The following is a 56,753-nucleotide window of genomic DNA, read 5'->3' on the forward strand; positions in this document are numbered from 1 at the left end:
GGGCCTTCGCGAACCAGGCGTCGTAGGCGGCGTTCAGCTCGGGGAAGTGCGCGGTGTCGGTGAGGTAGACCCGCATCATCAGCACGTCGTCCCAGCCCGCGCCACCCGCCGTCAGCACTGCCTCGACGTTGCGCAGGGTCTGCCCGATCTGCTCGGTGAGGCCGGGCCCCACCGGGGTGCCGGTGGCCGGGTCGAAGCCGACCTGCCCCGCGACCTGCAGCAGCCCGCCCTTCGCGACGCCCTGCGAGAAGCTCGCGATCGGAGTGGGGGCCTGATCGGTGCGGATCACAGTCTTGCTCACGTTGCTCGCTCCTTGGGGTTCTCCGACGTCCTGCTGTCGGGCAGGATATGCAATCAACGTTGCAGGTGGTGCAACTGAGGCAGGACAGAGGCAAACAGAGGAGTCCCCCATGGACCGGGTCGCGCTCGACGCGCTGGACAGGACCGATGTCGACTGGCGCTTCAAGGGCATGCCGCCGGCGACGGACGCCACGGTCGGGTCGATGCGCGCCGCGAAGCTGAGCCTCTTCGAGGACGGGTTCTCCACTCCCCTGCTCACCCTCGACTCGGCGGCGCTCGCCCACAACCTCGCACTCATGGCCGCCTGGGCGCGCCGCCACGGGCTGGCCCACGCCCCGCACGGCAAGACCCCGCTCGCGCCCCAGCTCTTCGACCGCCAGCTGGAGCTCGGCGCCTGGGGCATCACCGCCGCGACCCCGGCCCACGTGCGGATGTACCGGCACTTCGGCGTCCGGCGGATCTTCCTGGGCAACGAGCTCGTCGACGCGCCGGCGCTGCGCTGGCTCAGCGCCGAGCTGGCGGCGGACCCCGACTTCCGTTTCGTCTGCTACGTCGACTCGGTGCGCGGCGTGGAGCTGATGGACGCGGCGCTGACCCACAGGGTCGACGTGGTGGTGGAGCTCGGCGCGGTCGGCTCACGCACCGGCGTGCGGTCGTGGCCGGAAGCGGATGAGGTGGCACAGGCCGTGCGGGCGTCCGCGCATCTGCGGCTGGTCGGCGTCGCAGGCTACGAAGGCACGCTGGCGGACGTGGACGCGGCCCGAGTCGTCGTCCGCGACTGGCTCGCCGAGCTGGTGAACACGGCACACCTCTTCGACGCCCTGGGCTACTTCGACCAGGCCGACGAGATCATCGTCAGCGCGGGCGGCAGCGAGCACTTCGACCTGGTCGCGGCGGCGCTCACCGAGGAGGCGCTCGGCCTGTCCCGGCCGACGCTGCGACTGCTGCGCGCGGGCGCGTACGTGACGCACGACCACCTGCACTACGCCAGGATCACGCCGCTCACGGACGAGAGCGAGCACTTCGTGCCGGCGTTGAAGCTGTGGACCCAGGTCGTCTCCCGCCCCGAGCCGGGCCTGGCCCTGGTCAACGCCGGCAAGCGCGACGTCCCCTACGACCTCGGGCTGCCGATCCCGCTGCGGGTCCGCACGCCGGACGGGGAGCTCCGGGACGCGGACGGGCTCTCCGTCACCAAGCTCTCCGACCAGCACGCCTTCGTCGCGGTCGGGCCCGACGCGCGGGTCGAGGTCGGCGACTGGGTCTGCCTCGGACTCTCCCACCCGTGCACGGCCTTCGAGAAGTGGCAGCTCATCCCCGAGGTCGCCGCCGACGGCACGGTCGTCGACTACATCCGCACCTTCTTCTGATGCCCACGGTCCTGCGCGGTGCCCTCGTCGTCGACGGCAGCGGCGGCGAGCCCTACCGCGCGGACGCGGTCCTCGACGGCGGAAGGATCACCGCACTGCACCGCGAGGGCCGGCCCGGTCCCCGGCCGGGCGGCGGACGCGTCGTCGACGCCGACGGCCTCGCGCTGGCGCCCGGCTTCGTCGACATGCACGCCCACTCCGACCTGGCCCTGCTGACCGACCCGGCGCACGAGGCGAAGGTCGCCCAGGGCGTCACCCTGGAGGTGCTCGGGCAGGACGGACTGTCCTACGCCCCGGTCGACGACACCACCCTCGCCGGGCTGCGCCGCCAGATCGCCGGCTGGAACGGCGACCCCGCCGACGCGGACCTCGACTGGAACTGGCGCAGCGTGGGCGAGTACCTCGACCGGCTGGACCGCGGCATCGCCGTCAACGCCGCGTACCTGGTCCCGCAGGGAACCCTGCGGGCCCTGGTCATGGGCTGGGACGACCGTGCCGCGGCACCCGCCGAACTGGAACGGATGCGGCTGCTGCTGGCCCAGGGGCTGTCCGAGGGCGCGGTCGGCATGTCGTCCGGGCTGACCTACACACCGGGCATGTATGCCGACACCGCCGAACTCACCGCGCTGTGCCGGGTGCTGGCCGCGCACGACGCCTACTACTGCCCGCACCACCGCTCGTACGGCGCGGGCGCGCTGGAGGCCTACGCGGAGATGATCGCCGTCGCGCGGGAGGCGGGCTGCGCGCTGCACCTGGCGCACGCGACGATGAACTTCGAGGTCAACCGGGGTCGCGCGGGCGAGCTGCTGGCGCTGCTCGACGCCGCGACGGCCGAGGGCCTGGACCTGACCCTCGACACCTACCCGTATCTGCCGGGCTCCACGACGCTGGCCGCGCTGCTGCCGGGCTGGGCGGCGGCCGGCGGCCCGGCGGAGACGCTGCGACGGCTCGCCGACCCTGCCGCGCTGGCGCGCATCCGCGCGGACCTGGAGGTGCACGGTTCCGACGGCTGCCACGGCGTGGTCGCGGACTGGGACACGGTGCAGGTCAGCGGCGTGCGCGAGCCGGGCCTGCGGTGGGCGGTCGGGCTGACGGTCCGCCAGGTCGCGGCCAGGGACGGCGTCGACCCCTTCACCGCGTTCACCGGACTGCTGACCGGGGACGGGCTCGGCACCACGATCCTCCAGCACGTCGGCCACGAGGAGAACGTCCGCGCGATCATGCGCCACGACGCCCACTGCGGCGGCAGCGACGGCCTGCTCGTCGGCGACCGCCCGCACCCGCGCGCGTACGGGACCTTCCCCCGCTATCTCGGACGCTACGTCCGCGAGCAGGGCGTCCTCGGCCTCGCCGAGTGCGTCCGCCACCTCTCGGCGACCCCGGCCCGCCGGCTCCGCCTCCGCGACCGCGGCCAGGTCCGCGAGGGCTGGCACGCCGACCTGGTCCTCTTCGACCCGGCCTCGGTCACCGACGAGGCGACCTTCGCCGAACCGAGGCGCGCGCCTCGCGGTATCCCGTACGTCTTCGTCAACGGCGTCCCCGTCATCGACGACGGCCGCCGCACGGAGGCCCTTCCGGGCCACTCCATCCGACGCTGAGTCGCAGGGCGACAGGGGCGCGAGGAACTGCGCGACAAGCCACCCACCCAGGTAGAGCACCGAACGCGCAGGGCCGTCCGCACAGAGTGGTTGCTCGCGCAGTTCCTCGCCCCCCGGAGGGGACCTCTAGGAGTACGTGTGCGCCGGGCCCTGGGGGGTGAGGTGGAGGGTGTGGACGTTGCCGCGGAGGGGGCGGTCGACCGTCAGGGAGAGGACGTGGCGGACCGGGTCCCACTCACTGACGTAGTCCGTGTCGAACTCGATCTGCGGTCCGCGCGGGAAGTCCGACGGCGGCAGGTAGATCTCGGTCGGGCCGCTCACGTCCGTCTCGTCGCGGAACTGGAGGGTGAAGACCAGCGTGCCCTTGTCGTAGTCGAACTCCAGCGGCACCCCCGCGATCTCGCGCGGGTACGCGGTCTCCAGAACCCCCGCGATGTCGGCCGGTTTGCCCTTCTGCGCCCACGGCGACCACGCGCCGGGCGTCGCACTGTAGAACGCCGCGCCGATCATCAGCTGGTCGATCAGCTGCTGGACGTGGTCCAGGTACAGGTGCGCGCCCGGAGTCGTGGTGTCCAGGCCCCAGGCGCCCAGCAGCACCGGCGCGTCGAGCCGTTTCGCCGTGCGGGCGACCTGGATCCCCCAGGAGGCGAGCGCCCGGTCCGTGGGAAAGACGCTGCCGCCCGTGTAGTGGCCGTCGGGGTCCAGCGGCGCGGGGAACAGCTGCGGGGCGTACCCGATCCTGGCCTCGCCACGGCGCGGATCGTTCAGGTACGGCAGTGAACTCGGCAGGCCCCAGTCCGCCGTGACCGCCGCAGGCTCGACGAAGAGCCAGTGCACCGGGTCGACGGTGCGCAGCGCGTCGATCAGTCGTTGGTAGCAGCGCGCCAGAGGGCCGGTCTCGAAGGCCGCGCCCTCGACCGAGCCGCCCCAAGGGCGGTCGAGAAGGTCGTAGCCGAGGATCGGGTCGGGCCGTAGACCGTGCTGGGTCACGTAGGCGCCGAAGTAGCGGGCGACGTGCTGCCAGGCGGCCGCATAGCGGTCCTGCAGTCCTGGCTCGTCGCCGCGGGTGCGCCAGAACTCGTCCGCGGCGCGGGTGCGGGCCTCGGTGGCCGCCGGCGTTCCGGCCTGCGGCGGCGCCGGGGCCGGGCCGTAGCCGTCCTGCTGCATCGCCAGCACCACGTGGAAGCGCTGGCCGGCGTACCAGGCGATCTTCTGGGCGATCCCGGCCAGGTACGCGTCGTCGTAGTGTCCCGGCCGCGGCTCGACGCGGCTCCAGCTCAGCGTGAGCCGGGTGAGGTCGTCGCCGAGGAGCCCGTACTCCGACGCGGCGGCTCGCGCCGAGGAGACCGCGTCGTCGCCGCCGGAGTCCAGTCCGTAGAGGATGAGCGTCCGCCCCTGCGCGTCGGTGAGGAAGCGCTGCCCGGCCACCCCGTGGGCGGCCGGCGTGCCGACCCGCACCAGCAGCCCCGCCGCGCACAGGACCACCATCAGAAACACCAGCCACCGACGCTGACGACGCCGCACCAGGCCTCCCCCCTGAGACCTGCCGATCGTAGATCGTCCGCGCGGGCCGTCACAGCGGGAGGATGTCCTGATTCTGTATCAACATGCCTGCGCAGGAACGGCCGCTCACCAGGGCCACTACAGTCCGCCCATGGCCGTCCCCGACTCCTCGCGCCCGCTCCGCGACCGCGTCCGCCTCGCCCTGCCGCTCCTGGACCGCCCGCGCGCCGTCCTGTCGGCCGGTGCGGGCACGGCGGTGCTGCTGGTGCTGGCGCTGGGCACGGACACCCTGTGGCTCCGGCTGACGGAGGTCTTCGGGTCGGCACTGCGCCCGGCGGCCCTGGGTGTGCCGCTCTTCCTCCCCGGGCTGCGGCCGAACCCGCGCGGGGAGACGAGCTGGGCCTTCACCTGTTGCGAGGACTTCGCCGCGCTGCTGCTGGTCGGCGTCGTCGCCCTGGTCCTGCGCAAGCACACCCGGCGACACCCCTACGCGTCCGTGGCCCACCTCTTCCTGACCGGCTGGCGGGCCGTGGTGCTCGGCGGCGCGGCGGCCGGGGTGTTCCGCGGCCTGACCGAGGCGCGCATGGTGGCGGCGGGACCGCTGGGCTGGACCGGCTACCCGGTCCTGGGGGCGCTGGCGGGGCTCGGCTGGGGCCTGCTGCTGGGCTGGACCGTGGGGCTCGTGGTGGCCCTGACGGGCGCCGTCAATGTCCGGCATGGCGAAAATCACGAGGCGCGTTGGATGGCAAGGCGTTAGGGTGCATGGGTATGCAGGTGATCCAGTCTTCGAAGCTCGCCAATGTCTGTTATGACATCCGCGGCCCGATCCTCGACGAGGCCATGCGGCTCGAGGACGAGGGGCATCGCATCCTCAAGCTGAACACCGGCAACCCGGCGCCCTTCGGCTTCGAGGCACCCCCGGAGATCCTCCAGGACATCCTCCGCAACCTCGCCGGCGCGCACGGCTACGGCGACTCCAAGGGCCTGCTGTCCGCCCGCCGCGCCGTGGTCATGCACTACGAGGAGCGCGGCCTGCACGGCCTGACCGTGGAGGACGTCTACATCGGCAACGGCGTCTCCGAGCTGATCCAGATGGCCATGCAGGCCCTGCTGGACGACGGCGACGAGATCCTGGTGCCCTCCCCCGACTACCCGCTGTGGACGGCGTCGATCAGCCTCTCGGGCGGGACGGCCGTGCACTACCGCTGCGACGAGCAGTCGGACTGGTACCCGGACCTCGCCGACATCGAGTCGAAGATCACCGACCGCACCCGCGGCATCGTGATCATCAACCCGAACAACCCGACCGGTGCGGTCTACCCGGTCGAGCTGCTCGAAGGCCTGGTCGAGATCGCCCGGCGGCACGACCTGATCGTGTACTCCGACGAGATCTACGACAAGATCCTCTACGACGAGGCCGAGCACACCTCCACGGCCACGCTCGCGCCGGACCTGCTCTGCCTGACCTTCAACGGCATGTCCAAGGCCTACCGTGTGGCCGGCTTCCGCTCCGGCTGGATGACCATCTCCGGCCCGCGCGAGAACGCCCGCAGCTACATCGAGGGCCTGACCACGCTGGCCACCATGCGCCTGTGCGCCAACATGCCCTCGCAGCACGCCATCGCCGCGGCCCTGGGCGGGCGGCAGAGCATCAAGGACCTGATCCTCCCCGGCGGCCGCCTGCGCGAGCAGCGCGACGTCGCCTGGAAGATGCTGAACGACATCCCCGGGGTCTCCTGCGTCAAGCCGAAGGGCGCGCTCTACGCCTTCCCCCGGCTGGACCCTAAGGTCTACAAGATCAAGGACGACGCCCAGATGGTGCTGGACCTGCTCAAGCAGCAGCACATCTACGTGGTCCAGGGCACCGGTTTCAACTGGCCCGACCCGGACCACTTCCGCCTGGTGACCCTGCCGCGGGTGGAGGACCTGAGCGAGGCGATCCAGAAGATCGGCGTCTTCCTGGACGGCTACAGCCAGCCGTAGGCTGACCGCTACGCGAGACACCAGCGTGTTTTAGACAAAGTCCAAGATAGGCTGAGCGCCATGTACGAGCAGCCGAAGATCCGCACCGCACCGCGGCGCGCCTACGCCGCACGCCCGCGCACCGAGACGGCGCTGCCCCCGCGCGCCCCCGCCGACCGCCAGACCCAGGTCGTCGGCCACCTGACCGCCCTGCTCGACGTCACCCGCGAGCTGCACGCCCGCACCGCGGACCCGGACCTGGTGGACGCCGCGGCCGCGCTGACCACGCGCATATCGGAGCTCGGCACAGCGTCGCCGGCGCGCTCCGCCCACCCCTACCCGGACGACCTGGCGCTGCTGCACACCCTGGCCTTCGACCTGGCCGGCCGGGTGCTCGTGGTGGCCGCCGCCCAGCAGGACACCAGGACGGCGATACTCGCGTGCCGCCGCATGGACTTCCATACGGCGGCACGCGAGGCGGTTCAGGCCTGAGGCCCGATCAGGCTGTCAGCCCTCAGCCCAGGCGGCTGGTGAGCTTCTCGTACTCGTCCCACAGCGCCTTCGGCGTGTGGTCGCCGAAGAGCTCCAGGTGCTCGGGGATGAGCGCGGCCTCCTGCTTCCAGATCGCCGGGTCGACGCTCAGCAGCAGGTCCAGGTCGGACTGCTCGATGGTCAGCCCGTCCAGGTCCAACGCGTCCTCGGTCGGCAGCGTGCCGATCGGCGTCTCGACGCCCTCGGCCTCGCCGGCCAGACGCTCGACGATCCACTTCAGCACGCGGCTGTTCTCGCCGAAGCCCGGCCAGACGAACTTGCCGTCGGCGTTCTTCCTGAACCAGTTGACGTAGTAGATCTTCGGCAGCTTGGACGCGTCGGCGGCCTTCTCGCCGATCTCCAGCCAGTGGGCGAAGTAGTCACCCATGTTGTAGCCGCAGAACGGAAGCATCGCGAAGGGGTCGCGGCGCAGCTTGCCGACGGTGCCCTCGGCGGCGGCGGTCTGCTCCGAGGCGACGTTCGCGCCCAGGAAGACACCGTGCTGCCAGTCGAAGGACTCGGTCACCAGCGGAACCGCGCTGGCGCGGCGACCGCCGAAGAGGATGGCCGAGATCGGCACACCCGCCGGGTCCTCCCACTCAGGGGCGATGGTCGGGCACTGGGCGGCCGGGACGGTGAACCGGGCGTTGGGGTGCGCCGCCGGGGTCTCCGACTCGGGGGTCCAGTCGTTGCCCTTCCAGTCGATCAGGTGCGCGGGCTTCTCCTCGGTCATGCCCTCCCACCAGACGTCGCCGTCGTCGGTGAGCGCCACGTTGGTGAAGACCGTGTTGGCGTACATCGAGTCGATGGCGTTGGCGTTGGTGTCGCGGCCGGTGCCGGGCGCGACGCCGAAGAAGCCGGCCTCGGGGTTGATCGCGTAGAGGCGGCCGTCCTCGCCGAACCGCATCCAGGCGATGTCGTCGCCGATGGTCTCGACCTTCCAGCCAGGGATGGTCGGCTCGAGCATGGCCAGGTTGGTCTTGCCGCAGGCGCTGGGGAACGCCGCGGTCACGTACTTGGCCTCACCGCTCGGCGGGGTCAGCTTGAGCACGAGCATGTGCTCGGCCAGCCAGCCCTCGTCGCGCGCCATGGTCGAGGCGATGCGCAGCGCGTAGCACTTCTTGCCCAGCAGCGCGTTGCCGCCGTAGCCGGAGCCGTAGGACCAGATCTCCTTGGTCTCGGGGAAGTGCGAGATGTACTTGGTCTCGTTGCACGGCCACGCGACGTCGGCCTCGCCCTCCGCAAGGGGCGCTCCGAGGGTGTGCACGGCCTTGACGAAGTCGCCGTCCTCGCCGAGGTGGTCCAGCACGGCCTGTCCCATGCGGGTCATGGTGCGCATGGAGACGGCGACGTAGGCGGAGTCGGTGATCTCGACGCCGCAGGCGGCGAGCGGAGAGCCCACAGGACCCATGGAGAACGGCACCACGTACATGGTGCGGCCCTTCATGGAGCCCTGGAAGATGTCGCCGAAGATGGCACGCATCTCGGCCGGGGCCTTCCAGTGGTTGGTCGGGCCGGCGTCCTCTTCCTTCTCCGAGCAGATGAAGGTCCGGTCCTCGACACGCGCGACGTCACGCGGGTCGGACGCCGCGTAGTAGGAGTTCGGGCGCTTCTCCGGGTTGAGCTTCCGGAAGGTGCCCTTCTCGACCAGAAGGTCGCAGAGACGCTGGTACTCGGCTTCAGAGCCGTCGCACCATTCGATCCGATCCGGCTGGGTGAGCTCTGCGATCTCCTGAACCCACGCCAGCAGCTTCTTGTGCCGGGTCGGGGCAGCGTTGACCAGGGCAGAGTTCTCGTACGGCACGATCGCTCCGTTTCACATCCGATCGTCCTTGACCGGATGTTGAGGGGTTGAGGGTTCTCGCAGCGTAACCCGGAAGCACCCGAAGCGACATACCGCCCCCGCTGTGAGAACGGCAACACCGCAGGTCAGCGTCATAGTGACGAGAATTCAGACCGACCTACCAGTAGGTAACCTACGGTGCCGTAGCTATGCTTCGCACCATGAGCGCTCAGGTGGCACAGACGGACCAGGAAAGTCCCCTCAAGCCGGCCCTGCGAGGGTGGCTGCACGCAGGCATGTTCCCGACGACGGTCGCCGCGGGGATCGTGCTGATCTGCCTCGCCACCACGACCGCGGCGCGCGTCGCCTGCGCGGTCTACGCGGCCAGCGCCTGGATGCTGTTCGGCATCAGCGCGCTCTACCACCGCTTCAACTGGGGCCCCCGCGGCGAGGCGGTGCTGCGCCGGCTCGACCACAGCAACATCTTCCTGATCATCGCGGGCACCTACACCCCCATCACGATCCTGCTGCTGCACGGCGGCCGTCAGGAGCTGCTGCTCTGGCTCGTCTGGGCGGGGGCGCTGGCCGGCATCGCCTTCCGGGTCTTCTGGGTGGGCGCGCCGCGCTGGCTCTACACCCCCTGCTACCTGGCACTGGGCTGGGCCGCGGTCTTCTTCCTGCCCGACTTCCTGCGCACCGGCGGTATCGCCGTCACCGTGCTGATCATCGTCGGCGGCCTCCTCTACAGCGTCGGCGGCGTCATCTACGGCCTCAAGCGCCCGAACCCCTCGCCGCGCTGGTTCGGCTTCCACGAGGTCTTCCACGCCTGCACGCTCGCCGCGTTCACCGTCCAGTTCGTGGGGGTCTCCCTCGTCGCCATGTGAGGGATATTGACAGCCACTGCCATTTTGAGAGTTACTGTCATAAGACAGTGACTCTCCAGGGGGCTGCCATGACCACGGACGTAACCGCCCGCACCACCACACCCGACGACTCCCCGCCGCTCGACAGGCGCCGCTGGTGGGCGCTGGCCGCCGTGTGCCTGAGCGTGCTGGTGCTCGGCTTCGACGGCACGATCCTCAACGTCGCCCTGCCCGACCTGGCCGTGCAGCTGCACGCCACCACCGGCCAGCTCCAGTGGATCGTCGACGCCTACCTCGTCGTCTTCGCCGCCGCGATGCTCCCGGCCGGACTGCTCGGAGACCGGTTCGGGCGGCGCCGGCTGCTGATCGGCGGCCTGGTGCTCTTCGGTCTCGCCTCGCTCGTCGGCACCCTGGCGAACTCGGCGGACACGCTGATCGCGGTGCGCGCCGTGATGGGCCTGGGCGGCGCGTTCATCATGCCGCTGGGCATCGCCATCCTGCCGAGCCTGTTCGCACCGGCCGAGCGCCCGCGCGCGGTCGCCGTGATGACCGCGGGCATGGCCGTCGGCATGCCGCTCGGCCCGATGCTGGGCGGGCTGCTGCTGAACCACTTCTGGTGGGGCTCGATCTTCCTGATCAACATCCCGCTGATCGTCGTCGGCATCGTCGCCTGCCTCTGGCTGGTCCCCGAGTCCCGCGACCCGTCGGTCCCGCGGATCGACCTGCTCAGCGCCACGATCGGCGTCCTCGGCCTGGCGGCGCTGACCTTCGGCATCATCCAGGGCCCGAGCGACGGCTGGGGATCGACCGTGGTCGTCTCCTCGCTGGTGGCGGCCGTGCTGCTGCTCGGCGGCCTGGTCCTGCGGGAGCGCACCCAGCCCAACCCGATGATCGACTTCGGCCTGCTGGCCGACCGCGTCTACCGCTGGAGCACCATCGCCTCCGTCCTGGTCTCCTTCTCGCTGATGGGCGCGCTCTTCGTGCTGCCGCAGTACCTGCAGTCCGTGCTCGGCCACGACGCCCTCGGCACCGGCATCCGGCTGATGCCGCTGATGGGCGGGCTGCTGGTGGCCGCGCGCGCGGCGGAGCGGCTGGTCGCCCGGCTGTCGGTGCGCTGGGTGGTGGCGGCGGGCATGCTCGTCGTCGCCGCGTCGATGCTGCTGGGCGCCTCGACCGCCACCGGCGACGGCTACGGCCGCACCGCGCTGTGGCTGGCGCTGCTCGGCGTCGGGATGGGCTTCACCATGGTCCCGGCCATGGGCGCGGCGATGAGCGCACTGCCGGACGACCGCGCCGGCGTCGGCTCGGGACTGCTGCAGACACTGCGTCAGTCCGCGAGCGCCATCGGGGTCGCGCTGCTGGGCAGCCTGCTGGCGAGCGCGTACACGGCACGGCTGGACACCGGGCGGCTGAACGGCTCCCTCGCGCACACCGCGCGCGGCTCGGTCTCGGCGGCGCAGGCCGTCGCCGACAAGCTGCACGACACGGCGCTGGCCGTCTCCGCGCACGGCGCGTTCGTGCACGCCATGGACCTGGTGCTGCTGATCTGCGGGATGGGCGCGGCGCTGTCGGCGCTGCTGATCGCCTGGCGGATGCCCGGCACGGTCGCGCGGCCCGGCGGTGAGGGAGAATCCGAGGCATGAGCGCCTCCGGATCAGCCCTGGAAGACATCCTCGCGGCCCCTCTGGGTCTGCGGGAACGCAAGAAGCTGAAGACCCGCCGTGCGATCCGCACGGCGGCCTTCGGCCTGTTCGTGGAACAGGGCTACGAGGCCACCACGGTCGACCAGATCGCGGCGGCGGCGGACGTGTCGCCGAGCACCTTCTTCCGCTACTTCCCCACCAAGGAAGACCTCGTCATCAGCGACGACTACGACCCGCTGATGGAGGCCTCCTTCCGCGCCAGGCCCGCCGACGAGCCGCTGGTCGACGCGATCCGCGCCGCGATGATCGGACCGCTGCGGCAGGTGCTGGCGTCCGAGCACGACGACATGCTGCTGCGGATGCGCCTGCTCAGGGACGTCCCGGCGATCCGGGCGCGTTCCGTCGTGGAGCAGCAGCGGACCGCCGACATGCTGTGCCGCCTGCTGGCCGAGCGCACCGGCGCGGACCCGGGCGGCCTGGCGATGCGCGCCGTGGTGGCCAGCCTCCTCGCGGCCTTCAGCGAGGCGGTCATGTACTGGGCCGAGCACGACGGCGAGGAGGACATGGCGGACCTGCTGGAGGCCGCCCTCACCGCCCTGGCCGACGCCCTGCGCCCGGTCGGCTGACCACCGCGCACCGTGCCTCGCCCCCGTCCACGGTGGACGGACGATCGCCGACCGTGACCGTCCGCGGGCGGCCGGAGATCCTGGTACCGAACTGCCGCCCCACCGCCTCCTTGCCGCACGCGTCGCTCCGCGCCTCCCCGGGCGCGTGATCCTCAGCGCTGCGCCGGGTGGGCACTCACTCCTTCGGCGCCGCGCTCAGCCCGGCCCGCAGCCAGGCGGGGTCGCCGACCGGGGCGTCGCAGGTGAACCGGCGGCAGACGTAGGCGGCGGGCGCGTCGTCCAGCAGGGGCTTCTCCGGATCCGGTGTGACCACCAGGCCCGGCGCGGTCGCCGCCAGGGCGGCGGTGCGCAGCGCCAGGGTGGCCGGGTCCGCGGGCTCGCCCGCGAGCGCGACCTTGCGCGGGCCGTCGATCAGGGCCTCCGCCACGGCGAGACCCCAGCCGATGAAGCGCGGCGCCTGCCCGGCGAGCGGCGTCACCACGGTCAACGCCCGCTCCGCCGCGGTGCGGTGCGGCTCGGAGTCGGTGAGCGCCGCGTACGAGAGCAGTGCGCCGGCCGCCGCGGTCCAGCCGGACGGGGCCGCGTTGTCGGTCGGATCCTGCGGGCGCCGGATCAGGCGTTCGGCGTCGGCTGCCGTGTCGTAGAGCGCGCCTGACGCCTCGTCCGTGAACCGGGCCACCACGGAGTCGAGCAGCTCTCCGGCCGCGTCCAGCCACCGCGGGTCCCCGGTGACGCAGTGCAGGGTCAGCAGACCTTCCGCCACGTCCCCGTAGTCCTCCAGCACCCCGGCGTTCGGCCCGGCCACGCCGTCACGGGAGGTGCGCAGCAGCCGGCCGGCCTCGTCCCTGTGCACGCTCAGCAGCAGGGCCGCGGCGACGACCGCGGCGTCGAGGAAGTCGGGCCGCTCCAGCAGCGCGCCCGCCTCCGCCAACGCGGCGACGGCGAGACCGTTCCACGCGGCGACGACCTTCTCGTCGCGTGCCGGACGCGGTCGCACGGAACGGGCCGTGAGCAGCCGTTCCCGCAGCTCCTCGTCGACCTCGTTCCCACCCGGCAGCTGCAGGACGGAGGCGCCCTCCTCGAACGTGCCCTCCTCGGTCACCCCGAACAGCTCCGCCGCCCGCGCCGCGTCCTCCTCGCCGAGCGCCTCGCGCAGCTGCGCGGGCGTCCAGACGTAGAACGCGCCCTCCCTTCCCTCGCTGTCCGCGTCCAGCGCCGAGGCGAACCCGCCCTCGGGCGTGCGCAGTTCACCCAGCAGGAAGTCGCCGGTCCGCTCCGCGACCCGGCGGGCCAGCGGACTGCCGGTCGCGCGCCACAGGTGCAGGTACACGCGCATCAGCAGCGCGTTGTCGTAGAGCATCTTCTCGAAGTGCGGTACGACCCACGCCGCGTCGACGCTGTATCGGGCGAAGCCGCCGCCCAGCTGGTCGTAGATGCCGCCGCGCGCCATCGCCTCGCAGGTGTGCTCGGCCATCCCGAGCGCGGCGCGCGAGCCGGTCGCGGCGTGGTGCCGCAACAGGAACTCCAGCACCATCGACGGCGGGAACTTCGGCGCCCCGCCGAACCCGCCGCGCCGTTCGTCGTAGTCCCGCCCGAGCTGCGCCAGCGCCCCGTGCGTCGCCTCCGCGCCCGGCACCTCGGCCCCGGCCAGCCCGGCGTACACACCCGCACGCCCTTCCAGCTCCCGCACGATCCGCCCGGCGACCTCCGCGACCTCCCCGCGCCGCCCCCGCCACGCCTCGGCCACCCCCTCCAGCACCTGCCGGAACGACGGCAGCCCGTGCCGCGACTCCGGCGGGAAGTAGGTCCCGAAGTAGAACGGCTCCCCCGAGGCCGTCAGGAACACCGTCATCGGCCACCCGCCCTGGCCGGTGGCCGCCTGCACCGCCTCCATGTAGACGGCGTCGACGTCGGGCCGCTCCTCGCGGTCCACCTTCACCGCGACGAAGTGCTCGTTCAGATATCCGGCGAGCTCGGCGTCCTCGAAGCTCTCATGGGCCATCACATGGCACCAGTGGCACGCCGCGTACCCGACCGACAGCAGCACGGGCACGTCCCGCCGCTCCGCCTCGGCGAACGCCTCCGGCGACCACGGCCACCAGTCGACGGGGTTGTCGGCATGCTGCAGCAGATAGGGCGAGGTCGCACCAGCCAAGCGGTTCACAGACCCAGCGTCTCACAGGCCGGAGCCCCGCCCGATGAGGCGGACGGCGCTCTGGTAGTTTGCGCTGCCGACACTCCGAGCCGGCCCCACGACGGGATGCCACGCCGGAGGGCAGAACCGGGGGAACACCGTGTCCAGATCCCGTGCGGCCGGACTCGCCGCGCTGACGCTCCTGGCTGCCGGCGTGGTGCTGCCGCAGGGCACGGCCGCAGCCGACACCAGCACGCGGTACGTCGACATCAGCAGCGCCGCCTGCTCGGACACCGCGGCGGGCACGGGCACGCAGGCCGCTCCGTACTGCACCATCCAGGCCGCGACGGACGCCGCCCGGCCCGGCGACACGGTGCAGATCGTCCGGGGTGCCTACCCCGCCACGACGATCACCGCGTCGGGTACCCCCGCGGCCCCGATCACCGTCACCGCCGACGGCGAGGTCACCCTGCCGCAGTTGGCCCTCCAGGGCGTGCACGACGTGTCCCTGCAGAGATTCCAGCTGGGCCCGACCGCCGGCGGCCTGGAGGTGAAGGACTCCAGCGCGATCACCCTGGACTTCCTGTACATCAGCGACAACCTGAGCTTCCCGGGACTCGAGGTATCGGGCCAGAGCAGCGACGTCACCTTGAGCCACAGCTTTGTCTCGGTGGGCGGCGACGCCTCGGTCAAGGTGGATCCCGGGGTACGACACACCGTCATCACGACCGACATCATCGGCTCGCAGACCAACGTGGGCACCGGTGTCCTCGTCGACGGAGCCGTCGACACCGATGTCACCAGCAACGACATCGAACTGGTTCGGCACGCGCTCACCGCCGAGGGCGGATCGGTCGGCCTCAGCATCGAGAACAACGCGGTCGCCGCGAGCGACATCGAGGTCGGTGCCGACTCCGCCGGCCAGGCGACAACCGACTACAACCTCTTCTACCCCGTGCCCGGCGCCCCCCTCTACGACTGGGCGGGAACGCCCTACAGCACCCTGACCGGCTTCCGGGCCGCGAGCGGCCAGGGTGGACACGACCTGGTCGCCGAGCAGGAGTTGACCGTACCGAGACCGGCTGAGGGCTCCCCCGGGGTCGACTCGGCCGACGCCGACGCACCGGGCGAGCTGGCCACGGACTACGAGGGCTCGCCACGCGTGGACGACCCGCTGGTCGGCAACACGGGCGCCGGCATCGGCTACTACGACCGCGGGGCGATAGAACGACGGGATCCGCTCTCCCTCGGCTTTCTCGACGCCCAGCCCGGATACACCGAGGTCGGCCATCCGGTGACCGCCACCATGGGTGACTCGAACCCCTGGGGCACGACCGTCGCGCGCACCTTCGACTTCGGTGACGGGTCGCCGGTCGTCCACACGAACGCTGCCTCCGCACAGCACACCTACGCCACCCTCGTCGGCGGTAGGAGCACCACGTACACCATCACCGAGACCGAGGACGGCCGCACGTTCAAACAGCCGGTCACCATCAACCCGCCCGGCCCGATGACCGACGCGATGCACGCCACCCAGCAGGACACGAACGCCTCCCTGAGCGTCACCATGGACGACACAGGATCCGGTTCGCCGTTCGAATTCACCTCCTGCACGCTCGACTTCGGCGACGGCACACCGGCGGCCCGGGAACCCGGCGGCTGCTGGGGCGCCCATCACACCTACGCCAAGCCCGGCACCTACACCATCGGCAACACGCTGACCGATGCCGGAGGGCGTACCGCCACCGCAAGCACGAGCATCACCGTCGGTCCCGTCTTCGTGCCCGTCGGTCCCGTGCGCCTGCTCGACACCAGGTCGGGCACGGGCGCGCCCAAGGCACGGGTGGGCTCCGGCGGCGTGATCCGACTGCGGGTCAACGGAGCCGCGGGCATCGCCAGCGCCTCGTCCGTCCTGCTCAACCTCACCGTCACCGGCCCTGCCGGAAACGGATTCGTCACCGCCTACCCCGACGGAAGGTCGCGCCCCACGGCGTCGAGCCTCAACTACCGTCCGGGCCAGACGGTCGCCAACCTGGTGGATGTTCCGGTCGGGGCGGACGGCATCGTGGATCTCTACAGCTCCGCGGGCCCACTCGACCTGGTCGCGGACGCGGAGGGGTACAACACCGTCACGCCGTCGGGGAACGGCACGCTCCTGACGAACGACGTCACCATGTGGGGGCAGTTCCACCCGGTGCTGGACACCCGGGGCAACGGGCTGCCCAAGCTCGGCAAGGTCGGGCCGGGCAAGTCGGTCACCTTCCCCGCGCTGCAGACCCAGAACACCGGCAGCCCCGAGTACGGGGCGACGGCCGTGCTGCTGAGCGTCACGGAGACCGACGCGACGGCGAACAGCTTCGTCACCGCCTACCGGCCCGGCCAGAGCCTGCCCAACGCGTCGAACCTGAACTTCTCAGCAGGGGAGACGCGCTCCACCACGGTCGTGGCACCGGTGGACGCGCAGGGCCGGGTCTCGCTCTACAACCGAGCCGGATCCGTGGACCTGATCGCCTCCGTCGAGGGCTTCTACCAGCGCTTCGGCCACGTGAACATTCCCGTCTACAACAAGCCCATGTTCCCGGTCACCCCGGCTCGGGTCCTCGACACGCGCTCCGGTCTCGGCGCCCCCAAGTCGGCGGCGGGGCCGGGAAACCTCCGCTTCAAGGTCGCCGGTGTCGCCGGAATCCCGGCCGGCGCCACCGGGGTGCTGGTGAACGTGACCGCCGTCGACTCCAGCGCCAACGGCTTCCTCGCCATCGGCGGCGACCTGACCTACATGCCGTCCGCCTCCGCGCTCAACTACATGCGCGGGCAGATCACACCGGTCCTCGTCTACCTGCCCATCGCCCACGGCTACGCCCAGCTCTACCACCCGTACGGCTACCTCAACGTCGTCGCCGACGTCGAGGCGTACTCGACCAACTGACCCTCACCGCGACACGGAGGACCGCGGGGTGCCCGCGAGGGTGCGGTCGAGGCGGGTGCGGAGGGTGGTCGCGGCGTCGAGGATGTAGTTCTGGCGGACCTGCCAGGGGCGGCGGTCGCCCTGGCGGGGGAAGGCGGCGATGGAGCGCTGGACGTAGCCGGAGGCGAGGTCCAGCAGGGGCTGTTCGACCAGCGGCCGGTCGGGGCGGGGGACGACGGCGGCGTAGTCGTGGCGGTCCATGTGGCCGAGGACCTTGCACACCAGCCGGGAGGTGAGGTCGGCGCGGAGGGTCCAGGAGGCGTTGGTGTAGCCGATGCAGACCGCGAAGTTGGGCAGGCCGGTCAGCATGGTGCCGTTCCAGACGAACTGCTTGGCCAGGTCCACCGGCGTCCCGTCCACGGACGGACTGATCCCGCCGAAGGCGAGCAGTTGCAGGCCGGTGGCGGTGACCACCACGTCCGCCTCCAGCACCTCCCCGGACTTGAGCCGGATGCCCTCCGGGACGAACGTGTCGACGTGGTCGGTGACGATGGACGCCCTGCCCGCCCGCATCGCCTTGAACAGGTCGGCGTCGGGCACCGCGCACAGGCGCTGGTCCCACGGGTTGTAATCCGGCGTCAGGTGTTCACGCACCAGCGCTTCGTCCCGCAGGATCCGGGTGTTCAACCCGGTCAACAGCCGCCGGGCCGCCTCGGGGCGGCGTCGGCAGAACTGGTAGAAGCCGACCGCGAAGAGGATGTTCTTCGTCCGTGCCGCCTTGTACGCCGCCCGTGCCGGCAGCACGGCGCGCAGCGCGTCGGCGATCCGGTCGCGGGCCGGGAGCGAGCTGATCCAGGTGGGCGTGCGCTGCAGCATGGTGACGTGCGCGGCCTGCTCCGCCATCGAGGGGACCAGGGTGACGGCGGTGGCGCCGCTGCCGATGATGACGACCCGCTTGTCGCGGTAGTCGAGGTCCTCGGGCCAGAACTGGGGGTGCACGATCCGGCCGCCGAAGGACTCCACGCCGGGAAACTCCGGGGCGTGTCCCTGGTCGTAGTTGTAGTAGCCGGCGCAGGTGTAGAGGAAGTCGCAGGTCATCGTGGACAGGACCGCCTCGGCCGAGCCGGGCTCGGTGCGCTCCAGCGTCAGGGTCCAGCGTGCCTCGGCCGTCGACCAGTCGGCCGCGACCACCTTGGTCCCGTAGCGGATCTTCCGGTCGATACCGTGCCGGGCCGCCGTACGGCGGATGTAGTCGAGGATCGACGGGCCGTCGGCGATGGCCTTGGCGCCGTCCCAGGGCTGGAACGGGAACCCCAGGGTGAACATGTCCGAGTCCGAGCGGATCCCCGGGTAGCGGAACAGGTCCCAGGTCCCGCCCATCGCCTGCCGCGCCTCGAGAATCGTGTACGAGCGCCCGGGACACTCGGTCTGCAGGCGGTAGCCCGCGCCGATGCCGGAGAGGCCGGCGCCGACCACCACGACGTCGACATGCCCGGCTGCGGTACCGGCGGCCGGGGCGGCCACGGCGGCGGACTCTTCGCTGAGGGAGCTCGTCATTGCTCCAGTGTGAACACTCGCCCGCGCAGGGCCTTGACTCTGCACGACAAGTATTTGACCCTGAGCGACATGTCGCTCGTCCGATCCGCCGGGCTCAGGGGCCTGCGGGCCGTCGTCGCCGAGCTCGGCGGCGACGCGGAGGTCTACGCCGTCCGGGCCGGCCTGCCCGTCGCCGCGCTGGACTCGGACGACCTGCTCGTGCCCGACCACGCCGCCGGGCGGGCGCTGGAGCTGGCGTCCGCCGACCTGCGCTGTCCCGACCTCGGACTGCGCATCGCCGCCCGCCAGGACCTCGGCATGTTGGGCGCGCTCGCCCTGGCGATCCAGAACTCCCCCACCCTGGCCGACGCCCTCGAATGCACCTCGCGCTACCTCTTCATGCACGCCCAGGCGCTCAGCCTCAGCCTCGTCGCGGACCCCTACGACGCGCCCGGCGTCGCCGCGCTCCGCTACGACCTGCGCCCGGATCTGGCCGGCTTCCACATCCAGGGCACCGACCTCGGGCTGGGCTTCCTGCACCGGGCGATCCTCTACCTCGTCGGCCCCTACGGCCTGCGCAGCGTCGAGCTGCCCTACCGGCCGGACGCGCCGCTCGCCGTGTACGAGGAGTTCTACGGCGCTCCGGTCCGGGTCCGCCGCCCGGCGGCCCTGCTCCGGGTGCCGCGCAGTCTGGCCGCCCGCTCGCTGGCGGACAGCAACGAGCAGCTGCGCCGTCTGGCGCTCACCTTCCTGGAGGAGCAGTCCCCCGGCGGCCCCGGCTCCGAGCTGCTGCCCAGGCTCCGCTCGGCGGTCCAGCGGTCGCTGGGCACCAACCCGCCGGAGCTCGGCACCATCGCCGGACTGCTGAACCTGCATCCCCGCACCCTGCAGCGCCGGCTGGAGGCGCAGGGCACCAGCTTCGCCGCCGTCCTCGACGACGAGCGGCGCCAGGCCGCACACCGGTACCTCACCGCGACCGAGCTCCCGATGACCCAGATCGCCGGGCTGCTCGGCCTCTCCGAGCAGTCCGCCCTGACCCGCTGCTGCCGGCGCTGGTGGGCCGCCACCCCGACCGAGATCCGCCGGGGCGAAGCGGTCTGAACGAGGTCGCCGAAGTTTTCTTCAGGGAGATGTCGAATCGGCGCGTTCCCGTTCGACGCGTCAGCAGAAGGACGACAGGAACACCGAAGAACGACGCGAAAGGACGCGATCATGCGCTTCATGATGCTGCTCAAGCTGGACCCGACCCGCGTGCCGCAGACCGGCCCGGACGAGAAGCTGATGCGAGAGGTGGGCGAGCTCATCGAGGAGATGACGAAGGCGGGCGTCCTGCTGGACACCGCGGGGCTGCGTCCCCTGGACGAAGCGGTGCGGATCCGGCAGGTGGGCGGTCGGCAGACGGTCCTGGACGGTCCCTTCGCCGAGGCCAAGGAGATGATCGGCGGCTACTGCCTGCTCCAGACCAAGGACCGCGACGAGGCCGTCCAGTGGGCGTCCCGCTTCCTCGCGCTGCACGGGGACGAGTGGGAGATCGAGGCCGAGGTCCGCCGGACCGAGGGCGCCGAGCTCTGACCGTCGGCTTCGAACCGCCCCACCGGGCCGCCGACACGCGGGGGCGTCCGCCGGACACGGACGCCCCCCGGCTGCTCTGATGGGTTCCCGTGGCGGATGAAGAGAAGCAGCCGAAGGCGCCGGGCGGGGCGACGCACGACCCCGACGAACAGGCCCGGCGGGCCGTCGAGGCGGTCTGGCGCATCGAGGCGCCCCGCCTGGTGGCCGGGCTGGCGGGGCTCGTGCACGACCTCGGCCTCGCCGAGGAGCTCGCCCAGGACGCCCTCGTCGCGGCACTCACCCAGTGGCCCGCCGAGGGCGTCCCGCGCAATCCGGGGGCCTGGCTGATGACCACGGCGAAACGGCGCGCGATCGACCAGATCCGCCGCAACGAACGCCTGGCGCGCAACCTTCAGCAACTCGGCCGCGAGCAGGAGATCGAGCAGCGGCTGCGGTCGGCGCCGACGGAGCCGGCCGCGCCCGGGGAGATCCAGGACGACCTGCTGCGGCTTGTCTTCACCGCCTGCCATCCGGTGCTCAGCCGCGAGGCCAGGGTGGCACTGACCCTGCGGCTGCTGGGCGGCCTGGGCACGGAGGAGATCGCCCGCGCCTTCCTGGTCGCCGAACCGACGGTGGCGCAGCGGATCGTGCGCGCCAAGCGCACACTCGCGGAGAAGCAGGTGCCCTTCGAGGTGCCGCAGGGCGCGGCGCTGGGGGAACGGCTCGCCTCGGTGCTGGAGGTGGTCTACCTGGTCTTCAACGAGGGGTACGCGGCGACCGCCGGCGAGGACTGGATGCGCCCGAGGCTCTGCGAGGACGCCCTGCGGCTGGCCCGGGTGCTCCAGGGGCTGCTGCCGAACGAACCCGAGGTCCACGGGCTGGCTGCGCTGCTGGAACTGCACGCCTCCCGCGCCGGCGCCAGGACCGACGCCGCCGGGGACCCCGTGCTGCTGCTGGAGCAGGACCGCTCGCGCTGGGACCGGCTGCTGGTGCTGCGCGGGTTCGCCGCGCTCGCGCGCTCCGAGGAGCAGGCGCGCGCCCGCGGCCTGGCCTCCGGCCCGTACGCGCTGCAGGCGGCGATCGCGGCCTGCCACGCCCGCGCCGCCGGCGCGGACGCGACCGACTGGGCCGCGATCGCCCGCCTCTACGGGGCGCTCGCCGCGCAGACGGGCTCCCCGGTCGTCGAGTTGAACCGGGCCGTGGCCGTCGGCATGGCCGAGGGCCCGGAGGCCGGTCTCGCCCTGGTCGACGCGCTGGCCGCCACGGCTCCGGCGCTGGGCGACTACCACCTGCTCCCGAGCGTCCGCGGCGACCTGCTGGCCCGGCTGGGCCGCGAGGACGAGGCCCGTGCCGAGTTCGCCCGCGCCGTCTCGCTCACCCGCAACCGCGCTGAGCAGGCACTGCTGCGGCAGCGGGCCGGAATGCAGGAGCCGTCCCAGGGGCCCACGATGGAGGGGTGACGACCCTGGTCGTCAGGGTCCGGCCGACGAGGAGGTCGAGCCGTATGCGCGTACTGATGATCGTCAAGATGGACACCGAGAAGGCGAACCAGGCCATCCTGGACAAGCGCCTGGGCGAGATCATGCAGAGCAACCTCAGCCGTCTGCAACCGGAAGCCGCCTACTTCACCGCGGTGGAGGGCGTCCGCACCGGTTTTTTCTTCTTCGACATGAAGGAACCCGCACAGATGCCGTCGATCGCCGAGCCGTTCTTCCAGGAACTCGGCGCCAACGTCACCTTCACCCCGGCCATGACCGCCGACGACGTCATGCGCGGTCTCGCGCCCGACTACGCGCCGTCGTGAACGCCCGGCACCGGCTGGGCTGCTGAACTTCGGTCAACAGCCGCCGTCACCAGGCGAACGCCTCCGGCGCCGGGCCCGGGCCGGGGAAGATCTCGTCGAGGGCGGCCAGCAACTCGTCCGAGAGGTCCAGTTCCACCGCGCGAAGCGCGGAGTCGAGCTGCTCACGCGTGCGCGGGCCGACGATCGGGCCGGTCACGCCGGGGCGGGTGAGCAGCCAGGCCAGCGCGACCTCGCCCGGCTCGAGTTCGTGCTTGTCCAGCAGATCCTCGTAGGCCTGCACCCTCGCCCGGACCGCAGGGTCGGCCAGGCCCGCCGCCGAGCGACCGGCCTTGGTACGCGAACCGGTGCCCTCGGCCTCCTTGCGCAGGGCTCCGCCGAGCAGGCCCTGGTGCAGCGGCGACCACGGGATGACCCCGAGGCCGTACTCCTGGGCGGCCGGGATCACCTCCATTTCGGCACGCCGCTCGGCCAGGTTGTACAGGCACTGCTCGCTCACCAGGCCGAGGCCGAGCCGGCCGCCGCGGGCAGCGGTCTCGTTGGCCTGGGCGATCTTGTAGCCGGGGAAGTTGGACGAGCCGGCGTAGAGGATCTTGCCCTGCTGGATCAGCACGTCGACGGCCTGCCAGATCTCCTCGAACGGGGTGAGCCGGTCGACGTGGTGGAACTGGTAGACGTCGATCCTGTCGGTGCCGAGCCGCCGCAGGCTCGCGTCGACGGCCCGGCGGATGTTCACGGCGGAGAGCCGGTCGTGGTTGGGCCATGAGCTCACGTTCCACGGGCTTCCGTCGTTCGTCATGTCGCCGTAGACCTTGGTGGCGAGCACGACCTTGTCCCGGCGGTCGCCGCCCTTGGCGAACCAGGAGCCGATGACCTCCTCGGTGAGCCCCTTCCGCTCGGCGACGCCGTAGATGTTCGCCGTGTCGAAGAAGTTGACGCCCGCGTCGAGCGCCGCGTCCATCAGGGTGTGGCTGGTGGCCTCGTCGGTCTGGCCGCCGAAGTTCATCGTGCCGAGGACCAGACGGCTGACCTTGAGGCCGGTGCGTCCGAGCTGTGTGTACTCCATGCGCCCATCCAACGCCCTTGGAGTGCACTCGAAGCAAGCACCTGGCGACTGCGGTGCACCGGCGGCGCGTACGTTCTGCGCCCCTCGGGACCCGGACGTAGTGTGGCTCACATGCCGCTGCATCTGGGACAGAACGACGAAGAGCCGCTGCACCTCGCACCCCACTCGGGCGACCCCGACCTCCTGGGTGCGATGGAACTGGCGGTACCGAAGAACAAACTGCCCGAGTTGCCGGTGCCGCCGACGATCGCGCACCGCATCGTCAGGGACGAACTGATGCTGGACGGCAACGCCCGGCTCAATCTCGCGACCTTCGTGACCACCTGGATGGATCCGCAGGTCACCGAGCTCATCGGCGAGTGCCTCGACAAGAACATGATCGACAAGGACGAGTACCCGCAGACGGCCGAGGTCGAGCGCCGCTGCGTCGCCATCCTGGCCGACCTGTGGAAGGCGCCGGACCCCAGCACCGCCGTCGGCTGCTCCACCACCGGCTCCAGCGAGGCCTGCATGCTGGCCGGCCTCGCCCTGAAGCGGCGTTGGATGGCAAGCAACCGGGAGCGCTACGCCGCGGGCGCGCGGCCGAACGTGGTGATGGGCGCCAACGTCCAGATCTGCTGGGAGAAGTTCGCCAACTTCTGGGAGGTCGAGATGCGACTCGCCCCCATGGAGGGCGAACGCTTCCATCTCGATGCCGAGTCGGCGCTGGCCTTGGTGGACGAGAACACCATCGGCGTCGTGGCCGTGCTGGGCTCCACCTTCGACGGCAGCTACGAGCCGGTCGCGGAGATCTGCGCCGCGCTGGACGACCTGCAGCAGCGGACCGGCCTGGACGTCCCGGTCCACGTCGACGGGGCCTCCGGCGGGATGATCGCGCCGTTCCTCGACCCTGACCTGGTCTGGGACTTCCGGCTGCCGCGGGTGGCCTCGATCAACACCTCGGGACACAAGTACGGGCTGGTCTACCCGGGCGTCGGCTGGGCGCTGTGGCGGGACGCGGTGGCACTGCCGGAGGAGCTGGTGTTCCGGGTCAACTACCTGGGCGGCGACATGCCGACCTTCGCGCTGAACTTCTCCCGGCCCGGCGCCCAGGTGATCGCGCAGTACTACAACTTCGTCCGCCTGGGCCGCGTCGGCTACACCGCCGTCCAGCAGGCGACCCGCGACGTGGCGCGGCGGCTGGCCGACGGCATCGAGGCGCTGGGCGTCTTCCGCCTGTTGACCCGCGGTGACGAGCTGCCGGTCTTCGCGTTCACCACCGCGGACGACGTGACCTCCTTCGACGTCTTCGACGTCTCCCGCCGCCTGCGGGAACGCGGCTGGCTGGTTCCGGCCTACACCTTCCCGGCGAAACGGGAGGACCTGGCCGTACTGCGGGTGGTCTGCCGGAACGGCTTCTCCCTGGACCTCGCCGAGCTCTTCCTCGCCGACCTCACCCGCCTCCTCCCCGAACTCAAGGCCCAGTCCGCCCCGGCGAGCAACCACGGCGTGGTCCCCCGCACCGGCTTCCACCACTAGCAGCACGTTGCAGCACGCAAGGGGCGCGAGGAACTGCGCGAGCAACCACCCGGTGCGAATGGCCCTGTCCAGTGAGGACCATCCGCACCGGGTGGCTTGTCGCGCACGCAGTTGATCGAGCAGAGCCCCGCGTCCCTGAGTGGTGCACGTGACCGTCAGCAGGGATTCGCGGCGCGCCTGCGGGCGTAGCAGTACCAGGTGATGCCGAGACAGGTCGCGTAGAACGCGACGAAGCTCCACAGGGCCGACGTCACCGAGAAGTTCGCGAACATCGCCGGGATGAAGAAGAAGCCGTACGCCGCGACCGCCGACGAGAAGCCGGTCACCGCGCCCGTCTCCATCTCCGCCTGCCGCAGCGCCGCCGCCTCCGCGGCCGCGCCCTTGCCCCGCGCGGAGCGCAGGTGCTGGTTGCGGAAGATCACCGGGATCTGCTGGAACGTCGAGCCGTTCCCCAGGCCGGAGAAGGAGAACGCGCACAGGAAGGCGATCAGGAAGCCCCAGAAGTTGCCCTCGCCGCCACCGGCGGGCAGGAACGCGATCACCGCGACGATCGAGGCCGCCATGCCCGCGAAGGAGATCAGCGTGACCTTCGCGCCGCCGATGCGGTCGGCCAGCGAGCCGCCGAGCCACCGGGTCAGCGCGCCGCACAACGGGCCGAGCCAGGCGTAGGTGGTCGCGGAGTAGGCCGGGTCGATCGGCGTGAAGGTGGTCTTGATCAGCAGCGGCAACGCCGCCGCGAAACCGATGAAGGAGCCGAAGGTGCCGACGTAGAGCCAGGTCATCAGCCAGGTCTGGCGACGCCGGAAGATGATCCGCTGCCTGCGGAACGGCGCGGCGGACGCCTTGAGGTCGTTCATGAAGAACCAGGCCAGCCCGGCCATGATCAGCAGCAGCGGCACCCACAGGAACGCGCCGTTCTGCAGCCAGACCTGGCCGCCGCCCGGCTGCCGGGTCTGCGAGCCGCCGGCCGGCGCCAGCAGCACGCCGGCGGTGACGACGAGCGGCGCGACCAGCTGGACCACCGAGACGCCCAGGTTGCCGAGGCCCCCGTTGATGCCGAGCGCGTTGCCCTTGAGCCGCTTCGGGTAGAAGAAGCCGATGTTGACCATCGAGGAGGCGAAGTTGGCCCCGCCCATGCCGCAGAGCACGGCGATCACCAGCATCACCCAGTAGGGGGTGCTGGTGTCCTGCACGGCGAAGCCGAGCCACAGCAGCGGGATCACCAGCACGGCGGTACTCAGCGCCGTCCACCTGCGGCCGCCCACGGCGGGCATCGCGAAGGTGTAGACGAGCCGCAGCGTTCCGCCGGTGATCCCGGGCACGGCGGTCAGCCAGAACAGCTGCGAGGCGCTGAACGGGAAGCCGACGGCGCCGAGGTTCACCACCGTGACCGACCAGACCTGCCAGACCACGAAGCCCAGCAGCAGGGCGGGCACGGAGATCCACAGGTTGCGGGCCGCCACCCTTCTGCCTCTGGTGAGCCAGAAGGCCTCGTCCTCCGGCTTCCAGTCGGTGATGGTCGCCCCTGGACGGTACTGCGCCTGACCCCTGGCGCCGGGGGCGTCCGGCTCCGAGGTGTGCGTGCGCTGTTCGAGCTGGTGCATGAGTTCCATGCTGGCTCTTACGCCCGCCTCGCAACCGGAGGTCAAAGTCCTGTCCGGCCGAGACGAAGGTCCCGTCCGTGCCCGGGCCGGCTCAGTCCTCGGCCGTCGCCAGGGTCCACTTCTCCTCGACCCGGCCGAAGCGCCACACCAGGAGCGCGACCGCCCAGGTGACGACGAAGAGCCCGACGATGACGAAGCCCACGTTGTTCAGGTCGAGACCGGCGATCCAGCCGATCGGACCACCGGTGATCCTGAGCTTCTCCGCCAGCAGCCCGGTCAGCTCGATGCCGCCGATGATCACCGCGACCGCCACCGAGAGGGCGGTGATGGTGATGTTGTAGTAGACCTTGCGGACCGGCTGCGAGAAGGCCCACTCGTAGGCGAAGTTCATGAACGAGCCGTCGATGGTGTCCAGCAGCGACATGCCCGCCGCGAAGAGGATCGGCAGCGTCAGGATCGCGTACCAGGGCAGTGAGAAGGCCGACGCGCCCCCGGCCAGCACCAGCAGCGAGACCTCGGTGGCGGTGTCGAAACCGAGCCCGAAGAGCAGGCCGACCGGGTACATGTGCCACGGCTTGTCGACGGCCTTGGTGACCCGGCCGAGGATCCGGTTCATCAGGCCGCGCTTGTTGAGGTGCTCCTCCAGCTCCGCCTCGTCGTAGGCGCCGCTGCGCATCTTGCGGAACACCTTCACGATCCCGACCAGCACCACCGCGTTGATCGCGGCGATCAGCATCAGGAAGGTGCCGGAGACGGTGGTGCCGATCGTTCCGGCGACGGTCTGCAGCGCCGAGGAGCCGTTCTCCACCTGCCCTGCCAGGGCGCGGACGCCGAGGGAGAGCAGCAGGCAGAGCCCGAAGACCACCGAGGAGTGGCCGAGCGAGAACCAGAAACCGACGGAGAGCGGGCGCTTGCCCTGGCCCATCAGCTTGCGGGTGGTGTTGTCGATCGCGGCGATGTGGTCCGCGTCGAAGGCGTGCCGCATGCCCAGGGTGTAGGCGGTCAGCCCCATGCCGACGCCGAACACCTGGCCGTTCACCGAGTAGTGGTGCGGGGAGACGATGAAGAGCAGCACGCCCCAGCCGACGACGTGCAGGGCCGCGACGAACGCCGCCATGCCACCGAGCCTGGCCCACTCGCGCCGGGTCAGCGCGGCCCTGATGCGTGCGATCGTCCCCATGCCACGCCCCTCCTGGATCTCTGCTGCAGATCCAAGGTAGGGGCTGGCGATATTTAGTTGCAAGTTATTCGCAATAGCGAGTCGCAGGCGCTAAGCGCCGCGACCAGAGCGACGGCTACCGCTACGGCTGGGGCTTCGGCTCGCCGGTCGACTCCGCAGCGGTCGCCTGCTCGGGAAGCTGACCCGGCTCCGGGGCCTCCACGAAGTCGACCTTGCCGAGCGAGCGGTTCATCGACTTCAGGATCCACCAGGTGCCGGCGCCGAGCGCCGCGAAGACCAGGAAGCCGAGGATGCCCGGGGTCACCTTGTTGGTGTCGAGGGCGGCCAGCAGTTCGACGCCGGCGGGGTGCATGGCAGTGTTCACCCCTCCATGGTCTCAGGAAGCGTTGGCGATCTTCGCGGCCCCCACTCGGTTGGGCAGTCCGTCGAAGAGGTCGGCCTCCGGGATCGTGGAGTCCACCAGGGAACGGGCCAGCTCGTAGTCCTCCGTCGGCCACACCTCGCGCTGGATCTCCAGCGGCACCCGGAACCACGGGCCGTCCGGGTCGATCTGCGTCGCGTGCGCGATCAGAGCCTTGTCGCGGATCTCGAAGAAGTCGCCGCAGGGCACGCGGGTGGTGATCTCACGGGGCTTCCGCTCGGAGGTCTCCCAACGGGCGATCCACTCCTTGTACGGGGACTCCAGGCCGCGCTCGTTCATCGCCGCGTCCAGGGCCCGGATCCGCTCCAGCGAGATGCCCTGGTTGTAGTAGAGCTTCAGCGGCTGCCAGGGCTCGCCGGCCTCCGGGTACGCGTCCGGGTCGCCCGCGGCGTCGAAGGCGGCCATGGAGATCTTGTGGGTCATGATGTGGTCAGGGTGCGGGTAGCCGCCGTTCTCGTCGTACGTGGTCATCACGTGCGGACGGAACTCGCGGATCAGCCGCACCAGCGGCTCCGCCGCCTCCTCGACCGTCTTGAGGGCGAAGCACCCCTCGGGCAGCGGCGGCAGCGGGTCGCCCTCCGGCAGCCCGGAGTCGACGAAGCCCAGCCAGGCCTGCTTGACTCCCAGGATCTCGCGCGCCGCGTCCATCTCCTTGGCGCGGACCTCGTGGATGTTCTCCTCGATCCACGCGTCACCCTGGAGCTTCGGGTTCAGCACCGATCCCCGCTCGCCCCCCGTACACGTGGCCACCAGCACGTCGACACCGCGCGACACGTACATCGCCATGGTGGCCGCGCCCTTGCTGGACTCGTCGTCCGGATGCGCGTGCACCGCCATCAGTCGCAACTGCTCAGTCACTGCCCCTGTGCCCTTCGTCATCGGAACCGACTCCTATAGTGACGGACGGGGGACAGCGGTTTATTTCGCGACCACCCCGCGAACCCCCCCGAAGGAGGCCATAGTCCGATGGCGGATACATCCCAGGGCGTAAGCCCCGGCGGAACGCCCACCGGGCCGTCCGGCGCGCGGCCGGTCCGCCCGCCCGCCGGACGGTACGGCAGGACCGACGCGGAACGGTCGCGCACGGGTCGACGCGGCAAGCGGATCTACTACACGGCCGTCGGCCTGGTCGTCGCGGTGGTCGTCGCCATCGCCTGGAAGTACGCCGCCGGCTCCTCCGTCAACGGCGAGGTGCAGACCTTCCAGGTGGTCTCCGACCACGCCGTCAAGATCACGCTCACCGTCAGCAAGCCGAGTGACAAGGCCGCCAGCTGCACGGTCCGCTCGCGCGACGCGGACGGCAACGAGGTCGGCCGGGTGACCGTGTCGATCCCCAGGGGGAGCGGCGACGCGACCCCCACGGTGTTGTTGAGGACGACGTCCCGCGGAACCACCGGCGAGCTCGTCGGCTGTTCCTGACCACTGACTCTGCGCGCCGGAATTGTTAAGGTGGGGGTTTCGCCCGTTCTTGACCGACGGGCGAAGATTTGTATCCCCAGTACCTACGAGGAGCACCAGTGACCCAGACCAGCGACAACGTCACCTGGCTCACCCAGGAGGCGTACAACCAGCTCCGTGCCGAGCTGGAGCACCTGTCGGGTCCCGCACGCACCGAGATCGCGCAGAAGATCGAGCAGGCCCGCGAGGAAGGCGATCTCAAGGAGAACGCCGGCTACCACGCGGCGCGCGAGGAGCAGGGCAAGATGGAGCTGCGCATCCGCCAGCTCACCCAGCTCCTGGAGCGCGCCCAGGTCGGCGAGGCCCCGGCGGACAACGGCATCGTCGGCCCCGGCATGGTCGTGACCATCGCCTACGACGGCGACCTGGACGACACCATGACCTTCCTGCTCGGCTCCCGCGAGGCGGCCTCCAGCGACATGGAGACCTACTCCCCGCAGTCTCCGTTGGGCCGCTCGATCGTCGGCCAGAAGGTCGGCTCCGACGTGACCTACGAGCTGCCGAACGGCCGCAAGGCGGGCGTCAAGATCATCGAGGCCAAGCCCTACACGGGCTGACACCGGCTGATCCGCCGCCCACCTCGCTCCCCCGGGGCGCCCGCGACACGCAGCACCCGTACCGCTCCTTCGCCGGTCAGCCGGCGGAGGAGCGGTACTTGCGTACGGACAGGTACGAGAAGACGGCCGTGATCAGCAGCGACCAGCCGATCGACACCCCGACGGCGTGCTGCATCGGCCACGCCGTCGACGGACCTCCGGTCGGGTTGCCGAACAGCTTGCGGCAGGCCTCGACCGTCGCGCTGAACGGGTTCCAGTAGGCGATCGGCTGGAGCCAGCCCGGCATGCTGGAGACCGGCACGAAGGCGTTCGAGATGAACGTCAGCGGGAACAGCCAGATCAGACCCGCCGAGGTGGCCGCCTCCGGGCTGCGCACCGACAGACCGATCAGCGCGCCGATCCAGGAGAAGGCGTAGCCCAGCAGGAGCAGCAGCGCGAAGGCGCCCAGCGCCGACAGGATGCCGTTGTTGAAACGCCAGCCGACCAGCAGCGCCACGATGGCCAGGACGAGCACCGTGAAGCCCGTCTGCACCAGGTCGGCGATCGTGCGCCCGACCAGCACCGAGGACCGCGTCATCGGCAGCGAGCGGAACCGGTCGACCAGCCCCTTGGTCATGTCCTCCGCGATGCCCGCCGAGGCGCCGGCCACGGCGAAGGTGACGGTCTGCGCGAAGATGCCGGCCATCAGGTACTGCTTGTACGAGTTCGGGTCGGCGCCGGGAACGGCGATCGCGCCGCCCATGACGTAGCTGAACAGCAGCACGAACATGACAGGCTGCATCAGGCCGAAGACGACGATCTCGGGGATCCTGGTCATCCGGCGCAGGTTGCGCTTGGCGACCACCCAGGCGTCGTGCGCCATCTGCAGCAGCCCGCCGCGGGCGGGCTGGAGCGGGGCGCCCGTCGAGAGCGGGGCGGTGGTCGTCGTCATACCCGGGCCTTCTTCCTGCTCGCTGCGTTCTCCTCGGTCTGCGCGCCGTCGACGGCGTCCTCGTCCGTGCCCTCGTCCTCGCCGGCGGTGACATGACCGGTCAGCGAGAGGAAGACGTCGTCGAGGGTCGGGCGGCGCAGCCCGATGTCGTTGATCACGATGTCGCGGGCGTCCAGCTCCCTGATCACGTCGGCCAGCACCCGCGCGCCGCCGCTGACCGGCACGGTGATCCGCCGGGCGTGCGGCTCGACCGTCGGCTCGCCCTTCGCGAACGGCGTCAGCGCGTCCACGGCGGCGGCCAGCACGTTCGAGTCCTGCACCACGACCTCGACGCGCTCGCCGCCGATCTGTGCCTTGAGCTGGTCGGCCGTACCCCTGGCGATCACCTTGCCGTGGTCGACGACACAGATGTCGTGGGCGAGGCGGTCGGCCTCCTCCAGGTACTGCGTGGTCAGCAGCAGCGTCGTGCCCTCGCCGACCAGGGTCTCGATGACCTCCCACAGGGCCATCCTGTTGCGCGGGTCGAGCCCGGTGGTCGGCTCGTCGAGGAACATCACCGGCGGCCGGACGACCAGCGCCGCGGCGAGGTCGAGCCGCCGGCGCATGCCTCCGGAGTACGTCTTGGCGATGCGCCCGGCCGCGTCGCTGAGGTTGAACCACTCCAGCAGCTCGCGGGCGCGGGCCTTCGCGTCCCGCGCGGACATCTGGTACAGCTCCCCGACCATCTGCAGGTTCTCCTGCCCGGTCAGGTACTCGTCCACCGCGGCGTACTGGCCGGAGAGTCCGATCAGGCTGCGCACCTTGTTGGGGTGCCTCAGCACGTCGACGCCCGCGACCGTGGCCCGGCCGGAATCCGGCTTCAGCAGCGTGGTCAGCACGCGGACGGTGGTGGTCTTGCCGGCCCCGTTCGGCCCGAGCAGGCCCAGCACGGTGCCCTCCGGCACGTCGAGATCCACACCGTCGAGTGCACGGACGTCGCCGAAGGTCTTCACCAGCCCTTCGGCAGAGATTGCCCCGCTCATCGACTGTCTCCCTCACCCAGAACGATCACACGTCCCCCTAGCCTTACCCGAACGGCCGAAGTCGGCACGTCGAATCGGCCGGAACCACCGCCCAGCTCCGACGCTGCACGGCACGGGCCAACCTAGCGGCTGCCACTGACAACGGGGTGAACTCCGCCACAGCAGAGCCCTGCGCCTCCGGCGCGGGCGCGACAGCGTGGAGCAGAGGGCCAGTTGCAACCACCTCAGGGGCGCGGGACTCTGCCGACGTGCACCTCCGGCGCGGGCGCGACAGCGTGGAGCAGAGAGCCGGTTGCAACCACCTCAGGGGCGCGGGACTCTGCCGACATGCGCCTCCGGCGCGCGGGCGCGACAAGCCACCCACGCGGGTAGAGCCCCGAACGTGCAGGGCCGTCCGCTCGTCAGTGGTTGCCCGCGCAGTTCCTCGCGCCCCTGAGGTGAGTGCAACCGGCCCTTGGTCGAGAGGTGCCGCGCCCGCGCGCCAGGGGCGGGTGCAACGGAAGCGGCAGGTCAGCCCTGGCTGAGGACGACGTAGCCGGCTTCGCGGAGTTCCGCGACGACCGCGGCGCAGTGTTCGGTGCCCTTGGTCTCCAGGTGGAGGTCGACCTCCGCCTCGCCGATGCCCAGCTTCGGGTCCGTGCGGACGTGGGCCACGTCCACCACGTTCGCGTCGGTGCGCGAGAGCGCACCCAGCAGGGTGGCCAGCGCGCCCGGGCGGTCGTTGATGCGGAGCCGCAGCGACAGGTAGCGGCCCGCGGCCGCCATGCCGTGCCGCAGCACCCGCTGCATCAGCAGTGGGTCGATGTTGCCCCCGGAGAGGACCGCCACGACCGGGCCCTCGATCTCCGCGCCGTGCTCCAGCAGCGCCGCGATCGGGCTCGCGCCGGCCGGCTCGACGACGAGCTTGGCCCGCTCCAGGCAGAGCAGCAGCGCCCGCGCCAGCGCGTCCTCGCTGACCGTGAGGACCCCGTCCCCCAACTGGTTGATGATCTCGAACGGCACCTCTCCCGGCCGGCCGACCTGGATGCCGTCCGCCATCGTCGCGAACCGCTCCAGGGTGACCGGGCGGCCCGCCCGCAGCGAGGGCGGGTACGCCGCCGCGCCCTCCGCCTGGACCCCGATGACCCTGACGTCCGGGCGCACGTGCTTGACCGCCGCGGCGATCCCCGCCATCAGGCCGCCGCCTCCGACGCCGACCAGGATGGTCCGCACCTCCGGGCACTGCTCCAGGATCTCCAGGCCCACCGTGCCCTGTCCGGCCACCACGTCGGGGTGGTCGAAGGGGTGGATGAAGACCGCGCCCGTCGTCTCCGCGTACTTCAGCGCCGCCGCCAGCGTGGCGTCGAAGTTCTCACCGACCAGGCGGACCTCCGCGCCGTAGTCGCGGGTGGCCGCGACCTTGGGGAGCGGCGCCGCCACGGGCATGAAGACGGTCGACCGGACGCCCAGCGTGCTCGCGGCGAGGGCGACGCCCTGCGCGTGGTTGCCGGCGCTGGCCGCCACCACGCCCGCGGCGTGCTCGACCGGCGAGAGCCCCGCGATGCGCACGTACGCGCCGCGCAGCTTGAACGAGCCGGTCCGTTGCAGGTTCTCGCACTTGAGCTGGACCGGCGCGCCGATCAGGGTGGAGAGGTGGCGGCTGCTCTCCATGGGGGTGACACGGGCGATGCCGGAGAGCATCTTGTGGGCCCCCCGCACGTCGTCGAGGGTGATCGGCCAGGCGTTCATAGGGTTCAGCCTAGGCCCTGGCGCGGATACGCTCGGAGAGCTCAGCCGAACGACAGATCGCGACGAAGCCGATGTCTGAGAACCTCTCCCCTGCCGAGGCCCACTCCGCCGCGCCCACGGACCTGCACGACCAGCTCCAGTACCAGGTGGCCATCTTCGCGCGCCGCGTCGAACAGGCCCGGATAGGAGCCCTGGGCGAGCAGCGGAACTCGATGGACCGGGCCGCGTTCCTGCTGCTCAACAGGCTCGACCGGACCGGCGCGGTGGGCGTCAAGGCGCTGGCGCAGGCCATGGGCATCGACTCGTCCACGGTGACCCGGCAGGTCGCGCCGCTGGTCGACTGCGGGCTGGTGGAGCGGGTGCCCAACCCGGACGACGGCCGGGCGGTGCTGCTGGAGCTCTCCGAGGAGGGCCGGCAGCGGCTCCAGGAGGTCCGCGCCTCGCGCCAGGAGCTGATGCGGGTGCTGACCGACGGCTGGCCCGAGGAGGACCAGGAGGCCTTCTGCAGGCTCCTGACCCGCTTCAACCTGGCCATCGAGGCCCACCGCCCCTGAGCGCCCCCGAAGGGGCGCCAGGCGCGTACGGCTCGGTGCTCGGTGCTCGGCCTCTCAGCCCAGCGCCCGCTGCAGGTCGCCCAGCAGGTCGTCGACCGACTCGATGCCGACGGAGAGGCGGACCAGGTCGGACGGGACCTCCAGCGCCGAACCCGCCGCCGAGGCGTGCGTCATCCGGCCCGGGTGCTCGATCAGCGACTCGACGCCGCCGAGCGACTCGCCGAGCGTGAACAGCTCGGCCCGGTTGCAGACCTGGACCGCCGCCTCCTCGCCGTCGCGGTGCCGGAAGGAGACCATGCCGCCGAAGGCGCGCATCTGCTTGGCCGCGACCTCGTGGCCGGGGTGCTCGGGCAGGCCCGGGTAGAGCACCTGGGCGATCTTCGGGTGGCCGGTCAGGAACTCGGCGATCTTCGCGGCGTTGGCGCTGTGCCGGTCCATCCGGATGCCCAGCGTCTTGATGCCGCGCATCACCAGCCAGGCGTCGAAGGGCCCGGCGACCGCGCCCATCGCGTTCTGGTGGTAGGCCAGCTCCTCGCCGAGAGCGGCGTCGTCGGTGACCAGCGCGCCGCCGACGACGTCGGAGTGACCGCCCATGTACTTCGTGGTCGAGTAGACGACCACGTCCGCGCCGAGCGCCAGCGGCTGCTGGAGGTACGGGCTGGCGAAGGTGTTGTCGACGACCAGCAGCGCACCCGTGTCGTGCGAGATGTGGGCCAGGGCGGAGATGTCGGCGATGCCGAGCAGCGGGTTGCTCGGGGTCTCGACCCAGATCACCTTGGTGTTGGGGCGGACCGCGGCGCGCACGCTCTCCGGGTCGTGGGTGTTGGCGACCGAGAAGTCCACGCCCCAGCGGGTCAGCACCTTCGCGAAGAGCCTGAAAGTGCCGCCGTAGGCGTCGTTGGGGATGACGATGTGGTCGCCGGGCTTGGTGACGGTGCGCAGCAGGCAGTCCTCGGCGGCCAGGCCGGACGCGAAGGCGAGGCCCCTGCGGCCTCCGTCCAGCGCGGCGAGGTTCTGCTCCAGCGCGGTGCGGGTGGGGTTGGCGGAGCGGCTGTACTCGTAGCCGCCGCGGAGTCCGCCGACGCCGTCCTGCTTGTAGGTGGAGACCTGGTAGATGGGGGTGACCACTGCCCCGGTCTGCGGGTCCGCCTCCTGACCGGCGTGGATGGCCAGGGTCTCGAAGGCGTAGTGCTGATGCTCGCTGTGCTCGCTCATGAGGTCTGAGCGTAGTCCGGTCATCCCTGGTGACGGGGGAACGCGGCGGCCGGTACGATCCCGCTCGCCGTTCGCCGCGCGCAGCCCAGTGTCCGATCCTCGCCCGCCCTTCCTGGCCGACCTGCGCCGGCTCCATGCTCCGGGGGAAGACCGCATGCGCACCTCGTTCCGCGCCGTCCAGGCGCTCGCCCTGCTGATGGGCTTCTACCTGCTCGCACTGGGGGCGCTGGCGCTGATCGCGCTGGTGGACTTCCTGGTCCTGGAGAACGCCTCGGACGGCTTCAACACGGGCGCGCTCAAGCTGGTCGCCTTCAGCGTGGTCGTGGCGATCCCGATCGCGCGCGGCGTGTTCTTCGTCCGCCGCCCCAAGGACGAGGCCCCGCCCGGGATCAGCGTCTCCGAGCAGCAGCAGCCCGAGCTCTGGGCCAGGGTGCGCACCCTGGCGGAGCAGGTCGGCACCCGCGCCCCGGCCGAGATCCGGCTGATCCCGCAGGTCAACGCGGCGGTCAGCGAGAACCCGCGACTGCTCGGGCTGATACCGGGCCACCGGCGGATGCTGATCGGCGTGCCGCTGCTGATCGGTCTGACCGAGCCGCAGCTGGACGCGGTCCTCGCGCACGAGCTGGGCCACTACAGCAACAAGGACACCCGGCTCGCCGGGATCACCGTGCGCGGCCGGCAGAGCCTCATCACCGTGGTCCAGCACGCCCGGGCGGCGGGTCGCGGCGTGACCGCGTCGGTGTTCGGCGCCTACGCCAAGCTCTACCTGCGCGTCTCCGAGTCGGTGAGCCGGCGTCAGGAGCTCTCCGCCGACCTGGCCTCCGCGCGGATCGCCGGGCGCGACCACGCGGCGGCGGCGATGCGTCAGCTTCCCGCGCTGGACCTGGCGTACGACTTCTATCTGGAGCGTTACGCGTCGGTGGGCTGGAAGGTCGGTTACCTGCCGCTCGCGTCGGAGTTCTACGGCGGCTTCCGCTCCCTGCTCGGCTCCGCGAAGCGGCAGGCCGAGCTGGACGAGATCCGGACCGAACCGCCGGTCAGGGAGACCTCGCCGTACGACTCGCACCCGCCCGTCCGGGAGCGCGTCGCCGCGTTGGAGGCGCTGCCCGCCGACGGCCGGGTGATCACGGGTCAGGAACGTCCCGCGCTCTCCCTGCTGCACGACGTGGACCACCTGCTCGCGGCCGTCGCGGCGGTGACGATGCCGGCGGACTCGGCCGGCAAGCGACCGCTGCCCTGGGACGACCTGGCCCGCGAGAGCGGTCGCGCGCACCTGCGGCTGGCGCTGGCCCCGCACTGCCCGCCGGGAGGCTCCGTCGACGGACTGCTCCCCTACCTGCTGGACGAGATCGACCGCGAGGGCACCGGACCCGCGACGGCCCGGCTCCCGCGCTCCGCCGAGGCCGACAGGGCGAAGGGCCGCCCGGCCGAGGAGTCCGCCCGAGACGCGCTCCGCGGCCTGCTGAAGCGGCTGGCCCTCCTCGGCCTGCTCGACCAGGGTCGCGCCTCCTACGTCCTGACCTGGGACGAGCCCCTCCACGTCCACTACGCCCCAGGCGTCGAGGAGTCCCTCTCCACCGCCCTCGACGCCGCCGTCACCGACGCCCCCACCACCGCCCCCCTCCGCGCCCTCCTGGCTCCCACCCACTCCCAGGGCTGACCTGCCGCGCGGGGCACCTGCCGCCGCGGTGGTGGTGTTGCCGAAGTGACCGGCCGCGTTGACCCCCTCGTTCGCGAGCCGGTCGCCGGACGCGGCCGGCGGTCGGCGGGTGCCGGCGCGGTCCTTCGGGGCCCACATGGGCCCGCACCGAAGCCCGGGCATGGGGCACGGCCCTCCGGCCCTCCGGCCGCCGGCCTCCGCGATCCGGCTCGGCCCGCGAGGCGGCCCCGCACCGAGCCGACCCTCGGCCAGGTCCCGGCTCCGCGCCCGAAGGCAAACGTGTGGGCGAAGGCTGAACACGCCTGGCCGGAGCCGGGAACGGACGTCGCGCGGTGATAGCGTGCGGCGATCTCAGGAGGGTTCCTCATGAAGCTCAGCCCGCACGTCGCCGCACTGCTCGACGTCGCACCCGCCGATCACGGCGCGGACGAGGGCGTCGACTGGGCGGCCGTCGAAGCGGCATTCGGCCGGGCCCTGCCGTCGGACTACGTCGCGTTCATGGCCTGCTACGGCGCGGGGGACTTCGGCGACGTGCTCGGCATCGTGCCGCCGCTGCCGGTTCCGACGCCCGAGTGGGAGGTCGGCAGCGTCGCCGAGTCGCGCGGTGACGCCGACTACCTCTGGCAGGTCGACCCGCCGCGGCGGGCGCTCGACCTCGACCCGGCGCAGTTGCTGGAGTGGGGCCACACCTGCGGACCCGACGCGCTCTACTGGTTCACCGCCGACCCGAACCCGGACCGGTGGCCCGTGGTCGTCCGGGGCCGTCACACCGAGGACAACTGGGCCCGGTACGACTACGGCATGGTCGAGTTCCTGCACCGGTTGCTCACCGGGCGGTTCGACCCCTGGCCGCTCAGCGTGACCTGGGAGGGCCCGCTGACCTACGTCCACTGGCGTGAGCAGCAGCGGCGCTGGCTGACCGGCCTGGACCCGATCTCCGGGGAACGGGACGAAAGGGCTGCTCAGCCCACCCATTGACGCCCGCGCGGGACAAGCCCCGGACGGCGCAGTGCCGATCGGATACTCTCGCGCGGTGAGCCAGACACCCGTCCCTCCCTCCATAGGCCACGGCTTCGCCCCCGCCCCGGTCCCGCCCGCCCCCGCGCGGCCGAGGACGAGCGCGGCCGCGGTGATCGCGCTGGTCGCCGCCGCGCTCGCGCTGGTGCCCGTCGCCGTCGTGATGGGGATCGTCGCGCTCTTCCGGATCCGGAACCAGGAGCTGCGCGGGAAGCGGGCCGCCGTCGTGGCCCTGTCGCTCAGCGCCGGCTGGATCGCGCTCGCCATGATCGGGATCATCGGCACGGCGGCGTACGTGGGATCGACGCAGGGCCCGGTGAGCGCCTTCGCAGTCGGCAGTTGCTACGACTACGTCAGCGGCCACGACGCACGCGCGGGCATTCACACCGTCGACTGCGGCGGAGCCCACGACGGACAGATCGTCGGGCGCGTCACGTTCGCCGGGAGCTTTCCCGGCCAGGAGCAGGCCACCGAGGAGTCCGTGGTCGGCTGCACCACGGACGCGGCCCGCCGGATCGTGGACGTCGGCCAGCTCGACGAGGTGGCCAGGGTCAGCACCTACGTGCCGACCCAGACCGCGTGGGACAACGGGGTGAAGTCCGCCACCTGCGTGCTGGTCGACAGCGACGGGACGCCCCGCTTCGACGACGCGCTGGACCGCACGGACATGACTCCGGCTCGTTCGACCGTGCTCGCGCTCACCAACGAGTCCGCCCTGCTGCGGCTGAAGCTCCGCTACCTGACCGGAACGGTCTGGCGGGACGCCGTCGTCCTGGAGCGGCGGCTCGCGGTCGTGGACCGGGCCGAGGCCGCTGCCCTGACCCGGCTGGCGAACACTCCGCCCGAGGGCGGCCGCGCCGACCTTCCGACGCTGCTGCGCCGGCTCGCGACGGAGGATCTCCGCGAGGTCCCCGTCGCCGAGAACGCCGCCGCGCGGACGACCGACCCGGACAGCTGGCGGAAGCTCGCCGTGGCCGGAAAGATCACCTCGTCCCACGCCCTGACCGCCTACCAGGACCTGCGGCTGGCGCTCTGACCGGGTGCGTGGGCAAGCGGTCGACGCCGTCGCGCCGGCCGCCGCTCAGACCGCGCTGCCGGCCTTCCAACTCGTCCAGTCGAGGTTCCAGCCGTTCAGGCCGTTGGCGGGGCTCACGGTCCGGTCGCCGGAGTTGATGACCTCGACCACGTCGCCGACCATCGAGCTGTTGTAGAACTTCGCCGCCGGCGTGCTCGGGTCGCCCGCGCCCTTGGCGTCCTGGAGGCCGACGCAGCCGTGGCTGGTGTTCTCGTTGCCGAAGATGCCCGAGGACCAGTAGTTCCCGTGGATGAAGGTCCCGGAGGTGGTCAGCCGCTGCGCGTGCGGGACGTCGGCGATGTCGTACTCGCCGCCGAGGTTGACCGTCCGTGAGTCCATCCGGGTCTGCAGCAGCTTCTCCGAGATCACCATCTTGCCCGCCCAGGTGGTGTGCTCGGGGCTGCCGCCGGAGATCGGGAAGGTCTGCGCGACCTCGCCGTCCCTGGTCACGGTGAGCTGATGGCTGGCCAGGTCGGCGACGCTCGTCTGGCTGCGGCCGATGGTGAAGCTGACCGTCCTGGCCTGGGTGCCGAAGCGGCCCTTCGCGCCCTCGACGTCCTTCAGGGCCAGCGTCAGGGTGACCCTGGTGCCCGGCTTCCAGTACTCCTGCGGGCGGAAGTCGAGCCGGTTGTCGCCGAACCAGTGACCGACGATCTCCACCGGCGGTTCTGCGGTGACCGTGACCGCCTTCTGCACCGCGGCCTTGTCGGTGATCGCGTTGTCGAAGGTGATGGTCACCGGCATTCCGACGCCCACCGTGGTGCCGTGGTCAGGGTTGAACGTCCCGACGAAGGCCTTGACCGGCCTGCCGGTGCTGAAGCCGCTGGCGGTGGTGCCGGTGGTGCCCTCGGTGTCCTTGGAGACCGCCGCGAGCTTGTACGAGCTGCTGGAGGCCAGCCTCCCACTGCTGGTCCAACTGGTCCTGTCGGCGGAGAGCTGACCGGGTATCTGCTTGCCGTCGGGGCCGGTGAGCGAGACGGACTCCAGTGTTCCCAGGGCCACCCTCACGGTGACCGGCGCCGTCATGTCGGCGCCGGTCGCGCCGTTCTTGGGGGTGACCGTGACGGTGGCCTTCGTGACCTTGGCGGGAGCGGAGGCGCCGTCCCGGCCCCCGTTCGCCCCGTCGCCGGAGCCCTTCGAGTCGGGGCCCGAACAGGCCGCCACGAGCAGCACCGGAGTGCCCACCATCCCGGCCACCACGGATCGCCGGGTCCACTGTGCCGCTGTCGTCATCGGGTCTGCTCCTGCCGTCGCCCACTGCCTGTCCATGTCCGGCTTATCAGACTAAACAGGACAGGCAGCAGAAGCCCAATTCGGACTTTTCAGACAGCTCTCATCTGACGCGACGTCGGGGCGGGGGTCACTCCTCCTCGCCGGCCTCGCTGAGCTCCCAGTCCTCGTTCTCCTCGTCGTAGTCCACGGGCTGCGTCTCCCAGCCGGCCTCGGCCAGCTCGACGCCCGGGATTCCCTCCAGCATCGCGACCGGGTCGACGAAGTGGGCGATTGCGCCACTCGGGTCGATGTTGATGGCCTCGACGGCCTCGGCCCGCTCGTCGTCCTCGAGGTACTCGTCGTTCTCGACCTGCTCCAGCGCCGCGGCCTGCAGCGCCTTCTCGTCGACGACCTCGACGATCAGCTCGATCTGGAGCCGGATGAAACGGGGGGCGTCCTCGACCGAAGGGGTGGCGTCGCCGCTCTGAGTAGTCATGGCCCGAGCCTATCCAAAGGCCGATCGGCTGATTAGCATCGTCCGGACCAGCACGTCACGGGGGTCGTGCGAGTGAGTCCGCCGCGTACGACGACGTACCCGAAGCACGAGGAGCGCCCGTGGGCCGCCGCCATCTCACCACCACCGCCGTCGCGGCAGGTATCGGCACCGCGTTCACGCTCGCACTGGTCCCCTACGCGTCGGCCTCCGTCTCGGACCGGACGCCCGCCGCACCGACCGCGTCCGTCGTGTCGAACGCCGTGGTCACCACCGCCGCGGCCGACCCGACCCGACCCGACGCCACCCCCTACCTGGTCGGCGGAGCGGGCTTCCTGCTGGCGGGGGCGGGTCTCGTCGTCGTGCTGCGCCGTACCGGCTGACCTCGCCGAACACCCCCGAACACACCAGCAGGGCCGGCCCGAGGGCCGGCCCTGCTGTCTCCGTCAGGTTCCCCCACCCGGGAACGCGGAGCTGGTGCCGCGGGGGCCGCACCCCGTCGGACGAACCGACAGGGGCGGGACGACGGCATCCCCACGGACGGACGCGGCCGGCCGGGTCAGGGCCGTCCGACGCGTCCTGGTGACGGCGGAGTCAGGGAGCCGCTCCGTTCCCCGCTGTCACCACGCTCGGCTTTCTTGCCGTGACAAGAACAATGCCCGAGCCTTGTTAACCACGTGCTGCCGGTACGTGACGCCTACGTACCATTTGGACACACTTATGTGACAGCCCGACTGCGCGGCCGTCCGGGTGCCCGACCGCGCGTGCGGCTACTTGCGGGACATGAAGGTGAGCAGGTCCTGACGGGTGACGATGCCCTGAGGCTTGCCCTGGACCAGCACGACCGCGGCGTCCGCCCGACCCAGCACCGTCATCAGGCTGCTGACGGACTCTCCGGAGCCGACGACCGGCAGCGGCGGCGACATGTGTACGCCGATCGGGTCCTCCAGACCGAAGCGCTTGGCGAAGAGGCCGTCCAGCAGGTCGCGCTCGACGATGGAGCCGATCACCTCGCCGGCCATCACGTCCGGGTGTCCGGCGCCCGGGGAGACCACCGGCATCTGCGAGACGCCGTACTCGCGCAGGATCTGCACCGCCTCGCCGACCGTCTCGTCCGGGTGCACGTGGACGAACTGCGGGATGCCCTCGTGCTCCAGGGCGTCCTTGCGCTCCAGGACGTCGCCGACGACCGCCTCGTCGCCGCCCTCCTCCAGGAAGCCGTAGTCGCGCATCCACTCGTCGTTGAAGATCTTGCTCAGGTAGCCGCGGCCGGAGTCGGGCAGCAGCACCACCACGACGTCGTCGGGGCCGAGACGCTTGGCCACCTCCAGCGCCGCGACGACCGCCATCCCGCAGGAGCCGCCGACCAGCAGGCCCTCCTCCTTCGCGAGGCGGCGGGTCATCTGGAAGGAGTCCTTGTCGGAGACCGGCACGATCTCGTCGGCGACGTCGCGGTCGTAGGCGGTCGGCCAGAAGTCCTCGCCCACACCCTCGACCAGGTACGGGCGGCCGGTACCGCCGGAGTAGACCGAGCCCTCGGGGTCGGCGCCGACGACCTGGACCCGGCCCTCGGAGACGTCCTTCAGATAGCGGCCGGTGCCGGAGATGGTTCCGCCCGTGCCGACGCCGGCGACGAAGTGGGTGATCTTCCCCTCGGTCTGCTGCCACAGCTCGGGGCCGGTCGACTCGTAGTGCGAGGCCGGGTTGTTCGGGTTCGAGTACTGGTCCGGCTTCCAGGCACCCGGGGTCTCCCTGACCAGGCGGTCGGAGACGTTGTAGTACGAGTCGGGGTGCTCGGGCGCGACCGCGGTCGGGCAGACCACGACCTCGGCGCCGTAGGCGCGCAGCACGTTGATCTTGTCCGTGGAGACCTTGTCCGGGCAGACGAAGATGCAGTGGTAGCCCTTCTGCTGCGCCACGATCGCCAGGCCGACGCCGGTGTTGCCGGAGGTGGGCTCGACGATCGTCCCCCCGGGCTTGAGCGCCCCCGAGGCCTCGGCGGCCTCGATCATCTTCATGGCGATCCGGTCCTTCACCGAGCCGCCGGGGTTGAAGTACTCCACCTTGGCCAGGACCGTGGCGGCGATGCCTTCGGTCACCCTGTTGAGCTTGACCAGGGGGGTGTCGCCGACCAGGTCGATGATCGAGTCGTGGTACCGCACGGGGTTCCTCCGCGGTTGGACAGAAATATGCGGAGCGCACGGTTTGTCGTCCCCGCGGTGCCAGCGTAGTGCGGGAGACTCGATCACATGGTCCGGTCGGCACGCGCCGGGATGCGACAGTGATCTTCAACGGCATCCGGAGCGGGTCGCCCGACTGTCCGGAGACATCGCGCGTACGACCGAAACCAAAGCGAGGCGACAGGCGTTACCGGGTATTGACGCAGTGATGCAGTTGTTCCGAGTCGCACCGGGACCGCCACAGGGTCCCGGGCGACGGGGCCCTACCCAGTTGGGGGTGGTCATGTCACGAGCACGTGTTGCCCGGCGCATCGCCGCGGCTGCCGCGTACGGGGGCGGCGGGATCGGCCTGCTCGGAGTGGGGCTGGTCGGCGTCCTGCTGGCCGAGGCGAAGATCGCCGAGCACCAGCTGGACACCTTGAAGGGCGAGCCGCCCCGCGCCGACGGCCGTTACGGCACGGCCTTCGCCGCCGCGGACGCGGAGCCGTTGCGCTTCGCGATCCTGGGGGACTCCACGGCGGCCGGTTTCGGCGTGGACCGGGGCCGGGAGACGCCAGGGGCCCTGCTGGCCGGCGGGATCGCCTCGGTCGCGGAACGGCCGGTGGACCTGATCTGCGTCGCCGCCAACGGCGCGACCTCGAAGGATCTGCCCCGCCAGGTCGACGGCCTGCTGGCACAGACCGGGTCGCCCGGCCCGGAGCTGGCCCTGATCATGATCGGCGCCAACGACGTCACCCAGATGACCAAGCCCGCCGTCTCGGTGCGGCTGCTCGGCGACGCGCTCAAGCGGCTCAGGGCGGCCGGGGTCGAGGTCGTCGTGGGCACCTGTCCCGACCTCGGCACCATCGAACCGGTCCGCCCGCCGCTGCGCTGGCTGGCCCGGAGGGCGAGCCGCCAGCTGGCGGCCGCCCAGTCGATCGCCGTGGTGGAGGCCGGCGCCCGGAGCGTCTCCCTGGGAGATCTGCTGGGCCCCGAGTTCCGCGGGCGCCACGAGATGTTCGCCTCCGACCGCTACCACCCCTCGGCGCAGGGCTACGCGACGGCGGCGATGGCGATGCTGCCGACGCTCTGCGCGGCGCTCGGGGTGTGGCCGGAGATCCCGGTCGGCCACCGCACCGAGGGTCTGCACTCGCTGGCCAAGGCGGCGGCCGTGGCCGCGAGCCACGGCGGCACCGAGGTCGCACCGGCCGGCCACTGGGCACAGCTGCTGCGCCGGGCGCGACGCCCCCTGAGCTCGGTGGGGGCGCACGCCGCGGCGGCCGCACCGGACTCCGTGGAGGCGTCGATGGAGGCGTCGGTGCAGGCCGCGGTGTCTACGTCAGACAGCTCACACGGGCGCGGCGCTGACGGCGCCGCTACCTGGGAGTAGCTTTTTGGCAGGCCTGTTCGTGCGTCCGCCCCCGGGCGACGCGCGACGGCCTGCCGTGGCCCTCATCCTTCCAGCGCCCCCAGGAGCAACGATGCCCGAAGCCGTAATCGTCAGCGCCGCCCGTTCGCCGATCGGCCGGGCCGGCAAGGGCTCGCTGAAGGATCTGCGGCCGGACGACCTGACCGCGCAGATCGTGGCCGCCGCCCTGGCCAAGGTGCCGCAGCTGGACCCGCGCGACATCGACGACCTGATGCTGGGCTGCGGCCTGCCCGGCGGCGAGGCCGGCTACAACCTGGGCCGCGTGGTGGCCGTCCAGCTCGGCATGGACCACCTCCCCGGCTGCACCATCACCCGCTACTGCTCCTCCTCGCTGCAGACCACGCGGATGGCGCTGCACGCGATCAAGGCCGGCGAGGGCGACGTCTTCATCTCGGCCGGTGTCGAGACGGTCTCCCGCTTCGTCAAGGGCAGCTCGGACGGCCTGCCGGACACCAGGAACCCGCTCTTCGCCGACGCCGAGGCGCGCACGGCGGCGCTCGCGGCGGGCGGCGGCACCTGGCACGACCCCCGCGAGGACGACCTGGTCCCCGACGTCTACATCGCCATGGGCCAGACCGCGGAGAACCTCGCCCAGCTCAAGGGGATCACCCGCCGTGAGCAGGACGAGTTCGGCGTCCGCAGCCAGAACCTGGCCGAGAAGGCCATCGCGGACGGCTTCTGGGAGCGCGAGATCACCCCGGTGACGCTGCCGGACGGCACGGTCGTCTCCAAGGACGACGGCCCCCGCGCGGGCGTCACGCTGGACGGCGTCTCCGGCCTGAACCCGGTCTTCCGCCCCGACGGCACGGTCACCGCGGGCAACTGCTGCGCGCTGAACGACGGCGCGGCGGCGCTGGTCATCATGTCCGACACCAAGGCCCGCGACCTCGGCCTGACGCCGCTGGCCCGGATCGTCTCCACCGGCGTCTCCGGCCTCTCCCCCGAGATCATGGGCTACGGCCCGGTCGAGGCGTCGAAGCAGGCCCTCAAGCGGGCCGGCCTCTCGGTCTCCGACATCGACCTGGTCGAGATCAACGAGGCCTTCGCGGCTCAGGTCATCCCCTCCTACCGGGACCTGGGCATCGACCTCGACCGCCTGAACGTCAACGGCGGCGCGATCGCCGTCGGCCACCCCTTCGGCATGACCGGCGCCCGCATCACCACGACGCTGATCAACTCGCTGCAGTGGCACGACAAGCAGTTCGGCCTGGAGACCATGTGCGTGGGCGGCGGCCAGGGCATGGCGATGGTCATCGAGCGACTGAGCTGACTCAGGGATTTCTCATAATGACCCGTTTGGTCCAATAGCAGGCGGGTAAGGGTTGGGTCACGTTCCGACGCGGCCCAACCCTCTTTCTTTATGCCGGGTTCACTTTTCGTCGACGCAGAGCGACCGGGTGACTGCATTCCGTAGACATTCGCACCCTCGGACAATTCCCGCAATGTCGGACGTCACAAATGAAAAGGACATTACGCACTGCCGGGATTCGCTTCCTTGCGGCACTGTTGGGTTGACCGCCTGAACGACTCCTCGCAAGGGGTGCCTCCCGTGATCGTCCTCCTTCTCGTCCTGCTCGCGCTGGTCGCCGCTGTCGCGGCCACCGCGCTGCTTTCTGTGCGCGCCATGTCGCGCCGCCTGGAGTCGACCGTGCGCCGCGCGGTCGGAATCGCCCTGGCGGAGGACCGCGAGCGCGAAATAGCCGAGGCCCGGAGCTTCTGGGCAGAGCAGGAGGCCCGCGCCGCGGAGGATTCCGTGGAGGCGCTGGTCGCCGAGAACACCATGTTTCTGCCGGCCCCGCGCGGATTCGTCGACGAGGCCGGGGAAATGGATCCCGAGTTCGCCGACGCACTGCGCTCCGCGCTCGAGGACATGATCACCGAGGGCGACCGTGCGACCCGCCCCTCCCACCCCGCCCAGCCGGGCTTCGTCCCGCAGCCGACGCCCACGCCGGAGTGGACGGACCTGCGCCTGCTGGAGCTGGTCGAGGTCGGCACCGCGCTGAAGGACGTCCGTCCGGGCCCGATGGGGACGCTGGACGTCTACGTCTTCGAGGACGAGACCACCCTCTGCATCGCGCCGGGCGACCAGGAGACCGGCCGCCGGATCCGCGACGCGGTCGAGAGCGGCCTCGACGTCCGCCTCCTCGGCACCTCGCGTCTCCCCGGCGCCCACGCCCTGACCTTCGCCCTCTCCGACGAGGAAACCGTCTACGTCCTCGCCGACCGCGTCGTCGCCAGCCTGTAGCCCCTCCGGATCCCCGCGGCCCTGCCGCGCACGCCCGGTACCTCAGATCAGAGGGCCAGTTGCACCCCCCAGGGGCGCGAGGAACTGCGCGGCTCTTGCCGCGCGGCCCGGCACCTCAGATCAGAGGACCAGTTGCACCCCCCAGGGGCGCGAGGAACTGCGCTACAAGCCGCCCGCCTGCGGATGATCCTCAACGCGCAGGGCCGTCCGCACAGGGTGGTTCCTCGCGCAGTTCCCCGCGCCCCTGAGCACTTGCCTGGCTACTCGCGTGCAGAAGCCCCGCGCCCCTGAGCACTTGCCTGGTTGCTCACGCGCAGAAGCCCCGCGCCCCCTGGGTCTTTTGTGGGTCTTGTGGAACGGCTCCGTCAGGCTAGAGCGCAGCGACCGCCGCTATCGAGGCGAGGGCTTCGGTCAGGGTCCGGTCCGCAGTGGGGTCGTCCGTCGTGGCCAGGGTCAGGGCGAGGTCGTGGGCCGTGACGGCGATCTGGTCGCCGACCACGAAGCCGCCGACGTCCGGCACCTCGGTCGGCGCGCCCGACGCGCGGGCCAGCTCGCGCGCCAGCGCGAGGCCGGGTGGGGCCTTGCGCGCCAGCGCACTCTGCGGCATCGCGCGAAAACGGTCCGCCAAACGCTCAGCGGCAGCGACAAGTGGTGTCGGATCAGGCATGGAGCGAGCGTATCCGCGCATCGTGGATGGAGCCACGCTCCTTTGGGTACGGGTGCCCCCGACGCGGACTGTTGCCAAGACCCCCACCCTGCGGCACAGTCGTGAAACGGACCGCTCTATCGGAGGCGCCCAGTGACCCTCATGTACTCCGCAGAGACCCATCAGAACCTGATCTCCCGCATCCCCGGCGTGACCGGCCGAACCATCGAGGACTGGCTCCACGCGGTCGCCGAGGGCCCCGGCCTCCTCCGCTGCGAAGACAAGATCGACTGGCTTCGGCGTGAGTACGAGATCTCGTACGGGTACGCCAAGGCGATCGTCCACGAGTACGACCTCCGCCGCGCCGCCGCGCGCATGTAGCCGAGAGTCGACAGGCCACAGCCGGGCCCTGGCCTGCGCATGTCAGGCCAGGGCGTGGACTCGTGCCCGGAGCCGGATTCGAACCGGCACGGCCTCGCGGCCAGCGAGGTTTAAGCTCGCCGTGTCTGCGTTCCACCATCCGGGCGTAACCCCTGTGGGGAAAGCCTATCCGCAGCCGAGCGCAGGTTGTGCACGGATGGGAGGAAGTTGACCTAATTTACTGGACTCTGACAATTCGTCAGCCGTGCTCGACCCTGAGACGGACCCCGGGGCGTCCCCGAGGAGTCGGAGGCGGTGTCATACCGCAGGAGGAGCCGGACTCCGTTCCTCGGAGCGACTTCCGGGGGCGAAGGGCCGGAGAAGATGAAGACGCGGTGGGCTTTCCGCCCCGCCGCACGCTTCTTCTTCGCCCCCGAGCCCTCCGGAGTACCCACCGTGACGACCACTGCCCTGCGCACCGCCGCAGCCCGGGCCTCGGACCTGTCCAAGGTCTACGGCTCCGGCGACACCCGCGTCACCGCACTGGACCACGTCTCGGTGGACTTCTACCGCGGCGAGTTCACCGCCATCATGGGCCCCTCGGGCTCCGGCAAGTCCACGCTGATGCACTGCATGGCCGGACTCGACTCGGTCTCCTCCGGCTCCGCCAGGATCGGTGACACGGAGCTCGGCGGGCTGAAGGACAAGCAGCTCACCAAGCTGCGCCGGGACCAGATCGGTTTTGTCTTCCAGGCGTTCAACCTGCTGCCCACCCTGACGGCGCTCGAGAACATCACGCTGCCCATGGACATCGCCGGGCGCAAGCCCGACAAGGTCTGGCTCGACCAGGTCATCGCCACGGTCGGCCTGGCCGACCGGCTGGGCCACCGCCCGAGCCAGCTCTCCGGCGGCCAGCAGCAGCGCGTCGCCTGCGCCCGCGCGCTCGCCTCCCGACCGGAGATCGTCTTCGCCGACGAGCCCACCGGCAACCTCGACTCCCGCTCCGGCGCGGAGATCCTCGGCTTCCTGCGCAACTCCGTTCGCGAGCTCGGCCAGACGATCGTGATGGTCACTCACGACCCTGTCGCCGCCTCCTACGCGGACCGGGTCGTCTTCCTCGCCGACGGCAGGATCGTCGACGAGCTGCAGGCCCCCACCGCCGACAGCGTTCTGGACCGCATGCGTCGTTTCGACGCCAAGGGCCGGACCAGCTGAGCCGGAAGACGGGGACCTTCTGATGTTCAAGACCGCACTGCGCAACGTGCTGTCCCACAAGGGACGCCTGCTGATGACGATGCTCGCCGTCGTGCTGGGGACCGCCTTCGTGGCCGGCACCCTGGTCTTCTCCGACTCCGTCAGCACCGCGCTGCAGAACAGCATGTCGCACACCTACGACAACGTGTCCGTCCGGGTCGACGACCAGGCCTCGGGCTCCGAGCGCTCGGCGAAGAACAACAACAGCGCCGCCGACCCGCTGACCACCAGGACGCTCCAGCGGATAACCGCGCTCCCGGGTACCGCCTCCGCCGTCGGCACCGCGCACGGCTTCGCCGGCATCGCCGACCCGCAGGGCCGGCTGATCGGGGAACGCGGCAACACCAGCGGCGCCAACTGGAGCCCCGCCGCGAACGGCGGCGGCGACTCGCGCTACCCGATGACGCAGGGCAGCGGCCCGGCCAACGGCACGCAGGTCGCGATCGACGAGAAGACCGCGGCGAAGAACGGCTTCAAGGTCGGCGACACCGTCCGCGTCGCCGTCAACGGCCCGGTCATGCAGCTGACCGTCTCCGGTCTCTTCACCACCGACGACCCGCAGGTCAGTTCGGGCGGCTCGCTGGTGCTGTTCGACACCGCCACCGCGCAGCAGCTCTACGCCAAGGCCGGGCAGTTCAGCGCCATCGACGTCACCGCCAAGCCCGGTGTCGGCCAGACCGCGCTGGAGGACCAGGTCCTCCAGGTCATCCCGCACAGCGCGAACATCACCGTCCACACGGGCGCCGACCTCGCCGCCACGGCGAAGCAGGACATCAAGGACGGCATGGCCAGCATGAGGACGGCGATGCTCTTCTTCGCGGGCATCGCCCTCTTCGTCGGCATCTTCCTGATCTCGAACACCTTCACCATGCTGATCGCCCAGCGCACCCGCGAGCTGGCGCTGATGCGGGCGCTGGGGGCGAGCCGCAAGCAGGTCCGCCGCTCGGTGGTCCTGGAGGCGCTGCTGGTCGGCTTCAGCGCGTCGGTCGTCGGGCTGGCGGCCGGCATCGGGATCGGCGCCGCCCTGAAGGCCTGGGCCGGATCGAGCGGCAACATCCCCGCCGGCGGTCTGACGGTCACCGCCTCGACGGCGCTGATCACCCTGCTGGTCGGCACCGTGGTCACGGCCCTGGCGGCGCTGTTCCCCGCGCTGCGCGCCTCCCGGGTCCCCCCGGTCGCGGCGATGAGCAGCAGCGACCAGCCCGCCTCGCAGAAGAGCCTGGTGGTCCGCAACAGCATCGGCGGCGTGCTCGGCGGGCTCGGCGTCGCGGCGGTGCTGCTGGGCGTGGACAAGGGCGGCAGCGACGGCCGGATGCCGGTCGCGCTGGGCGCGATGCTGGTGCTGCTGGGCGTCTTCGTGCTGACGCCGCTGCTGTCCCGGCCGATCATCGCGATCACCGGTCCGCTCTTCGGTCGGCTCTTCGGCGTCAGCGGCAGGCTGGCCAAGCAGAACGCGGTCCGCAACCCGCGCCGCACCGCCGCCACGGCCTCGGCGCTGACGATCGGCGTGACGCTGATCGCCGCACTGACCGTCATCGGCACCTCGGTCAGCTCCGCGGTCACCAGCCAGGTCACCGCGAACATGAAGGCCGACTACGCGGTCAGCGCCGAGCTCGGCCTGCCGGCCACCAAGGCGCTGGTCGACCAGATCAAGAGCGCCAAGGGCGTCACCGCCACCAGCGTGATCGACGAGCAGTACCTCCAGGCCGACGGCAGGGACCTGAGCGTCTCCGGCTTCGACGCGGGCAGCTTCGACCAGCTCGTGGCCCCGGTGATGAAGCAGGGCTCCACCGGCTCGCTGCAGCAGGGTCAGCTCCTGATCGACGCCGACCAGGCGAGCTCCCGCAAGCTCTCGGTGGGCAGCAGCGTCAAGGTCGACTACCCGAACGGCAGCACCGGCACGCTGACGGTCGGCGGCATCTACGAGAAGAGCGACCTGCTCGGCCCGGCCCTGCTGGGCGAGCAGATCCTGGCGCCGCACACCACCGCGTCCTACGTCACGACCGTGCTGGTCAAGTCCGAGGGCGGCGCGAACGCCGCCAACGAGCAGGCGCTGCGGGACGCCACCGGCCTCAACCCGCTGATCAAGGTGCAGTCGCAGCAGCAGATGATCGACCAGTTCAACTCGACCATCTCGCTGATGCTGACCATCCTCTACGCCCTGCTGGGCATGGCGGTGCTGATCGCGGTCCTCGGCGTCATCAACACGCTGGCCATGTCCGTCTTCGAGCGGAAGCGCGAACTGGGCATGCTGCGAGCCGTCGGACTGGACAAGCGCGGCGTGAAGCGCATGGTCCGGCTGGAGGCCGTGGTGATCGCCCTGTTCGGCGCCGGCATGGGCATCGCCATCGGCACCTTCCTGGCCTGGGCCGCCAACCGCCTGCTGCAGGCGGACATGGCGAACCTGAGCACGGTCCTGCCGTGGGGTCAGCTGGCGCTGTTCCTCGCGACGGGCGGCGCGGTGGGCCTGCTGGCCGCGATGTGGCCGGCCCGCAGCGCGGCCAGGCTCGACATCCTCGGCGCGATCAAGACGGACTAGGTCCGTCGTCCGGGGGCCGCGCACCGGCCCCCGGACGACTCTGTCGGCAAGCCGGGAAACGCCAGTGCCCCCTGTCCGTCGGTGACGGACAGGGGGCACTCTCTGCGGCAGCGGTGCCGGTCATGAGCACCACGGTCTGTGGTCCGGCGACGCTGCCGGGCTAGTGGGCGGCGGTCGACTCGGGGCCGACCGCCTTTCAGCCGGTCAGGCCGAGACCTTCTCCTTGGCGGCCGGGGCCGCGGCCTGAGTGGGGATCGCCTTGGCGGGACCAGCCGCCTCGACGAACACCTCGCGCGGCTTCTCCATCTCCACCAGGGAGACCGTCTCGCGCTTCAGGAACATCGCGAGGGTCCAGTCGGCGAAGACGCGAACCTTGCGGTTCATGGTCGGCACGCGGCTGCCGTGGTACAGGCGGTGGAACCACCAGGCCGGACGGCCCTTCAGCTTGTACTTGCCGAAGAGGATCGCCACACCCTTGTGCAGGCCGAGACCGGCGACCGCACCGAGGTTCTTGTGCTTGTACTCCTTCTGCGGGAAGCCCCGCATGCCCGCGATGACGTTGTCACCGAGGACGATGGCCTGACGCACCGCGTGCTGGGCGTTCGGCGGGCACCAGGCGCCCTCGCCGACGGCGAGGTCCGGCACCTGGGCGTTGTCGCCGGCCGACCAGACGTTGTCGAAGCCCTGGACCTGGAGGGTCGGGGCGGTGTCGACGTGGCCGCGCGGGCCGAGCGGCAGACCGAAGTTGGCCAGCGCCGGGTTCGGCTTGACGCCCGCCGTCCACACGATGGTGGAGGCGTCGACCTCGATGCCGTTCTTCAGGACGACGTGCTTGTCGACGCAGGACTCCATCGAGGTCTCGATGTAGATCTCGATCCCGCGCTCCTCGAGCTTCTCCTTGGTCCACAGACCGAGGTCCGGGCCCATCTCGGGGAGGATGCGGTTGGCCGCCTCGACCACGATGAAGCGCATGTCCTCACGCTTCACGTTGTGGTAGATCTTCGCCGAGTCGCGGGCCATGTCCTCGATCTCGGCGATCGTCTCGATGCCGGCGAAGCCGCCACCGATGACGACGAAGGTGAGCGCCTGCTTGCGCACCGCCTCGTCGTTGGTGGACTCCGCCATGTCGAGCTGGGCCACGACGTGGTTCCGGAGGCTGATGGCCTCCTCGACCGACTTCATGCCGATGCCGTGCTCCGCCAGACCCGGGATCGGGAAGGTGCGGGACACCGAGCCCATCGCGACGACGAGGTAGTCGAAGGGGATCTCGTAGGGGTCGCCGGCCGCCGGGTGCACAGTGGCCACCTTGCGGTCCTGGTCGACCGAGGTGACGTGACCCGTCAGCACCTCTGCGTTCTTCAGAACGCGGCGCAGCGGGGCGACGAGGTTGCGAGGCGCGACGTTGCCGCCGGCCGCCTCGGGGAGGAAGGGCAGGTACGTCATGTACGACCGCGGGTCGACGACCGTGACGGTCGCTTCTCCGTAGCGCATCTTCTTGAGAATGCGCATCGCGGCATACAGGCCGACGTAGCCACCGCCGACAATCAGGATGCGAGGACGCTCCGTGGTGCTCATATCCGAAAGTATCCACCCCCGGTCTGCCTGGCTTTCGTCGGCCTGGCCCCTGGGGTCTGGACAGCACCTGCTACACTGCCCGCCCCACATGCCTCCCCACTGCCTCGGCCTCACACCCTGGGACCCCCCGGTGTGAGAATGCGCAGCTCGACGGGCTCATGGCGAATGTGCGCGCGAGACAGGAAGGCGATCGAGGATCACTCGATCCGGGCTGCCGGAACGGTCTTCGGTCCGCAAAATCGGACGAAGTGCCCCGACAGCCCACCCCAACGGCGGGAACTCCATGTGAAGAAATTCACGAAGGTTCTTCGGCCGGGTCAGAGAACGGTGCTCCAGGCGATGCCGTCGAGGATGTCATGCTCACTTACGACCAGCTCAGCGGCACCGGTGCGCTCCATGACCGCGAGCAGCACCAACGCTCCCGCGACGATGACGTCGACCCGGCCGGGGTGCATCACCGGGATCGCGGCGCGCTCCTCGTGGGTGGAGCCCAGCAGCCGCTCCGTCACCGCCCGGACGTCCGCGACGGGGATGCGCGAGCGGTGGATCGCCGCACTGTCGTAGGCCGGCAGCCCGAGCGCGATCGCCGCCACCGTGGTGACCGTCCCCGCCAGGCCGACCAGGGTGGCGTTCGTGTCCAGGGGGACCGCCTCCGCGGCCTGGTCGAGCGCCTTCTTGATGTCGGCGCGCATGGAGAGGTAGTCCTCGCCGTGACGCTCCGTCATCCGGACACAGCCGATGTCGACCGAACGAGCCGCCTGGACGCTCTCCGAACCGAGCACGAACTCGGTCGAGCCGCCGCCCAGATCGAACACCAGGTAGGGGCCGTGCTCGCCGTTCAGCTCCTTGGTCGCGCCGGTGAAGGAGAGCTGGGCCTCCTCGTCGCCGCTGATCACCTCGGGGTCGACGCCCAGGATCTCGCGGACCCCGGCCGTGAATTCGTCGCGGTTCTCCGCGTCGCGCGAGGCGCTGGTGGCGACGAAGCGGAGTCGGGTCGCACCGAGCTCCTCGATCACCGCCGCGTAGTCACGGCAGGCCGCGAAGGTCCGCTCCAGCGCCTCGGGGGCCAGCCGTCCGGTGCGGTCGACGCCCTGGCCGAGGCGGACGATGGTCATCCGCCGGTCCAGCTCGTGCAGCGCGCCGGTCTCCGGGTCGAGATCCGCGACCAGCAGACGGATCGAGTTGGTGCCGCAGTCGACCGCGGCGACGCGGGTCGTGGTCACTCGGACCCCTCCCCCTCGATCTCGTCCGCACCGTCCGCACCGTTCGTCCCGTCCGCGCAGACGCACGGGCCCTTGCGCCACCACTCCGGCAGCGCGGCCAGGGCCTCGTCGCCGAGCGGGTTCACGCCCGGACCGGCTGCCAGCGAGTGGCCGACCAGCACGTGCAGGCACTTGACCCGGTCGGGCATGCCGCCCGCGCTGGGGAAGCCCTCCAGCACCTCGATCGCGTCACGGCGGGCGATGTAGTCCTCGTGCGCCCGGCGGTACCCGTCGGCCAGCTCCGGTTCCTCGGCGAGCCTCGCGGTCTGCTCCTTCATCATCCCGTCCGCCTCCAGGGTGCCGATCAGCGAGGCGGCACGGGGGCAGGTCAGGTAGTAGAGGGTCGGGAACGGCGTGCCGTCCTCCAGACGCGGGGCCGTCTCGACGACGTCGGGCAGCCCGCAGGGGCAGCGGTGGGCGACGGCCCGCAGGCCGCGCGGCACGCGGCCGAGCTGCGCCTCGACGGCGGCACGGTCAGCCTCGGAAACGGGGGCGGGGGACTCGGGGGCTTGCGACATGCGGCCATTCTCCCCCAGGTGAGAAACCATGCAGCACCAAAGGGGCGCGAGGAACTGCGCGAGCAACCACCCTGCGCGGATGGCCCTGCACATTGAAGGCCATCAGCCCGGCGGATGGCTTGTCGCGCAGTTCCTCGCACCCCCGAGGTCGCTGCGTGGTTCCTCCACTGATGAATCCTCGCGCCGCCGGAGACTGCCCTTCAGTTCGAGGGGTGGTCCGCGGTGGCGAGGGAGCCGAGGAGGCTCTGGTACCAGGGCTGGGAGGCCGCCTGCTGGGTGGTCGGGGAGGCGGAGGGGGTGGGCGAGGGGTTCACCGAGGTGAACGGCGTGTCGCCGGGAAAGCCGAAGTGGAGGCGGGCACGCGCCTGGGCCTCGACGTAGGCCGGGTCCTGCCAGCGGGCCTTCTCCCTGCGCAGCTCCTCGACCTGCTGCTGCGCCTGCTGCTGCGCGGCCCGCTGCTGGTCGATCTGCGTCCGCTGCGCGATGAACTGACGCATCGGGTAGGCGAGCGCCGCGACCAGCGCGCAGACCACGAGGGCCAGCACCGCCGCCCGACCGGTCAGCTTCGGCCGCTTCCTGGCCTGCTTCTTCTTCTCCGCCACCGCTGCTCCCTCCCTCGGCCCCAACGCGACGACGCCCCGCCGCCCCCACCCTAGAGGGTGAGCGCGACGGGGCGTCGGAGGCGGCGTCAGCCGTTGAAGCGCGGGAAGGCGCCGCGGCCGGCGTACTCCGCGGCGTCGTCGAGGATCTCCTCGATGCGCAGCAGCTGGTTGTACTTGGCGACGCGCTCGGAGCGGGCCGGGGCGCCGGTCTTGATCTGGCCGCAGTTGGTGGCGACGGCGAGGTCGGCGATGGTGACGTCCTCGGTCTCACCGGAGCGGTGCGACATCATGCAGCGGAAGCCGTTGCGCTGGGCCAGCTCGACCGCGTCCAGCGTCTCGGTCAGCGAGCCGATCTGGTTGACCTTCACCAGCAGGGCGTTGGCCGCGCCCTCCTTGATGCCGCGGGCCAGGCGCTCCGGGTTGGTGACGAACAGGTCGTCGCCGACGAGCTGGACCTTGTCGCCGAGCTCGGCGGTGATGGTCTTCCAGCCCTCCCAGTCGTCCTCGAACAGCGGGTCCTCGATGGAGACCAGCGGGTACGCGGCGACGAGCTCGCCGTAGTAGGCGCTCATCTCGGCGGCGGTGCGGGCCTTGCCCTCGAACTGGTACGCGCCGTCCTTGTAGAACTCGGACGCGGCGCAGTCCAGGGCCAGCGCGATGTCGCGGCCGGGGGTGTAGCCGGCGCCCTTGATCGCCTCGACGATCAGGTCCAGCGCCTCGCGGTTGGAGTCGAGGTTCGGCGCGAAGCCGCCCTCGTCGCCCAGACCGGTGGAGAGACCGCGGGCCTTCAGCACGCCCTTGAGCTGGTGGTAGACCTCGACGCCCCAGCGCAGCGCCTCGGAGAACGACTCCGCGCCGATCGGCGCGATCATGAACTCCTGGATGTCCACGTTGGAGTCCGCGTGCGAACCACCGTTGAGGATGTTCATCATCGGGACCGGCAGCACGTGGGCGTTGGGGCCGCCCAGGTAGCGGAAGAGCGGCAGGTCGCTGGCCTCGGAGGCGGCGTGCGCCACGGCGAGGGAGACGCCCAGGATCGCGTTGGCGCCCAGGGAGGACTTGTCGGCGGTCGCGTCCAGGTCGAGCATGGCCTGGTCGATCAGGCGCTGCTCGGTGGCGTCGTAGCCGACCAGCTCCGGGCCGATCTGCTCGATGACGGCGAGGACGGCCTTCTCCACGCCCTTGCCGCCGTAACGGGACTTGTCACCGTCACGCAGCTCAAGGGCTTCGAAGGCACCGGTGGAGGCGCCGGACGGCACGGCAGCGCGGCCGGTGCTGCCGTCGTCGAGGCCGACCTCGACCTCGACGGTGGGGTTGCCTCGCGAGTCGAGGATCTCCCGGGCTACGACG

50 protein-coding genes and 1 tRNA gene (2 of these 51 only partly in view) are annotated in these 56,753 nt (G+C 71.1%); 27 read left to right on the plus strand and 24 right to left on the minus strand.

The window, feature by feature from the left end; genetic code table 11:
• Positions 1–301, minus strand: the 5' portion of a protein-coding gene (locus BS83_RS38950) for a RidA family protein (protein WP_037608040.1). Its footprint begins 98 nt before the window's first position; 301 of the gene's 399 nt are visible here — the first part of the coding sequence; the start codon lies at positions 299–301; its stop codon lies beyond the left edge, outside the window.
• 109 nt (positions 302–410) lie between these two features.
• Between BS83_RS38950 and BS83_RS38955 the strand changes: the two genes are divergently transcribed.
• Together BS83_RS38955 and BS83_RS38960 are read left to right on the plus strand one after the other, a co-directional pair.
• Positions 411–1,667, plus strand: coding sequence for an alanine racemase (locus tag BS83_RS38955; protein WP_037608043.1), 1,257 nt, complete (start codon positions 411–413; stop codon positions 1,665–1,667).
• A complete protein-coding gene (locus tag BS83_RS38960) occupies positions 1,667–3,265 on the plus strand; it encodes an N-acyl-D-amino-acid deacylase family protein (protein WP_037608046.1) in 1,599 nt (532 codons plus the stop codon). Before BS83_RS38955 ends, BS83_RS38960 begins: the two co-directional genes overlap by 1 nt.
• Before the next feature lie 126 nt (positions 3,266–3,391).
• On the opposite strand, the gene BS83_RS38965 is transcribed toward BS83_RS38960, so the two are convergent.
• Positions 3,392–4,753: a cellulase family glycosylhydrolase gene (locus BS83_RS38965; RefSeq protein ID WP_051945050.1), complete on the minus strand. Its 1,362-nt coding sequence runs from the start codon at positions 4,751–4,753 to the stop codon at positions 3,392–3,394.
• Positions 4,754–4,919: 166 nt separating this feature from the next.
• Here BS83_RS38965 and BS83_RS42640 point away from each other — a divergent pair, with 166 nt between their 5' ends.
• Genes BS83_RS42640 through BS83_RS38980 form a run of 3 tightly spaced genes read left to right on the plus strand, consistent with a single transcriptional unit; the run spans position 4,920 to position 7,222 of the window.
• Positions 4,920–5,525: a hypothetical protein gene (locus BS83_RS42640; RefSeq protein WP_051945054.1), complete on the plus strand. Its 606-nt coding sequence runs from the start codon at positions 4,920–4,922 to the stop codon at positions 5,523–5,525.
• Between the two features lie 11 nt (positions 5,526–5,536).
• A complete protein-coding gene (locus BS83_RS38975; protein WP_037608050.1) occupies positions 5,537–6,751 on the plus strand; it encodes a pyridoxal phosphate-dependent aminotransferase in 1,215 nt (404 codons plus the stop codon).
• A 60-nt stretch (positions 6,752–6,811) separates the two neighbouring features.
• On the plus strand, positions 6,812–7,222 hold the full coding sequence (locus BS83_RS38980) for an SCO4983 family protein (protein WP_037608053.1): 411 nt from the start codon (positions 6,812–6,814) through the stop codon (positions 7,220–7,222).
• A 22-nt stretch (positions 7,223–7,244) separates the two neighbouring features.
• Here BS83_RS38980 and BS83_RS38985 read toward each other — a convergent pair whose 3' ends face one another.
• Positions 7,245–9,065, minus strand: coding sequence for a phosphoenolpyruvate carboxykinase (GTP) (locus tag BS83_RS38985; protein ID WP_198035398.1), 1,821 nt, complete (start codon positions 9,063–9,065; stop codon positions 7,245–7,247).
• A 200-nt stretch (positions 9,066–9,265) separates the two neighbouring features.
• On the opposite strand from BS83_RS38985, the gene trhA reads away from it, so the two are divergent.
• The 3 genes from trhA (at position 9,266) to BS83_RS39000 (ending at position 12,176) form a co-directional block, all read left to right on the plus strand.
• Positions 9,266–9,928 (plus strand): PAQR family membrane homeostasis protein TrhA, encoded by a 663-nt coding sequence (trhA, locus tag BS83_RS38990; RefSeq protein WP_037610928.1) that lies wholly within the window; start codon positions 9,266–9,268, stop codon positions 9,926–9,928.
• 68 nt (positions 9,929–9,996) lie between these two features.
• Positions 9,997–11,550, plus strand: a complete 1,554-nt coding sequence (locus tag BS83_RS38995; RefSeq protein WP_051945060.1) for an MFS transporter — start codon at positions 9,997–9,999, stop codon at positions 11,548–11,550.
• Positions 11,547–12,176 (plus strand): acyl-CoA-like ligand-binding transcription factor, encoded by a 630-nt coding sequence (locus BS83_RS39000; RefSeq protein ID WP_051945064.1) that lies wholly within the window; start codon positions 11,547–11,549, stop codon positions 12,174–12,176. The genes BS83_RS38995 and BS83_RS39000 overlap by 4 nt, the downstream gene beginning before the upstream one ends.
• Positions 12,177–12,351: 175 nt before the next feature.
• On the opposite strand, the gene BS83_RS39005 is transcribed toward BS83_RS39000, so the two are convergent.
• The gene (locus tag BS83_RS39005; protein ID WP_037608056.1) at positions 12,352–14,340 is read right to left on the minus strand and encodes a thioredoxin domain-containing protein; all 1,989 of its coding nucleotides are present in this window, start codon (positions 14,338–14,340) and stop codon (positions 12,352–12,354) included.
• A gap of 130 nt (positions 14,341–14,470) precedes the next feature.
• On the opposite strand from BS83_RS39005, the gene BS83_RS39010 reads away from it, so the two are divergent.
• Complete coding sequence (locus BS83_RS39010) at positions 14,471–17,236, plus strand: PKD domain-containing protein (RefSeq protein WP_037608058.1); 2,766 nt, start codon at positions 14,471–14,473, stop codon at positions 17,234–17,236.
• 3 nt (positions 17,237–17,239) lie between these two features.
• Here BS83_RS39010 and BS83_RS39015 read toward each other — a convergent pair whose 3' ends face one another.
• Complete coding sequence (locus tag BS83_RS39015) at positions 17,240–18,772, minus strand: flavin-containing monooxygenase (RefSeq protein ID WP_084714785.1); 1,533 nt, start codon at positions 18,770–18,772, stop codon at positions 17,240–17,242.
• A 69-nt stretch (positions 18,773–18,841) separates the two neighbouring features.
• On the opposite strand from BS83_RS39015, the gene BS83_RS39020 reads away from it, so the two are divergent.
• From BS83_RS39020 to BS83_RS39035, 4 genes are all read left to right on the plus strand, one after another.
• Positions 18,842–19,852 carry an AraC family transcriptional regulator gene (locus tag BS83_RS39020; protein WP_037608061.1) on the plus strand — a complete coding sequence of 337 codons (1,011 nt, stop codon included), beginning with the start codon at positions 18,842–18,844 and terminating at the stop codon, positions 19,850–19,852.
• Between the two features lie 111 nt (positions 19,853–19,963).
• On the plus strand, positions 19,964–20,323 hold the full coding sequence (locus BS83_RS39025) for a YciI family protein (protein ID WP_037608063.1): 360 nt from the start codon (positions 19,964–19,966) through the stop codon (positions 20,321–20,323).
• A gap of 89 nt (positions 20,324–20,412) precedes the next feature.
• Positions 20,413–21,762 (plus strand): RNA polymerase sigma factor, encoded by a 1,350-nt coding sequence (locus BS83_RS39030; RefSeq protein ID WP_084714787.1) that lies wholly within the window; start codon positions 20,413–20,415, stop codon positions 21,760–21,762.
• A 44-nt stretch (positions 21,763–21,806) separates the two neighbouring features.
• Positions 21,807–22,106, plus strand: coding sequence for a hypothetical protein (locus BS83_RS39035; protein ID WP_037608066.1), 300 nt, complete (start codon positions 21,807–21,809; stop codon positions 22,104–22,106).
• Between the two features lie 46 nt (positions 22,107–22,152).
• On the opposite strand, the gene BS83_RS39040 is transcribed toward BS83_RS39035, so the two are convergent.
• Positions 22,153–23,169 carry an aldo/keto reductase gene (locus BS83_RS39040; RefSeq protein WP_037608068.1) on the minus strand — a complete coding sequence of 339 codons (1,017 nt, stop codon included), beginning with the start codon at positions 23,167–23,169 and terminating at the stop codon, positions 22,153–22,155.
• A 111-nt stretch (positions 23,170–23,280) separates the two neighbouring features.
• On the opposite strand from BS83_RS39040, the gene BS83_RS39045 reads away from it, so the two are divergent.
• The gene (locus tag BS83_RS39045; protein WP_037608071.1) at positions 23,281–24,687 is read left to right on the plus strand and encodes a glutamate decarboxylase; all 1,407 of its coding nucleotides are present in this window, start codon (positions 23,281–23,283) and stop codon (positions 24,685–24,687) included.
• Between the two features lie 155 nt (positions 24,688–24,842).
• Here the strand turns inward: BS83_RS39045 and BS83_RS39050 are convergent, their stop codons facing one another.
• The 4 genes from BS83_RS39050 to mca all read right to left on the minus strand — a co-directional run bounded on the left by BS83_RS39050 (position 24,843) and on the right by mca (position 28,750).
• Positions 24,843–26,300, minus strand: a complete 1,458-nt coding sequence (locus BS83_RS39050) for a NarK family nitrate/nitrite MFS transporter (protein WP_232248638.1) — start codon at positions 26,298–26,300, stop codon at positions 24,843–24,845.
• 82 nt (positions 26,301–26,382) lie between these two features.
• Positions 26,383–27,471 carry a Nickel transporter NicT gene (gene nicT, locus BS83_RS39055; RefSeq protein ID WP_198035399.1) on the minus strand — a complete coding sequence of 363 codons (1,089 nt, stop codon included), beginning with the start codon at positions 27,469–27,471 and terminating at the stop codon, positions 26,383–26,385.
• 121 nt (positions 27,472–27,592) lie between these two features.
• Positions 27,593–27,823, minus strand: a complete 231-nt coding sequence (locus tag BS83_RS39060; protein WP_037608074.1) for a hypothetical protein — start codon at positions 27,821–27,823, stop codon at positions 27,593–27,595.
• Between the two features lie 24 nt (positions 27,824–27,847).
• Positions 27,848–28,750, minus strand: a complete 903-nt coding sequence (gene mca / locus BS83_RS39065; protein WP_051945067.1) for a mycothiol conjugate amidase Mca — start codon at positions 28,748–28,750, stop codon at positions 27,848–27,850.
• Positions 28,751–28,858: 108 nt separating this feature from the next.
• Here mca and BS83_RS39070 point away from each other — a divergent pair, with 108 nt between their 5' ends.
• Positions 28,859–29,311 carry a DUF4307 domain-containing protein gene (locus tag BS83_RS39070; protein WP_051945068.1) on the plus strand — a complete coding sequence of 151 codons (453 nt, stop codon included), beginning with the start codon at positions 28,859–28,861 and terminating at the stop codon, positions 29,309–29,311.
• A 98-nt stretch (positions 29,312–29,409) separates the two neighbouring features.
• Positions 29,410–29,907 carry a transcription elongation factor GreA gene (gene greA, locus BS83_RS39075; RefSeq protein WP_037608077.1) on the plus strand — a complete coding sequence of 166 codons (498 nt, stop codon included), beginning with the start codon at positions 29,410–29,412 and terminating at the stop codon, positions 29,905–29,907.
• Between the two features lie 76 nt (positions 29,908–29,983).
• On the opposite strand, the gene BS83_RS39080 is transcribed toward greA, so the two are convergent.
• The 3 genes from BS83_RS39080 to ilvA form a co-directional block, all read right to left on the minus strand.
• On the minus strand, positions 29,984–30,838 hold the full coding sequence (locus tag BS83_RS39080) for an ABC transporter permease (protein WP_037608080.1): 855 nt from the start codon (positions 30,836–30,838) through the stop codon (positions 29,984–29,986).
• Positions 30,835–31,860 carry an ATP-binding cassette domain-containing protein gene (locus BS83_RS39085; RefSeq protein ID WP_063774320.1) on the minus strand — a complete coding sequence of 342 codons (1,026 nt, stop codon included), beginning with the start codon at positions 31,858–31,860 and terminating at the stop codon, positions 30,835–30,837. Before BS83_RS39085 ends, BS83_RS39080 begins: the two co-directional genes overlap by 4 nt.
• 510 nt (positions 31,861–32,370) lie before the next feature.
• Positions 32,371–33,588 carry a threonine ammonia-lyase gene (gene ilvA, locus BS83_RS39090; RefSeq protein WP_037608082.1) on the minus strand — a complete coding sequence of 406 codons (1,218 nt, stop codon included), beginning with the start codon at positions 33,586–33,588 and terminating at the stop codon, positions 32,371–32,373.
• Positions 33,589–33,659: 71 nt separating this feature from the next.
• Between ilvA and BS83_RS39095 the strand changes: the two genes are divergently transcribed.
• Entirely contained in the window at positions 33,660–34,142 is a 483-nt protein-coding gene (locus BS83_RS39095) for a MarR family winged helix-turn-helix transcriptional regulator (protein ID WP_051945074.1), read from the plus strand.
• Between the two features lie 54 nt (positions 34,143–34,196).
• On the opposite strand, the gene BS83_RS39100 is transcribed toward BS83_RS39095, so the two are convergent.
• A complete protein-coding gene (locus BS83_RS39100; RefSeq protein ID WP_037608084.1) occupies positions 34,197–35,357 on the minus strand; it encodes a cystathionine gamma-synthase in 1,161 nt (386 codons plus the stop codon).
• Positions 35,358–35,511: 154 nt separating this feature from the next.
• On the opposite strand from BS83_RS39100, the gene BS83_RS39105 reads away from it, so the two are divergent.
• The 3 genes from BS83_RS39105 to BS83_RS39115 all read left to right on the plus strand — a co-directional run bounded on the left by BS83_RS39105 (position 35,512) and on the right by BS83_RS39115 (position 39,070).
• The gene (locus tag BS83_RS39105; protein ID WP_037608086.1) at positions 35,512–37,017 is read left to right on the plus strand and encodes a M48 family metallopeptidase; all 1,506 of its coding nucleotides are present in this window, start codon (positions 35,512–35,514) and stop codon (positions 37,015–37,017) included.
• A gap of 366 nt (positions 37,018–37,383) precedes the next feature.
• Positions 37,384–37,995, plus strand: coding sequence for an SMI1/KNR4 family protein (locus tag BS83_RS39110; RefSeq protein WP_051945077.1), 612 nt, complete (start codon positions 37,384–37,386; stop codon positions 37,993–37,995).
• A 55-nt stretch (positions 37,996–38,050) separates the two neighbouring features.
• Complete coding sequence (locus BS83_RS39115; RefSeq protein WP_157597494.1) at positions 38,051–39,070, plus strand: septum formation family protein; 1,020 nt, start codon at positions 38,051–38,053, stop codon at positions 39,068–39,070.
• Between the two features lie 45 nt (positions 39,071–39,115).
• On the opposite strand, the gene BS83_RS39120 is transcribed toward BS83_RS39115, so the two are convergent.
• Entirely contained in the window at positions 39,116–40,342 is a 1,227-nt protein-coding gene (locus BS83_RS39120; protein ID WP_037608090.1) for a L,D-transpeptidase, read from the minus strand.
• A 127-nt stretch (positions 40,343–40,469) separates the two neighbouring features.
• Entirely contained in the window at positions 40,470–40,817 is a 348-nt protein-coding gene (locus BS83_RS39125; RefSeq protein ID WP_037608091.1) for a hypothetical protein, read from the minus strand.
• 119 nt (positions 40,818–40,936) lie between these two features.
• Between BS83_RS39125 and BS83_RS39130 the strand changes: the two genes are divergently transcribed.
• Positions 40,937–41,197 carry a hypothetical protein gene (locus BS83_RS39130; protein ID WP_037608093.1) on the plus strand — a complete coding sequence of 87 codons (261 nt, stop codon included), beginning with the start codon at positions 40,937–40,939 and terminating at the stop codon, positions 41,195–41,197.
• Positions 41,198–41,584: 387 nt separating this feature from the next.
• On the opposite strand, the gene BS83_RS39135 is transcribed toward BS83_RS39130, so the two are convergent.
• Positions 41,585–42,976: a cystathionine beta-synthase gene (locus BS83_RS39135; RefSeq protein WP_037608095.1), complete on the minus strand. Its 1,392-nt coding sequence runs from the start codon at positions 42,974–42,976 to the stop codon at positions 41,585–41,587.
• Positions 42,977–43,277: 301 nt separating this feature from the next.
• Here BS83_RS39135 and BS83_RS39140 point away from each other — a divergent pair, with 301 nt between their 5' ends.
• From BS83_RS39140 to BS83_RS39150, 3 genes are all read left to right on the plus strand, one after another.
• Entirely contained in the window at positions 43,278–44,363 is a 1,086-nt protein-coding gene (locus tag BS83_RS39140; RefSeq protein WP_084714791.1) for an SGNH/GDSL hydrolase family protein, read from the plus strand.
• 91 nt (positions 44,364–44,454) lie between these two features.
• Entirely contained in the window at positions 44,455–45,672 is a 1,218-nt protein-coding gene (locus BS83_RS39145) for an acetyl-CoA C-acetyltransferase (protein ID WP_037608096.1), read from the plus strand.
• Positions 45,673–45,951: 279 nt separating this feature from the next.
• Positions 45,952–46,647, plus strand: a complete 696-nt coding sequence (locus BS83_RS39150; protein ID WP_051945080.1) for a hypothetical protein — start codon at positions 45,952–45,954, stop codon at positions 46,645–46,647.
• A gap of 370 nt (positions 46,648–47,017) precedes the next feature.
• On the opposite strand, the gene BS83_RS39155 is transcribed toward BS83_RS39150, so the two are convergent.
• A complete protein-coding gene (locus BS83_RS39155) occupies positions 47,018–47,254 on the minus strand; it encodes a hypothetical protein (RefSeq protein ID WP_232248639.1) in 237 nt (78 codons plus the stop codon).
• A 201-nt stretch (positions 47,255–47,455) separates the two neighbouring features.
• Here BS83_RS39155 and BS83_RS39160 point away from each other — a divergent pair, with 201 nt between their 5' ends.
• Positions 47,456–47,674, plus strand: a complete 219-nt coding sequence (locus tag BS83_RS39160; protein WP_408641079.1) for a DUF4287 domain-containing protein — start codon at positions 47,456–47,458, stop codon at positions 47,672–47,674.
• Between the two features lie 63 nt (positions 47,675–47,737).
• Here the strand turns inward: BS83_RS39160 and BS83_RS39165 are convergent.
• Positions 47,738–47,819 (minus strand) — tRNA-Leu (locus tag BS83_RS39165).
• A 290-nt stretch (positions 47,820–48,109) separates the two neighbouring features.
• On the opposite strand from BS83_RS39165, the gene BS83_RS39170 reads away from it, so the two are divergent.
• Together BS83_RS39170 and BS83_RS39175 are read left to right on the plus strand one after the other, a co-directional pair.
• On the plus strand, positions 48,110–48,868 hold the full coding sequence (locus tag BS83_RS39170) for an ABC transporter ATP-binding protein (RefSeq protein WP_037610942.1): 759 nt from the start codon (positions 48,110–48,112) through the stop codon (positions 48,866–48,868).
• 22 nt (positions 48,869–48,890) lie between these two features.
• A complete protein-coding gene (locus BS83_RS39175; protein ID WP_037608101.1) occupies positions 48,891–51,446 on the plus strand; it encodes an ABC transporter permease in 2,556 nt (851 codons plus the stop codon).
• Positions 51,447–51,650: 204 nt separating this feature from the next.
• On the opposite strand, the gene BS83_RS39180 is transcribed toward BS83_RS39175, so the two are convergent.
• From BS83_RS39180 to eno, 5 genes are all read right to left on the minus strand, one after another.
• Complete coding sequence (locus tag BS83_RS39180; protein ID WP_037608102.1) at positions 51,651–53,021, minus strand: NAD(P)/FAD-dependent oxidoreductase; 1,371 nt, start codon at positions 53,019–53,021, stop codon at positions 51,651–51,653.
• Between the two features lie 317 nt (positions 53,022–53,338).
• The gene (locus BS83_RS39185; protein WP_037608104.1) at positions 53,339–54,244 is read right to left on the minus strand and encodes a Ppx/GppA phosphatase family protein; all 906 of its coding nucleotides are present in this window, start codon (positions 54,242–54,244) and stop codon (positions 53,339–53,341) included.
• Positions 54,241–54,801 carry a DUF501 domain-containing protein gene (locus BS83_RS39190; protein WP_037608106.1) on the minus strand — a complete coding sequence of 187 codons (561 nt, stop codon included), beginning with the start codon at positions 54,799–54,801 and terminating at the stop codon, positions 54,241–54,243. The genes BS83_RS39185 and BS83_RS39190 overlap by 4 nt, the downstream gene beginning before the upstream one ends.
• 200 nt (positions 54,802–55,001) lie before the next feature.
• Positions 55,002–55,403, minus strand: a complete 402-nt coding sequence (locus BS83_RS46045; RefSeq protein ID WP_232248640.1) for an FtsB family cell division protein — start codon at positions 55,401–55,403, stop codon at positions 55,002–55,004.
• 86 nt (positions 55,404–55,489) lie between these two features.
• Positions 55,490–56,753, minus strand: partial view of a phosphopyruvate hydratase gene (gene eno / locus BS83_RS39200; RefSeq protein WP_037608108.1) — the 3' portion only. It continues 17 nt past the right edge of the window; 1,264 of the gene's 1,281 nt are visible here — the last part of the coding sequence; its start codon lies off the right edge, out of view — the gene reads right to left on this strand; the stop codon is at positions 55,490–55,492.

Origin of the sequence: Streptacidiphilus rugosus AM-16 (assembly GCF_000744655.1) — a bacterium.
GTDB lineage: Bacteria > Actinomycetota > Actinomycetes > Streptomycetales > Streptomycetaceae > Streptacidiphilus > Streptacidiphilus rugosus.

Excerpts from the sequence above, each read along its gene's own strand:
- BS83_RS39080 (WP_037608080.1), bottom strand. The coding sequence starts at position 30,838 with ATGACGACGACCACCGCCCCGCTCTCGACGGGCGCCCCGCTCCAGCCC.
- BS83_RS39190 (WP_037608106.1), bottom strand. The coding sequence starts at position 54,801 with ATGTCGCAAGCCCCCGAGTCCCCCGCCCCCGTTTCCGAGGCTGACCGT.
- BS83_RS39060 (WP_037608074.1), bottom strand. The coding sequence starts at position 27,823 with ATGCACCCCGCCGGCGTCGAACTGCTGGCCGCCCTCGACACCAACAAG.
- BS83_RS42640 (WP_051945054.1), top strand. The coding sequence starts at position 4,920 with ATGGCCGTCCCCGACTCCTCGCGCCCGCTCCGCGACCGCGTCCGCCTC.
- BS83_RS39105 (WP_037608086.1), top strand. The coding sequence starts at position 35,512 with ATGCGCACCTCGTTCCGCGCCGTCCAGGCGCTCGCCCTGCTGATGGGC.
- BS83_RS38960 (WP_037608046.1), top strand. The coding sequence starts at position 1,667 with ATGCCCACGGTCCTGCGCGGTGCCCTCGTCGTCGACGGCAGCGGCGGC.
- BS83_RS39160 (WP_408641079.1), top strand. The coding sequence starts at position 47,456 with ATGTACTCCGCAGAGACCCATCAGAACCTGATCTCCCGCATCCCCGGC.
- BS83_RS39045 (WP_037608071.1), top strand. The coding sequence starts at position 23,281 with ATGCCGCTGCATCTGGGACAGAACGACGAAGAGCCGCTGCACCTCGCA.
- BS83_RS39100 (WP_037608084.1), bottom strand. The coding sequence starts at position 35,357 with ATGAGCGAGCACAGCGAGCATCAGCACTACGCCTTCGAGACCCTGGCC.
- BS83_RS39140 (WP_084714791.1), top strand. The coding sequence starts at position 43,278 with ATGTCACGAGCACGTGTTGCCCGGCGCATCGCCGCGGCTGCCGCGTAC.
- BS83_RS39110 (WP_051945077.1), top strand. The coding sequence starts at position 37,384 with ATGAAGCTCAGCCCGCACGTCGCCGCACTGCTCGACGTCGCACCCGCC.
- BS83_RS39120 (WP_037608090.1), bottom strand. The coding sequence starts at position 40,342 with ATGACGACAGCGGCACAGTGGACCCGGCGATCCGTGGTGGCCGGGATG.
- BS83_RS39125 (WP_037608091.1), bottom strand. The coding sequence starts at position 40,817 with ATGACTACTCAGAGCGGCGACGCCACCCCTTCGGTCGAGGACGCCCCC.
- BS83_RS39040 (WP_037608068.1), bottom strand. The coding sequence starts at position 23,169 with ATGGAGTACACACAGCTCGGACGCACCGGCCTCAAGGTCAGCCGTCTG.
- BS83_RS38975 (WP_037608050.1), top strand. The coding sequence starts at position 5,537 with ATGCAGGTGATCCAGTCTTCGAAGCTCGCCAATGTCTGTTATGACATC.
- BS83_RS38955 (WP_037608043.1), top strand. The coding sequence starts at position 411 with ATGGACCGGGTCGCGCTCGACGCGCTGGACAGGACCGATGTCGACTGG.
- BS83_RS39050 (WP_232248638.1), bottom strand. The coding sequence starts at position 26,300 with ATGGAACTCATGCACCAGCTCGAACAGCGCACGCACACCTCGGAGCCG.
- BS83_RS39025 (WP_037608063.1), top strand. The coding sequence starts at position 19,964 with ATGCGCTTCATGATGCTGCTCAAGCTGGACCCGACCCGCGTGCCGCAG.
- BS83_RS38980 (WP_037608053.1), top strand. The coding sequence starts at position 6,812 with ATGTACGAGCAGCCGAAGATCCGCACCGCACCGCGGCGCGCCTACGCC.
- BS83_RS39145 (WP_037608096.1), top strand. The coding sequence starts at position 44,455 with ATGCCCGAAGCCGTAATCGTCAGCGCCGCCCGTTCGCCGATCGGCCGG.
- BS83_RS39175 (WP_037608101.1), top strand. The coding sequence starts at position 48,891 with ATGTTCAAGACCGCACTGCGCAACGTGCTGTCCCACAAGGGACGCCTG.
- BS83_RS39035 (WP_037608066.1), top strand. The coding sequence starts at position 21,807 with ATGCGCGTACTGATGATCGTCAAGATGGACACCGAGAAGGCGAACCAG.
- BS83_RS39000 (WP_051945064.1), top strand. The coding sequence starts at position 11,547 with ATGAGCGCCTCCGGATCAGCCCTGGAAGACATCCTCGCGGCCCCTCTG.
- BS83_RS39015 (WP_084714785.1), bottom strand. The coding sequence starts at position 18,772 with ATGACGAGCTCCCTCAGCGAAGAGTCCGCCGCCGTGGCCGCCCCGGCC.
- trhA (WP_037610928.1), top strand. The coding sequence starts at position 9,266 with ATGAGCGCTCAGGTGGCACAGACGGACCAGGAAAGTCCCCTCAAGCCG.
- BS83_RS38965 (WP_051945050.1), bottom strand. The coding sequence starts at position 4,753 with ATGGTGGTCCTGTGCGCGGCGGGGCTGCTGGTGCGGGTCGGCACGCCG.
- nicT (WP_198035399.1), bottom strand. The coding sequence starts at position 27,471 with ATGGGGACGATCGCACGCATCAGGGCCGCGCTGACCCGGCGCGAGTGG.
- ilvA (WP_037608082.1), bottom strand. The coding sequence starts at position 33,588 with ATGAACGCCTGGCCGATCACCCTCGACGACGTGCGGGGGGCCCACAAG.
- BS83_RS38995 (WP_051945060.1), top strand. The coding sequence starts at position 9,997 with ATGACCACGGACGTAACCGCCCGCACCACCACACCCGACGACTCCCCG.
- BS83_RS39020 (WP_037608061.1), top strand. The coding sequence starts at position 18,842 with ATGTCGCTCGTCCGATCCGCCGGGCTCAGGGGCCTGCGGGCCGTCGTC.
- BS83_RS39095 (WP_051945074.1), top strand. The coding sequence starts at position 33,660 with ATGTCTGAGAACCTCTCCCCTGCCGAGGCCCACTCCGCCGCGCCCACG.
- BS83_RS39155 (WP_232248639.1), bottom strand. The coding sequence starts at position 47,254 with ATGCCGCAGAGTGCGCTGGCGCGCAAGGCCCCACCCGGCCTCGCGCTG.
- BS83_RS39085 (WP_063774320.1), bottom strand. The coding sequence starts at position 31,860 with ATGAGCGGGGCAATCTCTGCCGAAGGGCTGGTGAAGACCTTCGGCGAC.
- BS83_RS39070 (WP_051945068.1), top strand. The coding sequence starts at position 28,859 with ATGGCGGATACATCCCAGGGCGTAAGCCCCGGCGGAACGCCCACCGGG.
- BS83_RS39180 (WP_037608102.1), bottom strand. The coding sequence starts at position 53,021 with ATGAGCACCACGGAGCGTCCTCGCATCCTGATTGTCGGCGGTGGCTAC.